This is a genomic window from Neorhizobium galegae, from assembly GCF_021391675.1.
GTDB classification, from domain to species: Bacteria; Pseudomonadota; Alphaproteobacteria; order Rhizobiales; family Rhizobiaceae; genus Neorhizobium; species Neorhizobium galegae_B.
This window is the reverse complement of the sequence record NZ_CP090096.1, coordinates 288,231-345,901: the sequence shown is the minus strand read 5'-3', so window position 1 is coordinate 345,901 and position 57,671 is coordinate 288,231. Positions and strand designations below refer to the sequence as shown.

At 62.6% G+C, this 57,671-nt stretch carries 51 protein-coding genes and 1 riboswitch (2 of these 52 cut by a window edge); of the genes, 18 read left to right on the top strand and 33 right to left on the bottom strand.

The window, feature by feature from the left end; translation table 11 throughout:
- The 4 genes in view from LZK81_RS24395 to LZK81_RS24380 are tightly spaced (at most 6 nt apart) and all read left to right on the top strand, a layout consistent with a single transcriptional unit that may run on beyond the window.
- A protein-coding gene (locus LZK81_RS24395) for a hydantoinase/oxoprolinase family protein (RefSeq protein ID WP_233957619.1) crosses the window boundary here: on the top strand, positions 1-1,394 show its 3' portion. Its footprint begins 691 nt before the window's first position; only the last 1,394 of its 2,085 coding nucleotides appear in the window; its start codon lies off the left edge, out of view; it ends in the stop codon at positions 1,392-1,394.
- A 6-nt stretch (positions 1,395-1,400) separates the two neighbouring features.
- The gene (locus tag LZK81_RS24390; protein ID WP_233957618.1) at positions 1,401-3,389 is read left to right on the top strand and encodes a hydantoinase B/oxoprolinase family protein; all 1,989 of its coding nucleotides are present in this window, start codon (positions 1,401-1,403) and stop codon (positions 3,387-3,389) included.
- Positions 3,386-3,709 (top strand): (2Fe-2S)-binding protein, encoded by a 324-nt coding sequence (locus LZK81_RS24385; RefSeq protein ID WP_233957617.1) that lies wholly within the window; start codon positions 3,386-3,388, stop codon positions 3,707-3,709. The genes LZK81_RS24390 and LZK81_RS24385 overlap by 4 nt, the downstream gene beginning before the upstream one ends.
- Complete coding sequence (locus LZK81_RS24380; protein ID WP_233957616.1) at positions 3,706-5,073, top strand: NAD(P)/FAD-dependent oxidoreductase; 1,368 nt, start codon at positions 3,706-3,708, stop codon at positions 5,071-5,073. Before LZK81_RS24385 ends, LZK81_RS24380 begins: the two co-directional genes overlap by 4 nt.
- Positions 5,074-5,092: 19 nt before the next feature.
- Here the strand turns inward: LZK81_RS24380 and LZK81_RS24375 are convergent, their stop codons facing one another.
- Together LZK81_RS24375 and LZK81_RS24370 are read right to left on the bottom strand one after the other, a co-directional pair.
- Positions 5,093-5,998, bottom strand: a complete 906-nt coding sequence (locus LZK81_RS24375; protein WP_037086110.1) for a LysR family transcriptional regulator — start codon at positions 5,996-5,998, stop codon at positions 5,093-5,095.
- 55 nt (positions 5,999-6,053) lie between these two features.
- Complete coding sequence (locus LZK81_RS24370) at positions 6,054-7,379, bottom strand: NAD(P)/FAD-dependent oxidoreductase (protein ID WP_233957615.1); 1,326 nt, start codon at positions 7,377-7,379, stop codon at positions 6,054-6,056.
- A gap of 233 nt (positions 7,380-7,612) precedes the next feature.
- Here LZK81_RS24370 and LZK81_RS24365 point away from each other — a divergent pair, with 233 nt between their 5' ends.
- Entirely contained in the window at positions 7,613-8,089 is a 477-nt protein-coding gene (locus LZK81_RS24365) for an Lrp/AsnC family transcriptional regulator (RefSeq protein WP_037086105.1), read from the top strand.
- Positions 8,090-8,141: 52 nt separating this feature from the next.
- On the opposite strand, the gene LZK81_RS24360 is transcribed toward LZK81_RS24365, so the two are convergent.
- The 7 genes from LZK81_RS24360 to LZK81_RS24330 form a co-directional block, all read right to left on the bottom strand.
- Entirely contained in the window at positions 8,142-9,800 is a 1,659-nt protein-coding gene (locus tag LZK81_RS24360; RefSeq protein WP_233957614.1) for an ABC transporter ATP-binding protein, read from the bottom strand.
- Entirely contained in the window at positions 9,801-10,649 is an 849-nt protein-coding gene (locus tag LZK81_RS24355) for an ABC transporter permease (protein ID WP_233957813.1), read from the bottom strand.
- On the bottom strand, positions 10,646-11,638 hold the full coding sequence (locus LZK81_RS24350; RefSeq protein WP_418936527.1) for an ABC transporter permease: 993 nt from the start codon (positions 11,636-11,638) through the stop codon (positions 10,646-10,648). Before LZK81_RS24350 ends, LZK81_RS24355 begins: the two co-directional genes overlap by 4 nt.
- Positions 11,639-11,717: 79 nt before the next feature.
- Complete coding sequence (locus LZK81_RS24345; RefSeq protein WP_233957612.1) at positions 11,718-13,328, bottom strand: ABC transporter substrate-binding protein; 1,611 nt, start codon at positions 13,326-13,328, stop codon at positions 11,718-11,720.
- A 78-nt stretch (positions 13,329-13,406) separates the two neighbouring features.
- Positions 13,407-14,123 carry an HAD-IA family hydrolase gene (locus LZK81_RS24340; protein ID WP_046610579.1) on the bottom strand — a complete coding sequence of 239 codons (717 nt, stop codon included), beginning with the start codon at positions 14,121-14,123 and terminating at the stop codon, positions 13,407-13,409.
- Positions 14,124-14,357: 234 nt separating this feature from the next.
- Positions 14,358-15,734, bottom strand: a complete 1,377-nt coding sequence (locus LZK81_RS24335; protein ID WP_233957611.1) for an aspartate aminotransferase family protein — start codon at positions 15,732-15,734, stop codon at positions 14,358-14,360.
- Positions 15,735-15,747: 13 nt separating this feature from the next.
- Positions 15,748-16,584 carry a GNAT family N-acetyltransferase gene (locus LZK81_RS24330; RefSeq protein ID WP_233957610.1) on the bottom strand — a complete coding sequence of 279 codons (837 nt, stop codon included), beginning with the start codon at positions 16,582-16,584 and terminating at the stop codon, positions 15,748-15,750.
- A 326-nt stretch (positions 16,585-16,910) separates the two neighbouring features.
- On the opposite strand from LZK81_RS24330, the gene LZK81_RS24325 reads away from it, so the two are divergent.
- A complete protein-coding gene (locus LZK81_RS24325) occupies positions 16,911-17,579 on the top strand; it encodes a haloacid dehalogenase type II (RefSeq protein ID WP_233957609.1) in 669 nt (222 codons plus the stop codon).
- Between the two features lie 15 nt (positions 17,580-17,594).
- Positions 17,595-18,869, top strand: coding sequence for an NAD(P)/FAD-dependent oxidoreductase (locus LZK81_RS24320; protein ID WP_233957608.1), 1,275 nt, complete (start codon positions 17,595-17,597; stop codon positions 18,867-18,869).
- Between the two features lie 91 nt (positions 18,870-18,960).
- On the opposite strand, the gene LZK81_RS24315 is transcribed toward LZK81_RS24320, so the two are convergent.
- From LZK81_RS24315 to argE, 6 genes are all read right to left on the bottom strand, one after another.
- Positions 18,961-20,418, bottom strand: a complete 1,458-nt coding sequence (locus LZK81_RS24315) for an NAD-dependent succinate-semialdehyde dehydrogenase (RefSeq protein WP_233957607.1) — start codon at positions 20,416-20,418, stop codon at positions 18,961-18,963.
- 23 nt (positions 20,419-20,441) lie between these two features.
- Positions 20,442-21,482 carry a tartrate dehydrogenase gene (locus LZK81_RS24310; protein WP_233957606.1) on the bottom strand — a complete coding sequence of 347 codons (1,041 nt, stop codon included), beginning with the start codon at positions 21,480-21,482 and terminating at the stop codon, positions 20,442-20,444.
- Positions 21,483-21,493: 11 nt separating this feature from the next.
- On the bottom strand, positions 21,494-22,957 hold the full coding sequence (locus tag LZK81_RS24305) for an aldehyde dehydrogenase family protein (protein WP_233957605.1): 1,464 nt from the start codon (positions 22,955-22,957) through the stop codon (positions 21,494-21,496).
- Positions 22,958-23,116: 159 nt separating this feature from the next.
- Positions 23,117-23,473: a cupin domain-containing protein gene (locus LZK81_RS24300; RefSeq protein WP_233957604.1), complete on the bottom strand. Its 357-nt coding sequence runs from the start codon at positions 23,471-23,473 to the stop codon at positions 23,117-23,119.
- 24 nt (positions 23,474-23,497) lie between these two features.
- The gene (locus LZK81_RS24295) at positions 23,498-24,421 is read right to left on the bottom strand and encodes a 2-hydroxyacid dehydrogenase (protein ID WP_233957603.1); all 924 of its coding nucleotides are present in this window, start codon (positions 24,419-24,421) and stop codon (positions 23,498-23,500) included.
- Between the two features lie 19 nt (positions 24,422-24,440).
- On the bottom strand, positions 24,441-25,574 hold the full coding sequence (gene argE / locus LZK81_RS24290; protein ID WP_233957602.1) for an acetylornithine deacetylase: 1,134 nt from the start codon (positions 25,572-25,574) through the stop codon (positions 24,441-24,443).
- 255 nt (positions 25,575-25,829) lie between these two features.
- Between argE and LZK81_RS24285 the strand changes: the two genes are divergently transcribed.
- Positions 25,830-26,729, top strand: a complete 900-nt coding sequence (locus LZK81_RS24285) for a GNAT family N-acetyltransferase (RefSeq protein ID WP_418936523.1) — start codon at positions 25,830-25,832, stop codon at positions 26,727-26,729.
- A gap of 243 nt (positions 26,730-26,972) precedes the next feature.
- Entirely contained in the window at positions 26,973-27,488 is a 516-nt protein-coding gene (locus LZK81_RS24280) for a DUF3299 domain-containing protein (RefSeq protein ID WP_418936522.1), read from the top strand.
- A gap of 78 nt (positions 27,489-27,566) precedes the next feature.
- On the opposite strand, the gene LZK81_RS24275 is transcribed toward LZK81_RS24280, so the two are convergent.
- The 5 genes from LZK81_RS24275 to aztD all read right to left on the bottom strand — a co-directional run bounded on the left by LZK81_RS24275 (position 27,567) and on the right by aztD (position 33,183).
- On the bottom strand, positions 27,567-28,331 hold the full coding sequence (locus tag LZK81_RS24275; protein ID WP_233957599.1) for an ABC transporter permease: 765 nt from the start codon (positions 28,329-28,331) through the stop codon (positions 27,567-27,569).
- The gene (locus tag LZK81_RS24270; RefSeq protein ID WP_233957812.1) at positions 28,331-29,245 is read right to left on the bottom strand and encodes an ABC transporter permease; all 915 of its coding nucleotides are present in this window, start codon (positions 29,243-29,245) and stop codon (positions 28,331-28,333) included. Before LZK81_RS24270 ends, LZK81_RS24275 begins: the two co-directional genes overlap by 1 nt.
- Positions 29,246-29,254: 9 nt before the next feature.
- Complete coding sequence (locus LZK81_RS24265) at positions 29,255-30,751, bottom strand: ABC transporter substrate-binding protein (protein WP_233957598.1); 1,497 nt, start codon at positions 30,749-30,751, stop codon at positions 29,255-29,257.
- Positions 30,748-31,464, bottom strand: coding sequence for a (2Fe-2S) ferredoxin domain-containing protein (locus LZK81_RS24260; RefSeq protein ID WP_233957597.1), 717 nt, complete (start codon positions 31,462-31,464; stop codon positions 30,748-30,750). Before LZK81_RS24260 ends, LZK81_RS24265 begins: the two co-directional genes overlap by 4 nt.
- Before the next feature lie 190 nt (positions 31,465-31,654).
- Positions 31,655-31,849, bottom strand: a riboswitch (cobalamin riboswitch).
- Positions 31,850-31,944: 95 nt separating this feature from the next.
- Positions 31,945-33,183, bottom strand: coding sequence for a zinc metallochaperone AztD (gene aztD / locus LZK81_RS24255; RefSeq protein WP_233957596.1), 1,239 nt, complete (start codon positions 33,181-33,183; stop codon positions 31,945-31,947).
- A gap of 386 nt (positions 33,184-33,569) precedes the next feature.
- Between aztD and LZK81_RS24250 the strand changes: the two genes are divergently transcribed.
- Positions 33,570-34,550, top strand: coding sequence for a substrate-binding domain-containing protein (locus LZK81_RS24250; protein WP_233957595.1), 981 nt, complete (start codon positions 33,570-33,572; stop codon positions 34,548-34,550).
- Between the two features lie 81 nt (positions 34,551-34,631).
- On the opposite strand, the gene LZK81_RS24245 is transcribed toward LZK81_RS24250, so the two are convergent.
- The 7 genes from LZK81_RS24245 to LZK81_RS24215 all read right to left on the bottom strand — a co-directional run bounded on the left by LZK81_RS24245 (position 34,632) and on the right by LZK81_RS24215 (position 41,277).
- Positions 34,632-35,897, bottom strand: coding sequence for an ABC transporter substrate-binding protein (locus LZK81_RS24245; RefSeq protein ID WP_233957594.1), 1,266 nt, complete (start codon positions 35,895-35,897; stop codon positions 34,632-34,634).
- Between the two features lie 25 nt (positions 35,898-35,922).
- Complete coding sequence (locus LZK81_RS24240) at positions 35,923-36,759, bottom strand: carbohydrate ABC transporter permease (RefSeq protein WP_233957593.1); 837 nt, start codon at positions 36,757-36,759, stop codon at positions 35,923-35,925.
- Positions 36,756-37,688, bottom strand: a complete 933-nt coding sequence (locus LZK81_RS24235) for a carbohydrate ABC transporter permease (RefSeq protein WP_233957592.1) — start codon at positions 37,686-37,688, stop codon at positions 36,756-36,758. Before LZK81_RS24235 ends, LZK81_RS24240 begins: the two co-directional genes overlap by 4 nt.
- The gene (locus tag LZK81_RS24230) at positions 37,681-38,850 is read right to left on the bottom strand and encodes an ABC transporter ATP-binding protein (protein ID WP_233957591.1); all 1,170 of its coding nucleotides are present in this window, start codon (positions 38,848-38,850) and stop codon (positions 37,681-37,683) included. The genes LZK81_RS24235 and LZK81_RS24230 overlap by 8 nt, the downstream gene beginning before the upstream one ends.
- Positions 38,847-39,674: a metallophosphoesterase family protein gene (locus LZK81_RS24225; RefSeq protein ID WP_233957590.1), complete on the bottom strand. Its 828-nt coding sequence runs from the start codon at positions 39,672-39,674 to the stop codon at positions 38,847-38,849. Before LZK81_RS24225 ends, LZK81_RS24230 begins: the two co-directional genes overlap by 4 nt.
- 169 nt (positions 39,675-39,843) lie before the next feature.
- On the bottom strand, positions 39,844-40,167 hold the full coding sequence (locus LZK81_RS24220) for a hypothetical protein (RefSeq protein ID WP_046606533.1): 324 nt from the start codon (positions 40,165-40,167) through the stop codon (positions 39,844-39,846).
- 192 nt (positions 40,168-40,359) lie between these two features.
- Entirely contained in the window at positions 40,360-41,277 is a 918-nt protein-coding gene (locus LZK81_RS24215; RefSeq protein WP_233957589.1) for a LysR family transcriptional regulator, read from the bottom strand.
- A gap of 189 nt (positions 41,278-41,466) precedes the next feature.
- On the opposite strand from LZK81_RS24215, the gene LZK81_RS24210 reads away from it, so the two are divergent.
- Entirely contained in the window at positions 41,467-42,282 is an 816-nt protein-coding gene (locus LZK81_RS24210) for an SDR family oxidoreductase (RefSeq protein WP_233957588.1), read from the top strand.
- Between the two features lie 158 nt (positions 42,283-42,440).
- On the opposite strand, the gene LZK81_RS24205 is transcribed toward LZK81_RS24210, so the two are convergent.
- Entirely contained in the window at positions 42,441-43,514 is a 1,074-nt protein-coding gene (locus LZK81_RS24205) for an ABC transporter ATP-binding protein (RefSeq protein ID WP_046606530.1), read from the bottom strand.
- Between the two features lie 97 nt (positions 43,515-43,611).
- Here LZK81_RS24205 and LZK81_RS24200 point away from each other — a divergent pair, with 97 nt between their 5' ends.
- The 7 genes from LZK81_RS24200 (at position 43,612) to LZK81_RS24170 (ending at position 50,240) form a co-directional block, all read left to right on the top strand.
- Positions 43,612-44,289, top strand: a complete 678-nt coding sequence (locus LZK81_RS24200) for a GntR family transcriptional regulator (RefSeq protein WP_046610520.1) — start codon at positions 43,612-43,614, stop codon at positions 44,287-44,289.
- Between the two features lie 38 nt (positions 44,290-44,327).
- Positions 44,328-45,269, top strand: a complete 942-nt coding sequence (locus LZK81_RS24195; RefSeq protein WP_046627044.1) for an alpha/beta hydrolase — start codon at positions 44,328-44,330, stop codon at positions 45,267-45,269.
- 25 nt (positions 45,270-45,294) lie between these two features.
- Positions 45,295-46,494, top strand: a complete 1,200-nt coding sequence (locus LZK81_RS24190) for an ABC transporter substrate-binding protein (RefSeq protein WP_046626970.1) — start codon at positions 45,295-45,297, stop codon at positions 46,492-46,494.
- 66 nt (positions 46,495-46,560) lie between these two features.
- Entirely contained in the window at positions 46,561-47,484 is a 924-nt protein-coding gene (locus tag LZK81_RS24185; RefSeq protein WP_046627046.1) for a carbohydrate ABC transporter permease, read from the top strand.
- Positions 47,481-48,311: a carbohydrate ABC transporter permease gene (locus LZK81_RS24180; RefSeq protein ID WP_233957586.1), complete on the top strand. Its 831-nt coding sequence runs from the start codon at positions 47,481-47,483 to the stop codon at positions 48,309-48,311. Before LZK81_RS24185 ends, LZK81_RS24180 begins: the two co-directional genes overlap by 4 nt.
- 55 nt (positions 48,312-48,366) lie before the next feature.
- Positions 48,367-49,248: a sugar phosphate isomerase/epimerase family protein gene (locus LZK81_RS24175; RefSeq protein WP_233957585.1), complete on the top strand. Its 882-nt coding sequence runs from the start codon at positions 48,367-48,369 to the stop codon at positions 49,246-49,248.
- Positions 49,245-50,240, top strand: a complete 996-nt coding sequence (locus LZK81_RS24170; RefSeq protein WP_233957584.1) for a Gfo/Idh/MocA family protein — start codon at positions 49,245-49,247, stop codon at positions 50,238-50,240. Before LZK81_RS24175 ends, LZK81_RS24170 begins: the two co-directional genes overlap by 4 nt.
- A 128-nt stretch (positions 50,241-50,368) precedes the next feature.
- Here the strand turns inward: LZK81_RS24170 and acnA are convergent, their stop codons facing one another.
- The 5 genes in view from acnA to LZK81_RS24145 are tightly spaced (at most 51 nt apart) and all read right to left on the bottom strand, a layout consistent with a single transcriptional unit that may run on beyond the window.
- Entirely contained in the window at positions 50,369-53,008 is a 2,640-nt protein-coding gene (acnA, locus tag LZK81_RS24165) for an aconitate hydratase AcnA (RefSeq protein WP_233957865.1), read from the bottom strand.
- A gap of 30 nt (positions 53,009-53,038) precedes the next feature.
- The gene (locus LZK81_RS24160) at positions 53,039-54,373 is read right to left on the bottom strand and encodes an aminotransferase class III-fold pyridoxal phosphate-dependent enzyme (protein WP_233957583.1); all 1,335 of its coding nucleotides are present in this window, start codon (positions 54,371-54,373) and stop codon (positions 53,039-53,041) included.
- A gap of 42 nt (positions 54,374-54,415) precedes the next feature.
- Complete coding sequence (locus LZK81_RS24155) at positions 54,416-55,855, bottom strand: M20 family metallopeptidase (RefSeq protein ID WP_233957582.1); 1,440 nt, start codon at positions 55,853-55,855, stop codon at positions 54,416-54,418.
- An 18-nt stretch (positions 55,856-55,873) separates the two neighbouring features.
- The gene (rocD, locus tag LZK81_RS24150; protein ID WP_233957581.1) at positions 55,874-57,079 is read right to left on the bottom strand and encodes an ornithine--oxo-acid transaminase; all 1,206 of its coding nucleotides are present in this window, start codon (positions 57,077-57,079) and stop codon (positions 55,874-55,876) included.
- 51 nt (positions 57,080-57,130) lie between these two features.
- Positions 57,131-57,671, bottom strand: partial view of an ABC transporter ATP-binding protein gene (locus tag LZK81_RS24145; protein ID WP_233957580.1) — the 3' portion only. The gene runs 1,067 nt beyond the window's last position; the window shows 541 of its 1,608 coding nt (coding positions 1,068-1,608); the start codon falls outside the window, past its right edge; its stop codon occupies positions 57,131-57,133.

The following is a 57,671-nucleotide window of genomic DNA, read 5'->3' as shown; positions in this document are numbered from 1 at the left end:
TCTCCGGTTATCTGACCGCACTCGAGGAAAAATTGTTGTCGCGTGGCGTCACGGCGCCGGCGCTGCTGACCAAGTCGAACGGCGGCGTGATGAATGCCGACGAAGGCAAACGGTCCTGCGTTCAGATGCTGTTGTCCGGCACCGCCTCCGGTGTCATAGGCGCCGCCTGGCTCGCCCGTCGTGCCGGCGAGAAGCATATCCTCACCCTCGATATCGGCGGCACCTCGGCCGACTTTGCGCTGATCATCGACGGCGAACCGCAATTCGGCACCGGTGAACTGGTCGGCGAGTTCCCATTGCATATCCCGTCCGTTTCGGTCAGCTCGATCGGCATAGGTGGCGGCTCGATCGCCAGCGTCGATGCGCAGGGCGTGTTGCGGGTCGGGCCGGAATCGGCCGGCTCGACACCTGGACCAGCCTGTTACGGAGGTGGCGGAGAGCAGGCGACCGTGACCGACGCCATGGCCGTCTGCGGCTGGCTCGGTCACAGCCAGATGGCCTACGGGCAGCTACAGATCGACGTCGGCCTTGCCCGCGCGGCCGTCACGCGGCTCGCTGAAAAGATTGGCCGGACCGCGGAGGAGGCCGCCCAGGCCATCCTCGACGTCGCCATCTCGGAAATGTTCGTGGAGGTCGAGAAACTCGCATCGCGCGCCGGCGTCGATCTCAGGGAATTCACGCTGATGCCGTTCGGCGGCGGCGGCCCGATGCTCGGCGCGTTCCTCGCCCGCGAATTTCATATGGCGAAGGTGATCGGCGCACCGCGCCCGGGTGTCGTCTCGGCGCTCGGGGGGCTGGTTGCAGATCTGCGCGGCGACTTCATCCGCACGGTGTTTACCCATCTCTCCGACCAGGCCGCACCGCAAATGCGCGAGGCGCTGGACGCGCTTGCCCTCGAGGGGCGCAACTGGCTCGCCAAGCAGGGGCATGCCGGCGCCGCGACGCTCAACGTCTCCGCCGACATGCGTTATGTCGGCCAAAGCTTCGAGATCGAGGTAGCAATCCAGCCGGCCTGGATCGCCGAGGGCAAGCTCGGTTCGATCGAGGAAGCCTTCCATGCCATGCATGCCCGGCTCTACGACTTCCATGATCCGGACGGAGCGATCGAGATCGTCAACCTGCGTCTCTCGGCAATCGGGGCCGGCCCGGCACTGGAAATCCCGGTCAATGCCCGACAGGAGGGTGAGGCGGCTAACCCCGAGCGCGAAATCCCGGTCTTTACCGGCAAGAGCTTCGAATGGATCGGCCTCTATCGGCGTGATCGCCTGCGCCCAGGCAGCCGCTTCGCCGGCCCGGCGGTCGTTGCCCAGGAAGATACGACCTTTGCAATCCCGAGCGGCGCACTTGTCGAGGTCGATCGTCAACTGAACCTGCATCTCACCTTTTCGGAGTAACGGCCCATGTTCGATCCCTTGAACCTTCAGGTGTTTGCCAATCACACCCGCGCTGCAGCCGAAAACATGGCCTATACGCTGCAGCGGACCGCGCATTCCGCTTTCGTCAAGGAGACGGAAGACTTCACTGTCATGCTGATCAACCGCAAATACGAGACGTTCGGCGTGCCGATGGGATTGGGAGCGACCTGGTATCCAGGTCTTACCTATACCCGTGCGATCGCGATGATCGACGACTACAAGCCCGGCGACGTGGCATTCACCAACGATCCCTATTCCTGCTTCGTGGCGACGCACACGCCGGACACCCATCTGTGGAAACCGGTCTTCTACGATGGCGAGATCATTGCCTGGACCGGCGGTCATATCCACAACACTGACATGGGCGGCGCGGTGCCGGCCTCCCTGTCGCGAGCGCTGACGGAAATCCATCAGGAAGGCATCCGCTTCCCGCCGATGAAGCTGGTCAATGAAGGTGTTTTCGACGAAAACATTCTCAAGATCATGACGACCAATGTCCGCAAGCCCGATCTCAACATCGGCGACATGAAGGCTCTGGTCGGGGCGCTCAACACCGGCGAACGCAAGATCCTCGCCATGGTCGAGAAATTCGGCAGGCAAGCCTTTCTCGACGGCACCGAGGTCCTGCTCGACCATGCCGAAGCGCAGGCGCGCGATCTTCTGCGCGGGATGCCGGACGGGACCTGGGAATTCGTCGATTATGCCGACGAGGATTCGGTCGAAGCCAACCCGTGCCGTCTGAAGCTGACGCTGACGATCCGGGGCGACGAGGCGATCCTCGATTTCACCGGTTCCGATCCGCAGCTCGGCTCGTCGCTCAATGTCCCCTCGGGCGGTGATCCGCGCCATACGATCCTTCTGGTCGGCGTCTATTATGTACTTTACACTCTGAACCCCAAGATCCTCCTCAATACCGGCCTGACGAGACCGTTCACCTGCATCACGCCGAAGGGCAGCGTCCTCAATCCGATTGAGCCGGCTGCCGTTGGCATGCGCTCGCTGACCTGCGCGCGGCTGCGTTCCGTCGTATTCGGCGCCTTCTGCCAGGCCGTGCCTGAAAAGTTGCCGGCAGCACCGGCAGGCAACAACTGCATTGTCAACGTCATGACGACCGACGAACGGAACGGCCGCACCGTGATCGCCGCCGTCAATCCGGTGGTCGGCGGCGGCGGTGGCATGCCCCACCGCGACGGTACCAACGGCTCCGGCGCCGATGCCGCCTATCTCAAGAATACGCCGATCGAGATCACCGAGACGGAAGTGCCAATCGAGTTCATCAAATATGGCCTGGCAAGGGACAGCGGTGGCGCCGGACGCTGGCGCGGCGGGCTGGCGACCGAAATGGCCTTTCGGGTCTTTTCGCCCGGCAGCCGCATCACCGCCCGCAACCGCGACCGCAGCTTCTTCCGCCCCTGGGGCACGCTGGGCGGCAGGGCTGCCGGCCTGTCCGACATGGTGCTGAACCCCGGCCGTGACGACTTCCAGCGGCTCGGCAATATCGATACCGCGATCCTGCAGCCCGGCGATGTCCTGGAGATCCGCTCAGCCGGCGGCGGCGGGCGCGGCGACCCTGTCGAGCGCGAGACCTGGCGCGTGGCGCAGGACGTCGCACGCGGTTACGTTTCCTCCGAGGCTGCCGAACGTGACTACGGCGTCGTGATCCGCGACGGCATGGTGGACGAGGCTGAAACCGAAAAGGTGAGAGCCGCACGGACCGCACCGGCCGGACACTTCCACTATGGTCCCGAGCGCGAGGGTTACGAGGCGCAATGGACGCCGGAGGCCTACGATCTGCTGACTGACCTGTTGCAGGGCCTTCCCATCCATTGGCGTTTCTTCACCAAGACGGAGATCTTCCGCCGGATGAAGGGGCGTGCAGGTGCCGAAGGCGTGGCTGCCGCGTTCGCGGATGTGCGCGCACGCTTCACGAACATGCCAAGCCCCGCCGAGGCACGAAAAGAGGCTGCCGAATGACGTCAGAGCTGCAGCCTGACGCTCTCGGCGGACGGATTGTGCGCCTTGCCGAAAAGGGTAGGCCGCAGGTTCGGTTCCGGCTGGATGGCGCCGATTGCAAAGCACTGGCCGGCGATACGGTGCTCACCGCCGTCCTGGTCTCCGCATCTGCCGTGCGGCAGTCGGAATTCGGCCGGGAGAAACGAGCGGGCTTCTGTTTGATGGGAGCCTGCCAGGATTGCTGGTTATGGCTGGAAGACGGCGGGCGGCTGCGGGCCTGTTCGACATTGGTCGCGGACGGCATGCAGTTGCGGACCGTGCCGCCGGGGACATGGCCATGACGGCACCGGGCGTTGAAAAGGTGGTGATCGTCGGTGCCGGACCGGCCGGTATCCGCGCCGCCGAGCGTCTGGTCCAGGCCGGGATCAGACCCATAGTCATCGACGAGGGCACCAAAGCGGGTGGCCAGATCTATCGACGCCCGCCAAACGGTTTCGTGCGCCCGCCGGAACAGCTCTACGGATCGGAAGCCCGCAAGGCCGTGGCACTCCATACGGCGTTCGACCGCATGGTTGCCGCCGGACAGATCGACTATCATCCACAAAGCTCGGTCCTGACGATCGCCGGCGATTTTCTGCAGGCGCTGACGCCGACCGGTCGCAAGGATTTCACCTACGACCGCCTGATCCTCGCCACCGGCGCCATGGATCGCCTGGCGCCGGTCCCCGGCTGGCAGGCGCCGGGTGTCTACAGCCTCGGAGCGGCACAGATCGCCCTGAAGGCGCAAGGCGTCGCCCTCGGCAGCCGGATCGTTCTTGCCGGTTCGGGGCCGTTGCTGACACTCGTCGCGACCCAGTTGCTGAAAGCCGGCACCAAAATCGCCGCGATCCTCGAAACATCCACGATCCGCAACCAGGCGGCGGGTCTTCCGGGCATGCTGGCAAGGCCGGGCCTGGTCCTGCGTGGCCTGCTGATGCGGGCAAAGCTCGGCCGGCTTTATCATGCCGGCGTGACCTTGGATCGGATCGAAACCGACGAACGCGGCCCCGTCGGCCTGTGCTGGCGGGATGCTCGCGGCCGGGCGCATGTGACGGCATGCGACATGGTCGGCCTTGGCTGGCACTTGCGCGCCGAAACGCAGCTCGCGGGCCTGGCAGGCTGCACGTTCGACTACGACGAAAGCTGGTCGCAATGGCTGCCCCGGACCGACCGGATGGGCAGGGCGGCCGAGGGCCTGTATCTGGCCGGTGATGGCCTGAGAATTCTCGGTGCGGACGGGGCGGAGGTAGCCGGTCGGCTTGCCGCGACCGCCTGCCTTGCCGATATGGGTCTTCCTTCGCCCGACGCGAGATCGGATCTGCGCCGGTTGGGTCGCTACGAACGTTTTGCCCGCGCCATCGCGCGCGCCTTTCCCTGGCCGGGCGAAATGATTCGCGCCGTTCCGGACGATACGATCGTCTGCCGCTGCGAAGGGGTGACGGCGGGCCAGTTGCGCGAGAGCGTCGTTTACGGGGGTGGCGAAGCCAACCGGGTCAAATCGCTGGCGCGCGTCGGAATGGGCCGCTGCCAGGGGCGTTACTGCCAGCTCGCCGGTGCCGAACTGATTGCCGGCACGGCCTGCATCAAGGTTTGCGATGCGGGGCGGCTCCGCGAACAGGCGCCCGCCAGGCCCCTCCCGATCGGCCTCTGGGTTCGCGATGCCTGACCGGTTTGGCGAAAGAGGCTTACGATTCCAGGCCGCTTGCCTTCAGGATGCTGGCACAGGCTTCGCGCAGATCGTCGCGCATGGCGAGATGGCTTCCGGTCAAAGGCCGGTCCCGGCTGGTGAGCAGGGCAATCGGCACCGAAATCTTCTGCCGCAGTGGCCTGAGGACAAGGCCCGGGAACTGCTGCCATGGCAGGAGCCCGTCAACGATTGCGACACCAAAGCCGTCGCGGACGAAGGGGAGAGCGGTAATCGAGATATCGATCTCGATCGCCGGGTTGAATATCTGCATTTCCGCGGCTGCGGCGCTGACCAGAAGGCGGCCCGGCAGTGTGCCGGCCCGGTAGGAGATCAAAGTCTCATCCTGCAGGTCGGCAAAGCCGATCCGATCCAATTCGGCCAGCCGATGGTGTTCAGGGACGATGCAGACAAGTTGCGTGTGCCCGAGTGTCTCCACCTCGATGCCCGGACGGGCCGTGTTGTTCATCACGATTCCGAGCGGCGCGTCACCGTCGCGGATCATGTCGACGACGTTGACCAGCGGGGCGATCAGCGAGCGCACGACGATATCGGGATGGGCCGCACGGAACGACAGAAGTGCTTTGGGTACGATCGACATCGCCGGCGGTGCTGATGCGGCGACCCGTATCAGCCCGGTGCGGCCGAAACGCATGTCCGTGGTGCGCCGTCGGAGGGCGCCGAGCTCCGAAAAAATCCGTTCGCACTCCGGATAAAGCTCTTCGGCCTCCCGGGTCGGAACCAGCTTTCCGCGGACCCGGTTGAAAAGCTTGAAGCCCAGCTGGTCCTCGGCATGCAGCAGGATCTGGCTGAGCGCCGGCTGCGATATGTTGAGCATCGCCGCGGCGCCGGTCACCGTCCCGGTCCGCATGAGCATGCAAAAGACCTCGAGCTGGCGTGCCTGCATCCGGTTCACCGTGTCCTTGGTTCGCGGGTTTCACTCTAGTGTATAGGCCCCGGGATCAGAAGTCCGCCACCTTGCCCCAGGCAGACGCTTCGAAACGTTTGGGATGATAGGGTAGCGGGTCGACGATCGGCTTGGTGGCGGTGACGATGTCGGCGATCAGGTGGCCGGCGCCCGGTCCGATACCAAAACCGTGGCCGCTGAACCCCGCGGCCAGAATGAAGCCCGGAACACTCGCGACTTCGCCGATCGCCGGAACCCCGTCCGGGGTCGAATCGATATAGCCGGCCCAATTCGCAGTGATGCGGCGCCCGCCGATGGCCGGCAGCAATTCGACGGCGCGCTCATAGGTCAGCTTGATCGTGCGCGCGTCGACGGCCGGATCGAGGATGCGCATATGCTCCATCGGCGTCGGCCGGTCCAGCCGCCAGCGGGTCAGGCTTTCGTGACCGCTGCGCAGACCTTCGAGGCCGCCCGGCGACAGGCTGCGCCATCGGCGCATGAACATCGGCAGGAACTGCGCCGCGAAACGCATGTTCTGGGCCGTCAGGTCGATCCGTCCGCGCCCGCTGATGGCGAGCGTGTGGCCACCGTCACCCCGGCGGGTCACCGAGACGCGGGCGGTGTGGAGCGCATCCGGCAGGTTCCCGTCACCGGGGCCGACGGAGAGGATGGAGGAGCGGATCGAGGCCTGTGGGAACCGAATGCCGAGCTGGCGGCAAAAGGACGAAGCCCAGGCACCACCGGCCAGGATTGCGACCTTGGTCCGTATCGTGCCGTGTTCGGTTACGACGGCCGAGAGCCTGCCGCCTTCCATCTCGATGCCGCGCGCCGCGCAGTTCTGGAGCACCGCCCCACCCAGTTTTACGATCGCGCGGGCGACTGCCGGGGCAGCATTGGCGGGGTCGGCGGTCCCGTCCGTCGGCGAGTACACGCCGCCTTTCCAGGTGCGGCGCGTCGCCTTACCGCGCTCGGTTGCCTCGGCACTGTCGAGCATGTGGGTGGTGACGCCCACCGTGCGGGCGAAATCCCGCCAGCGGGCCCAGCCTGCCAGTTCTTCCTCGTCGTCACTGAGATAGAGGAGACCGCAGCGTCGGAAGCCGGTATCCTCGCCGGTCTCGGCGGCAAAGCCTTCCCACAGGTCGAGGCTTTTGGTCGCCATCGGAAGTTCGCGCGCATCGCGGTTCTGCTGCCGGCACCAGCCCCAATTGCGACTCGATTGTTCGGCTCCGACGCGCCCCTTTTCGATGAGCGCCACCTTCAGGCCGCGTCCGGCGAGATAATAAGCCGTGAACACGCCGACGATACCGGCACCGATGACGACCGCGTCGGCAGAAGGCGGCAGTCGGGCGTCGGTTTCGACGAGCGTGAGCGGTGCTGGCATGGTATTCGTTCTCCTGGCGCAAACGGGTCGGTGCGCCAGCATAATGGTGCAGCCCGCGTCGAGGTTACCGCACACGCCTCTCGAACCGCACAAGATTCCGCTCATGGCCGATGATGCAACTTATTGTGCTGGCCGTTCGTGCGCAGAATGGAATAGACAAGACAAGCCAATGCGTTAAAGTCGATCTCGAAAATCTGCGGCATAAAATGCCGCTCCCGTTGGGAGGTGCCTTCGTGAAGCTCGATCGTATCGACATCAAGATCCTCTACGAGTTGCAGAAGAACGGCCGCATCACCAATGTCGAGCTTGCCGAGCTGGTCAATCTTTCACCCAGCCCCTGCCTGATGCGCGTCAAGAAGCTTCAGCAGGAAGGGTATATCGAGGGGTATTCGGCCCAGATCAACATCGGCAAGCTTGGCCAGACCTTGACGGTCTTCACCGAGGTCACGCTCAAGAACCATCGGCAGATCGACTTCGCGCGTTTTCTCGCAGCCGTGGAAAAAGTCGATCAGGTGATCGAATGCCACCTGGTGTCGGGCGGGTACGACTATATGCTCAAATTCGTCACCGCCGGTATCGGCGAATATCAGACGATCATGGAACGGCTGACCGACATGGATATCGGCATCGACAAATATTTCAGCTTCGTTGTCCTGAAGTCGCCGATCGTCAAAGCGCATATGCCGCTCATCAGCCTGTTCCGGGTATAGTCCGCACGGTCCAAGCCGCATTGTCCATGGACGTGAGACGGCAATTGCCGTCTCAGGCGTGCACGTAGGTTTTGACGAGTTCGGGATCACGCTCCAGACGATCGAGCCAGCCCGGATCGAGCTTCGGTACGGACGAGAACAGCAGTTTCGAATAGGGGTGCTGCGGGACCTTCGAGATCGAAGGCGTGATTTCCTCGACCTTGCGGCCGTTATACATCACGACGATCTCGTCGCAGATCGCTTCGACAACAGAGAGATCGTGGCTGATGAAGATGTAAGAGAGGGAAAGTTCCCGCTGCATTTCCTTCAGGAGATCGATGACCGCCGCCGCAACGACGGTGTCGAGGGCGGAGGTGATCTCGTCGCAGACGATCAGTTTCGGCTCGGCGGCGAGCGCCCGGGCAAAATTGACGCGCTGTTTCTGACCGCCCGAAAGCTCGGCGGGGGTTCGGCTGCGAAGCGTCTTCGGCAGGCGAACCATGTCGAGAAGCTCGTCGATCCGGGCATCCCGGACCTTGCCTTTCATGCCATGGTAGAATTTCAGCGGCCGTCCGAGAATTTCCTCGATCGTTTTGGCCGGATTGAGCGAGGTGTCCGCATGCTGGAAGACGATCTGCAGCTCGCGCAACTGCTCCCGGCTTCTCTGCCGGGCGGAGCGGGCAAGTTCGCGCCCGTCGAGGGTCAGTTGACCGGCTGATGCGGGGAGGATACCGGCAATCGAGCGAGCAAGCGTGGACTTGCCGCAGCCGGATTCACCGATGATGCCGAGATTGCGGCCTCGTTCCAGGGAAAGGCTTGCCTCCTGCACGGCCCTGACGAGCGGCAGACCGTCGGCCTGGACCGGGCCGTACCCGGCGATCAGGCCGTCGACCTTCAGGAGCGGCGCGTGTTCCGGCGCTGCAACAACCACACTTTCGCCGCGAGACTTCGGTTCAAAGGCCGAAAGCAGCTCGCGCGTATAGGGATGCTTGGCATCGGACAGGATATCGGCGGTGTTGCCGACTTCCTGCACATCGCCGCCGCGCAGCACGACGATGCGATCGGCGATCTGGGCGACGACCGCGAGATCGTGGGATACATAGACGCCGGCGATGCCGCTTTTCTTCATCACCGCCTTGAAGGCGCGCAACACCTCGATCTGGGTGGTTACGTCGAGCGCGGTGGTCGGCTCGTCGAATATGACGAGCTTCGGATCGGCGATAAGGGCCATCGCGGCGGCAAGGCGTTGCAACTGACCACCGGAAACCTGGTGCGGATAACGGTTGCCGATCTCTTCGGGATTGGGCAGCGAAAGCGACCTGAACAGGGAAATTGCCTTCTCCCTGGCCTGCGCTAGCGGCATCAGCCGATGGATGCGCGTAACTTCGACAACCTGGTCGATGATGCGCTTCGACGGGTTGAACGCGGCCGCGGCGGACTGCGGCACATAGGAGACCTCGAGGCCACGCACATGTGCGCGCTGACGCTCGCTCAGCGTCACCATGTCCTTGCCGGCCACTGTGACGCTGCCGCTCGAGATCCGACAGCCGGGACGGGCATAGCCCATGATCGTCAGCGCGATCGTCGTCTTTCCCGATCCGCTTTCTCCGATCAGAGCGACGATTTCGCCCGGCGCGACATCGAGGTCGATGCCTTTGATAATCTCGATGCGGCGGCCCGCATCGGTCGTTGCCTCTACCCTCAGATCGCGAATTTCAACGAGATTTTCCATTCACGTGCTCCGATCGCGTATCTTCTTGGGCAAATTGTCGATCAGCAGATTGACGCTGATGGTGAGGCTCGCAATTGCCAGCGAGGGAACGATGACGGCGGGCGCCCCGAATGGCAGGCCGCCGATATTCTCGTGAACCAGTGCTCCCCAATCCGCATAGGGCGGCTGGACGCCGAGACCGAGGAAGGAAAGCCCGGAGAGAAGGAGGACGACGAACACGAAGCGGATGCCGAAATCGGCAAGCAGCGGCCCCGTGATGTTCGGCAGGATCTCCGAAAAGACGACATAAGGAATGCCCTCGCCACGGGTTCGGGCAACCGTGATGTAATCCATCGTATTCACGTTTACGGCAAGCGACCGGGCAAACCGATAGGCGCCAGGCGTGTAGATCACGGCCAGCATGACGATCAGAACGGGAAGCGATGACCCGACTGCAGCAGCGACGACCAGACCCGAAAGCTTGCTCGGAATTGAGTTGAGGGCATCGAGCAACCGGCTCAATAGCGTATCGAACCAGCCACCGATAACGGCAGCCGCCATGCCGAGCGCCGCACCGCTGAAACACGCGAGGCAGACGGCGGCAAGCGAGATGCCGACCGTATAGCGGGCGCCCATGATGATGCGCGAGAACATGTCCCGGCCCAGATAGTCGGAGCCGAGAAGCAGTTTGCTGCTCATCGGGCCGAAATAGTCTTCGTCGATGATCTCGCCAACAGGATGGGGGATGATATGGGGCGCGAGAAGGGCGATCACCGCCCAGAAGAGAATGACAGTAAAGCCGATCATTCCAACCCAGCTGAAACGATAACTCACTCTACGGGGCAGCGTCGTGGACGTCGTCATGGTCAGCGCACCCTCGGATTGGCCAGGATTGCAACAATGTCGGCGAACGTGATGAGCGCGAGGTAGCCGACGCAGAAAATGATGGCGCAGGATTGAATGAGCGGGAGATCCCGGGTGGAAACACCGTCGACCATCAGCTTTGCGACGCCGGGGTAGTTGAAGATCGTCTCGACGATGATGACGCCGCCGACCAGATAGGAGAGTGAGAGAGCAATCGCATTGGCGATCGGGCCGACCGCGTTCGGCAGTGCGTGCAGCAGGACTGCGCGCCAGCGTGACGCACCTTTGAGGATTGCGGCCTCCACATAGGGCGTGTTGATCGTATCGATGACGGCGGCGCGGGTCATGCGGATCATCTGGGCCGAGACGACAAAGGTGAGCGTGATGACCGGCATGGCGTAGATCCTCAGCACCTGCCAGAAGGACGTGACATCGCTGGCGAAAGAAAGCGCCGGCAACCATTTGAGATAGACGGAGAACAGGAGCACGGCCGAGGTCGCGATCATGAACTCGGGCACCGAGATGACGCCGATCGTCAGGATTGTCACGATACGGTCGTAGACGGAGCCACGAAACATGGCGGCAGTGATGCCAAGCGTCAGCGACAGGGGAACCGCAAAAAGGGTGACGATGCCGGCAAGACGCATCGTGTTGACGAACCGTGCCCCGATCAGCTGTGCGACCGGTAGATTGTTGACATAGGATATCCCCAGATCGCCCTGCAGCAATCCTATGAGCCATCGCCCGAAACGGAGGAAGGCGGGTTCGTCGAGATGCATCGCAGCCCTTAGGCCGGCAACGGCTTCCGGCGTCGCGGCCTGACCGAGCAGGATCGTGGCGGTATCGCCCGGCAGCATTGCCGTTGCGAAAAAGACCGCGAAGGACACGATCAGCAGCGTCAGGGCGGAACTGCCGAGCCGGTTCGTGATGAGTCCAAGGACATAGGTGCGCAATAGGGTTTCCTTGCCTGAAAAGTTCGAGATAGCCGGCACCATCCATGGACGAACCAGGACAGCGCTATCAGGCGCAACCACGGCGGCAGAAGAAGCTTCCCCTGCCGCCAAGGATCAAGCCTCAGGCGTCGAGCCAGACGTATTCGGCAAAGGCGTAACCCATCATGCCGCCGAGCGGATTGGCTTCAAGGCCCTTCAATTTCCCCGAGATCGCATCCACGTTCGAAATGTAGACCGGGATGACCGTACCGGCTTCCTCGGAAATCATCACCTGCATCTGGCCGTAGATTTCCTTGCGCTTGGCCTCGTCGAGAAGACCGCGCGCCTCGACAAGCATATTATCGAATTTCTCCGACTTGTACTGGCTTTCATTCCACGGTGCGTTGGAGGCGTAGAGAAGCGAAAACAGGATGTCCGGCGTCGGCCGCGGGTTGATATTGCCGAAGTGAACCGGTGCCTTCAGCCAGTAATTCGACCAATAGCCATCGGAAGGAACGCGCTGAACGTCGAACTTCATGCCGATCTCGGAACCCGACTGCTGGAGGAGCGTCGCCATTTCAACCGCCGCGTTCGGCGCTTCCGACGTGATCATCGGGATGGACTGGCCGAGCAGGCCGGCCTTCTGGAAATGGAACTTTGCCTTGTCCGGATCGTAGGCTTTCGGTTTCAGTTCGGCATTATGATAGACGCTGGCCGGGGAGACCGGCTGGTCGTTTGCGATTTCGGCAAGGCCGCGCAAAACGGATTTCTGAATCTGCTGCCGGTTGATCAGATATTTCATGCCGGCAGCGAAATCGGCCTTGTTGCCGGGGGCGAGATCGAGACGGATGTTGAGGTCGGTATAGTTGCCCGACGTGGTCTGCGACAGCACGAAGCCCGGCTGGCTTTCCACCAGCTTCATCGAGCGCGGCTTGATCGAGGCCGCGAGATGGATATCACCCGAAAGCAGCGCGTTGACGCGCGCGTTGTCGTCGCTGATGGCGAAGAACTCGAACGAATCCACGTTGGGACCGCCAGCCTTGAAGTAGTTGGGGTTCTTGGTGAAGATCGATTTGACGCCCGGCTGGAAGGTTTCCATCTTGAACGCGCCGGTACCGACGCCCTTCGAAAAGTCGGTCGTCCCGTCCTGCACGATCATGAAATGGTGCTGCGACAGGATGGTCGGCAAGTCGGCATTCGGGTTGGCCAGGGTAATTTCGACCGTCAGCGAATCGACGTCCTTGACGTCGGTGATCTGCTTGGCGATCGCGTTGACCTTGGAGCCGACGGCAGGATCGAGATGCCGCTTCAGCGAGAAGACGACGTCTTTCGACGACAGCGACTTTCCGTCGTGGAAGGTGACGCCGGAGCGGAGCTTGACGGTCCAGACCTTGGCGTCTCCGCTCTTGATGCTTTCGGCGAGTTCCATCTGAACGGTGCCGCCCTTATCAAGGAAGGTCAGGCGGTTGTAGATTGCGCAGCAACGGACGTAGTCGGTCGACAGCGACGCCTTGGCCGGGTCGAGCGTATCGGCGGTCGACGACGACCAGCCGGCCGCCTTCAAATGCCCGCCCGACTTCGGGGTGGCAGCCACCGCACTGGAAGCGCGGCCGAGGATCAGGCCACCTGCGGAAAGCGCAACGCCACCTGCCAACATCATCGTCAGCAGTTCGCGGCGGCTTGCGCCCCGGCGGATGGCGTTCTCGATCATGGCGTCGTCAGACGTGGTCCAGTTCGTGATCTTGTCGTTCATGTCATTCCCCTTTTCGCTGGTTGGCGGGCAACCCATCTTCCGTGGTTTTGGCCCGATGCTAGAAAATCGTGAATTCTGTCAGTTGCCGTGCGCGGTCCTCACGGCTTCGGCCAATCCGGCCATGGACGTGAAATGATAGTCGGGCTCGGTGAACTGCGACGGTTCGATCGTGCCGCCGTAGCCAGGCTGCGCATGTCGACGCTGAATCCAGCAATTCGTCATGCCGAGATCGCGGGAAACGCCAATGTCGTGATACTGGCTCTGGGCGACATGCAGGATGTCGCTCTTGTCGCCCCCATCCTTGGCAACGAAGTCGAACACCTTGTGGAAGAAGGCCGGATCAGGCTTTTCCGTACCGGTGTCGTCGGCGGTGAAAGCGGCATAAAACGGATTGCCGAGCGCCGCTGCGAAATAGTCGAAAGCCCAGCGGCGCGCATTGGTCATGGCGATCAGGCGATAACGCCTGCCAAGCTCTGCCATCGCCGCGGCACTATCGGGAAAAGCCTTCCAGATTTTGGCGGAATCCCGCAGGCGAATGCCATAGGCCTCCTCGGCCGGCAGTCCGAGCTTCGGCGCAATCGCAAGATAGACGCGCACCAAGTCGTCGGGGAAAAGATCGGCATCTCCGGAATACCGGGCGGCGCGATACAGGGAAAGCGCCTCTTCGCTGTCGATCGCGACATTGGCTTCGGCTGCGATGCCCTGCAGGCAGGATGTCAGACCGCTCTCGAAATCGATGAGCGTGCCGACCACGTCGAAGGTCATGTACTTGAATTCCGGAAGAGCTTTCGTCAATTCCATATCCCCAGTTGATGCTGCTGGCAGAACGCCGTCTGCGAAAGAATATGCTGTTCCCGACCTGGACTTTTTTCTATCAAAAATCCTGGATTTTAGGGGCTTCAGGGCCCTCGTTAACGACAATAGTGACAGTTCGACGGAACGGTTTTCGCCGAATCGGTAGGGCCGCTCGGCACAAAATTTCGAAAACGGGCTGCCGACGATATTTCGGCCGACAGCCCCAAGGCCGGGTCAACCCTTCACCGCGCGGCGGACATCGGGATCTTCCAGGGTCTGATCCAGTGTCTTTGCGGTGCGTTCGATAATCGCGTCGATATCCGCCTCCGTGCAGCAGAGCGGCGGGGCATATCCGATGACGCCGTTGGCGAAGGCCCGGATCACCAGGCCATTGTCCCAGGCGCGGTCGAATACCCGGCGGGCCGGCGCGGCTTCGATCGGAAGCGGCGTTTTGGCGGCCTTATCGGTCACCAGCTCGATGGCCGCCAGCATGCCGCGACCCCGGACATCGCCGACCAGCGGGTGGGACTTGAGGCTTTCGAGACCTGCCATAAGCCGCGCGCCGGCCTTGATACCGTTTTCGAGCAGCCCGCCTTCGTAGAGCTTTAGCACTTCCAGACCCACGGCCGCGCTGACAGGGTGGGCCGAATAGGTGTAGCCGTGCCCGACCGCCGAGGCACCGGCGCCATCGGCGATCACCTGGTAGACATGATCCGCCATGAGTACGGCGCCCATCGGAACATAACCCGAGGTCAGGCCCTTGGCCGTCGTCATGAAATCGGGAACGATGTCATCCTCGCTGCAGGCGAACAGCGGTCCGGTGCGGCCGAAGCCGGTGATCACCTCGTCGGCGACGAACAGGATGCCGTATTCCTTGCAGAGGTTGCGGATCGCCTTCATCCAGCCCTTGGGCGGAACGATGACGCCGCCGGAACCCTGGATCGGCTCTGCATAGAACGCCGCCACGCGATCGGCGCCGACCGCCTCGATCTTCGCCTTCAGCGCGGCAAGCGAGGCTTCGATGATCGATTTCGGATCCTCGCCGACCGGGTTACGATAGGGGTAAGGCGACGGGATCTTGTGCTGCCAGTCGAAGGGAATGCCGAAGCCCGCATGGAAGTTCGGCAGTGCCGTCAGGCCGGCGCCGACCGTGGAGGAACCGTGGTAACCCTGCTCGATCGAAATGAACTGATCGCGCTGCGGCTGCCCCTTGGCAATCCAGTAATAGCGGATGAAGCGGATCGTGCTGTCGACGGCGTCCGAGCCGCCGAGCGTGAAGTAGACATGATCGAGATCGCCCGGCGCACGTTCGGCAAGCTCGGCGGCAAGCCGGATGGCCGGCTCGGAACCAAGGCCGAAATAGGCGGTTGCGTAGGGAAGCTCCCGCATCTGACGGGCCGCGGCCTCGACGATCGTCTCATGCCCGTAACCGGCATTGACGCACCAGAGACCGGCAAAACCGTCTATCAACTGGTGCCCTTGCGCGTCGGTGACGGTCGCGCCCTTGCCCGAGGCGAGCACCCGCACGCCCTGTTTTTCATGGCCGCGGTAGGACGCGACAGGATGGACGAGATGGGCGCGATCGAGTTCGATGAGGGAATTGCTGAGCATGGTCGTCTCCGGATCAGCCGAGGGCTTGGTTGGCCAGGGCAAAGGTGGTGAATGTCGAGGTGGCGGGACGGGCCACTACGGGGCGCGCCATTGCGATGCCGCCGCCCGCGTGAGCGAGCGAATGCTCCGTCAGCCAGGAGGCGAGGCCGGCATCGCCCGTGTCGATCCTGAGGAAGGCGCCGGCCCGGCGGCTCATGAAATGGCTGACGAGCGCCTTGGCGTCCTCTAAATCCGTCGCGACGACAGGCCCGACGACTTCGCCGCGACCGAACGCCCTGATGCAGGCAAACCCTGCGATCTTGCCGTTGCGGCGGATTACGGCGAACTCGCCGATTTCGGCAAATTTTTCGATCAGCACCGAACGGTTGGCGCCAAAGGCGTCGCGATCGATGGCGGTAATCTCGGAGAGATCGGCAGCCGTGGCGGTCTCGGTGTCGGTGGGCGCCGGCACCTCGGCGACGGTGCCCTGATGCTGGAAAACGGCGCCGGTCTTCCGGAAACCCAGCTTTTCATAAAGCGGCAGGCCATCGGAGGTGGCGATCAGCCGAAGCGGCCGCTCGCCACCAAGTCCGAGGACTGCGTCCATCAGGCGGCGTCCGACGCCACGGCCACGCAGGTTGGCTCCGACGATCACCATGTTGATGGTGGCGCAGTCATCGCCGTAAGGGGTCATCAATGCCGTGCCGACTACTTCGCCGGTCTCGTCCAACGCGACCACGCCCTGGCTCAGATGCAGGGCGACTTGCCAGTCCTGCAGGCGGTGCGGCCAGCCGGCTTCGCGCGAAAGGTGGGTGGCGCGATCCAGATGCTCGATGCCGAAAGTTATGGTTTCGATGTCTCCGACTTGCATCGACAATGCTCTCCCTTTTGAGCTTCGAGTTTCGAGGGGAAGGGGCCGGACGATTATCCGAAGGCGGGGCCGGCGGCGGTATCTTTCGCCAAACCGGCGGCATGGGACCGCATCTTATGCCGTGCGTTGGCAATCACGGCCGACAAAACCCGGGTCGTCGGCCGCCACGCCGGCCACCATCTGCAACCAAATGCCAAACCGGCGCCACGATACGAAACTTTCTGCTTCGGATGGGGGGAAATCAGTCGGCTCGGATGCCCGAAGCGGCCTTATGATCATGTCGTCAACCGAAAGGCTCGATGGGCCATCACGCAAGGACCAAGCGCATGACGACGTTCCGCCCGAAATATATCACCTTCGACTGCTACGGCACGCTGACCAACTTCCAGATGGCCGAGGCTGCGCTTGACCTTTATGGTGAACGTCTCGACGAGCCGCGCATGGCGAAGTTCATCAAGAATTTCGCAGCCTACCGGCTGGACGAGATCATGGGCGACTGGAAACCTTATGCGGACGTCGTCCACAACTCGCTGGAGCGCAGCTGCAAGGCGAACGGCATCGCTTTCAAGGATGAAGATGCCAGGATGGTCTATGAGCGCGTGCCGACATGGGGTCCTCATGCGGATGTTCCTGCCGGTCTTGCCAAGGTCGCCAGAGAAATCCCGCTCGTCATTCTCTCGAACGCGATGAACGACCAGATCCCCTCAAACGTCGCAAAGCTCGGCGCGCCGTTCCACGCCGTTTATACGGCGGAACAGGCTAATGTCTACAAACCGCGCTTTCAGGCCTTCGAATACATGTTCGATATGCTCGGCTGCGGCCCGGAGGACATTCTTCATTGCTCCTCGTCCTTCCGGTACGACCTGATGTCGGCGCATGACCTCGGCATCAAGAACAAGGTCTGGGTCAACCGTGGTCACGAGCCGGCCAACCCCTTCTATGGCTATGTGGAAATCTCCGACATTTCCGGCCTGCCGGGCGTGGTCGGTCTCTAAGGAAGGCCGAAGCCGATGAAATATGTCTCCTACTGGCATGATACGGCGCCCCGTTTTACGGGCGCCGCGGAAGGGCCGATCGAAGGTCACTACGACGTTGCTGTGGTCGGCGGCGGCTTTACCGGGCTCGGCGCGGCGCGTCAGCTCGCCATGGCCGGCGCGAAGGTTATCGTGCTGGAGGCGGTGACGGTCGGCTTCGGAGCGTCCGGCCGTAACGGCGGCCACCTGAACAACGGCCTTGCCCACAGCTATCTTTCGGCCAAGCAGGAGCTCGGCAAGGAGCGGGCGATCGCGCTTTACAAGGCGCTCGACAGCTCGATCGACACGCTGGAAGCAATCATCGCCGAGGAAGGCATCGACTGCAACTTCCGCCGCGCCGGCAAACTGAAGCTTGCTTCCAAGCCGCAGCATTTCGAAGGGCTCGCCAGGAATTTCGAGGCGGTTCACGCAGAGGTCGATCCGGATACGGCGCTGCTGTCGCCCGAAGACCTCGCCCAGGAGATCGGTTCACCTTTCCACGGCGCCATGCTGTCGAAGAAGAGCGCCATGATGCATATGGGACGCTACGTCGTCGGCCTCGCCGAGGCGGCAAAAAGGCGCGGTGCAATCATCGTCGAGAAGGCGACGGTCACCGATGTTTCGAAATCGGGTGGCCGACATGTGCTGAAGACCGCCAGAGGCTCGGTCACGGCCGACAATGTCCTGATGGCAAGCGGCGCCTACACGACGCCGAATTTCGGTTATTTCCGCCGTCGGATCATGGCCGTCGGCAGTTTCATCATCGCAACACGGCCGCTGACGGAGCAGGAAGTCGCCTCGACGATGCCGGGCAACCGCACCTGCGTCAACAGCATGAATATCGGCAACTACTGGCGCCTGTCGCCGGACAACCGGCTGATCTTCGGCGGCCGCGCTCGATTTTCGGCGACCTCCGACCAGCGTTCGGACGCCAGGAGCGGCGCAATCCTTCGCGATAGCCTGACCCGCATCTTTCCGCAGCTATCCCATGTGGAGATCGACTATTGCTGGGGCGGTCTGGTGGACATCACCAAGGATCGTTACCCGCGGGCGGGCTTCCATGACGGGTTATGGTACGCGATGGGTTATTCCGGCCATGGTGCGCAGCTTGCAACCCATCTCGGCATGACGGTCGCCGACGCAATCCTCGGTCGGCCTGACAGAAACCCCGTCAAGGGGCTAGACTGGCCGGCAGTTCCGGGTCATTTCGGCAAGCCGTGGTTCCTGCCGCTGGTCGGGCTTTATTACAAGATGCTCGACAAGGTCCAGTAACGGAACTCTTGCCATCGCCGAGAACAAAAGAGGTGGGGTTGCGATGGCAACCTCACCTTTTCTGGCAAGCGTTCCGGGTGCGGAAACGTGCTCAGTTGAGCCCGCCGATGTGGAAAGTCTTCACTTCCAGATATTCCTCGATCCCGAGCTGCGAACCCTCGCGTCCCAGGCCCGACTGCTTGACGCCGCCGAAGGGGGCGACCTCGGTCGAGATCAGGCCGGTATTCAGCCCGACCATCCCGAATTCCAGCGCCTCGCCGACACGCCAAGCCCGCTTCAGGCTTTCTGTATAGAAATAGGCGGCCAGCCCGAAGGGCGTGCCATTGGCAATGGCAATCGCTTCCTCCTCGGTCTCGAAACGGAAGAGCGGCGCGACCGGGCCAAACGTCTCTTCGCTGGCAAGCTGCATGTCGGTGGTGGCTCCGGTCAGCACGATCGGAGCCGTGTATTGGCCACCGGTCGGCAGATCGGCCCTGGCCGTGACGATCGTCGCGCCTTTGGCGAGCGCATCTTCGACATGGCGGTTGATCTTGGCGGTTGCGGCATCGTTGATCATCGGGCCGATCGAAACGCCCGGCTCGGTTCCGGGGCCGACCTTCATGGCATTCACCCGGGCGGTGAGCCTCTCGGCGAAGCGATCGTAGATGCCCGCCTGCACGAGAATGCGGTTGGCGCAGACGCAGGTCTGGCCGCCATTGCGGAATTTCGATATGATCGCCCCTTCGATGGCAAGGTCGATATCCGCATCGTCGAAGACGATGAAGGGGGCGTTGCCGCCGAGTTCGAGCGACAGCCGCTTGATGCTGTCCGCCGCGCCACGCATCAGCAGCGAACCGACCGGCGTGGAGCCGGTAAACGAGATCTTCCGCACGGCCGTGTTGGCCATGATCTCGTTGCCGATTTCCTTCGGCATGCCGGTGACGATGTTGACGACGCCTGCCGGGATGCCGGCCATTTCAGCGAGCACGCCGAGCGCAAGTGCCGAATAGGGGGTGAATTCCGAAGGTTTCACCACGACGGTACAGCCGGCGGCGAGCGCCGGCGCGATCTTGCGGGTGATCATCGCGTTCGGAAAATTCCAGGGCGTGATGATGCCGCAGACGCCGACCGGCTCCTTCAGCACGATGATGCGGCGATCGGGTGTCGGCGATGGAATGGTCTGGCCGCCGATGCGGCGCGCCTCCTCCGCAAACCACTTGACGAAGGAGGCGCCGTAACGGATTTCGCCGCGCGCCTCGTCGAGCGGTTTGCCCTGTTCGGTGGTCAGCATCAGCGCCAGATCTTCGAGATGTTCGATCATCAGGCCGTACCAGGTCTCAAGCAAGGCGGCGCGCTCCGCATGGGTACGCCTCTTCCAAGCCGGATAGGCCTTCTCGGCAGCCTCGATCGCCGCGCGGGTCTCATCGCCGCCCATGTCGGGAACGGTGCCGATCACTTCCTGGTTTGCGGGATCGAAGACGTCGACGGTCTTGCCGGATCGGGCGCCGACCCAAGTGCCGCCGATCAAACCTTCTTGCCGAAACAGGGAGGGGAGCTTCAAATTCCGCATATGTCCAATCCTCGATACGATGTTCAAAGTGCGGCGAGCAGCGCCGCGGTGATGGCGTCTGTCCGGTCCTTGCCGGGAACCGTGCCGATGCCGCTGGCCGTGACCGCTTCGATCGCCGTCAAGACGGCGGTCGAAGCATCCTTTTCGCCCAGATGATCGAGCATCATTGCGCCGGACCAGACCGTGGCGATCGGGTTGGCGATCCCAAGATGGGCGATGTCGGGCGCCGAGCCATGCACCGGTTCGAACATCGAAGGCGCATTGCGCTCCGGGTTGATATTGGCCGAGGCGGCAAAACCGAGGCCGCCCTGGATGGCCGCACCGAGATCGGTCAGGATATCGCCGAACAGGTTGGAAGCGACCACGACGTCGAGCGTTTCAGGGGCCATCACCATGCGCGCCGCCATGGCGTCGATGTGATAGCTGGTGACATCCACGTCAGGATATTGCGCCGAAAGCTGCCGGGTGACGTCGTCCCAGAAGACCATCGAATATTTCTGGGCGTTCGACTTGGTCACCGAGGCCAGCTTGCCGCGCCGCGACCGGGCCTGTTCGAAGGCAAAACGCAGGATGCGCTCGACGCCCTTGCGGGTAAAGATCGACGTCTCGACGGCAACTTCATCGGCCGTGCCCTGATGGATACGGCCGCCTGCGCCCGAATATTCGCCCTCGGTGTTCTCGCGGATGCAGAGAATGTCGAAGGCGGTTGCCTTCAGCGGTCCTTCGACACCGGCCAGCAGGCGGTGAGGGCGGATGTTGGCATATTGAACGAAGCTCTTGCGGATCGGCAGCAGCAGGCCGTGCAGCGACACGGAATCCGGCACTTCTGCCGGCCAGCCGACGGCACCAAGCAGGATCGCGTCGAAGCTGCGCAACGTTTCGATCCCGTCCGCCGGCATCATTGCGCCGGTCTCCTTGTAGAAGGCGCAGGACCACGGAAATTCCGTGGCTTCAAACACGAAGCCGTGCGCTTTGGCGGCCTTCCGCAGCACCGACCATGCGGCCGCTGTCATGTCGCGGCCGATGCCGTCGCCGGGGATCAAGGCAATCCTGTATGATTTCATGTTCTTCGTCCTCAAAGACTGATCAAGACGCTCTTGCTCTTGCGGTTGGCGTGGAAAGCTTCCCGGCCGAGATCCTTGCCGATGCCGGACTGCTTGTAGCCGCCGGTCGGCAGGATATGGTCGCGCGAGCGGCCGTAGCGGTTGACCCAGATGGTGCCGGCCTGCAACCGGCGGGTAAGGCGGATCGCCCGCGAAAGGTCGCTGGTAAACAGGCCGGCGGCAAGCCCGTAGCTCGGATGATCGGCAAGCGTCATGGCTTCTTCCTCATCCTCGAACGTCTGCAGCGTCAGAACAGGGCCGAAGATTTCCTCGATCACCGCCGGCGACGCCTGGTCGACGCCGGTGACCAGGGTCGGAGAGTAGAAATATCCGGGAGCGTCCATGGGGCGCCCGCCCGTCAGGCATTCCGCCCCGGCTGCGACGGAGGCCGCGATGATGTCGTCGATGCGCCGGCGTTGCCTGTCGGAGATGATCGGCGAATACTGGCTCGCCGCATCCCAGGTCGGGCCGGGCACGATCCCCTGCATTTTCTTCAAGATCGCCTCGATCAGCGGTGTGGCGACGCTTTTTTCGACGATCAGGCGCGATCCGGCGACACATGCCTGGCCGGCATTGCTGGTGATGCTGGCGGTCACCGCGGCCGCGGCCCGGTCGATATCGGCGTCCGCGAAAACCAGCTGCGGGCTCTTGCCGCCAAGTTCCAGCGTCATCGGCTTGATGCCGGTGCGGGCGATGTTTTCCATGATCGCCGAGCCGGCGCGGGTGGAGCCTGTAAAGCTTACCTTGGCGATATCGGGATGGCCGGTGATGGCGTTGCCGGTGGTCATGCCGTCGCCGAGCACGATGTTGATCAATCCGGGCGGGATGCCGGCCAGCACGGCAAGCTCCGCCAGCCGGATGGTCGAAAACGGCGTCATCTCGGACGGCTTCAGCACGACGGCATTGCCGGCGGCAAGCGCCGGACCGAGTTTCCATGCAGCCATGTTGATCGGGAAGTTCCAGGGCGTGATGGCGCCGATGACGCCATAGGGTTCCGTCATGATCATGCCGAGATTGCCGTCGTGGGTCGGCACCAGGTCGCTGCCTTCCTTGTCGGCAAATTCGGCGAAGAAGCGAATCTGCTCGGCAGATACGGCGATGTCCCCCTCGACCAGATGGCCGACAGGACGGGTGGAAGAGACGGCTTCCAGCCTTGCAAGCGCCACGGCGTCCTGTTCGATGAGATCGGCCCAGCGATGCAGCACCTTCACACGCTCGCGCGGGCGGATGCCGCCCCAATTGCTTTGCTTCAGCGCCGCCTTCGCCGTCTGCACCGCCTGGTCGACGAGATCCGCATCGGCGACGGGGCAATCGGCATAAGCCTTGCCGTCGGATGGCCGGTGCATTGCAATGACGCCTTCAGCCGCCACGAGGCGATCGCCGATGAAATGTCCCATCGGCAGGGCCAGGCTGTCGGGATCGAAACTCAGGCTCATCGGCTTATCTCCGGTCACTGGACGGCATATTACCGGATCGGTGGAACGGCTTGATCCGGTATAGCGAAGGGCCGCAGCGGAAAAATCCGTTTTGGCGGTGTATCACGGCGTATTCTGCGGAGCGGCCCGGAAGCGGTTGCCGCGCCGCGGCCGCACCTATCAAGGGGTGACGGTGACGTAGATCTTGCGGACGGTCTCGATGGTCTTCCAGGTGCCGACGAAACCCGGCTTCATGACGAAACTGTCGCCCGTCTTGTAGACAACGGGCTGGCCGCCTTCAGGGGTGAGTTCGACGACGCCCGACAGGATGTGGCAGAATTCGAAGGTCTGGCCCTTGATCGAATGGGTGACGCCAGGCGTCGCTTCCCAGACGCCGGTATGCACCAGTTCGCCATGGGCCTCGTCCTGCGCCCAGGTCTTGAACTGCGGATCGCCGGAGATCAGCCGGTCCGGTGCGGGAACGTTTTCGCGCGGTGCAAAGGACGGGTGAGGTTCGATGGTCTTGAGAAGCGACATGGTGTTCCTTTCGAGGTTGAAGATTCAGTAGCCGCGCTGCCGATCGACCAAGCCGATCGGGTCGAGCCCGGCGCGAAGCCGCTTGATATTGTCGATGACGGCGCGCGCGGCGGTATGTGGCTGGGTGATGCTGGCAATATGCGGGGTCAGCAGGATGCGCGGGTGACGCCAGATGGGATGGCCGGGCGGCAGGGGTTCCGGATCGGTGACGTCGATCACGGCACCGGATAGGTGCCCGTTGTCGAGTGCAGCGAGAAGCGCGTCCTGGTCGAGTTGGGGGCCACGTCCGACATGAACCAGTCCAGCGCCCGCCGGCAACCTGGCGAAAAGTTCTGCGTCGAGAAAACCGCGGGTCTCGTCGGTCAGCGGCAGGAGGCAGATCAGCACATCGGTCTCGGCAACCATGGTCTTCAGTCCATCCTCGCCGGAGAAACACCTGACACCTTCAATCTCGCGCGCGGACCTACTCCAGCCGGACAAGGGAAAGCCGAAGGGTTTCAGCCGCTCAAGCACGGCCTGGCCGAGATTGCCAAGCCCCAGGACGCCGATACGGCGCTCTCCGGCCTGAGCCTGCGGCAGGACCTTCCAGACCTCCGCCTGCTGCTGTGCCAGATAGGCCGGCAGGTTGCGGTGGAGCGACAGGACGCCGAGGACCACATATTCCTGCATCATCCGCACGATGCCTTCTTCGACCATGCGCACGATCTTCACGTCGTCTGGCACGCTGGCGGCGCGGAACTGGTCGATACCAGCGCCGGTCGAAAACAGCACTTCGAGATTGCGGTAACGCGCCAGATTTTCCGGCACCGTCCAGGTCATGAGATAGCGCACCTGTTCGGGGTCCACCGCCGCCGGATCCATGGAGAATGGCAGGTCCGGGATTTCCCGAGCAAAGGCATCCTGGAAAATCCGGCCGCGGGCCGCATCGGAATTGAAGAGGAATGTCATGGTCCGGATACGTTCCTGCTCATTGGAGTTCTGCACGGCAATGCCGACCAAGCGCTTCAATCATGGCCTGGCAGTCGTCGAGTTCGCTCGCCAGAATGAATTCATTGGGTTTATGGGCGCGGGCAATGTCGCCAGGCCCGCAGATGATCGCATCGACGCCGGCGCGCTGGTAGAGACCTGCCTCCGTCCCGTAGCTGACAGCCGCCAACGGCTCGATCCCCGTCAGATCTTGCAAAAGACCGGCGAGGGGAGAGGTTGGCGCCAGCAGCAGCGCCGGATAGGCGCTGAGAACCTGCCAGTCGACATCGAAGCCCTTCATCGCCAAGGCTTCGGCGACCGCCTGTACCGGAGTGAGCAGCGCTTCGGGATCTACCGAGGAGATGGCGCGGGCTTCCAGTTCAAGGCTGCAGATTTCGGGAATGATGTTGATCGCCTGACCGCCGCTGATCGTGCCGATCGACAGCGAGGAATAGGGTGGCTCGAATTCGACCTCGAACGGTCCGCGGGAAAGAACGACGGCCGCGGCAACCGCCGCCTGCTGCACGTCCGTCATGGCGTGGATCGCGTTGAGGCCGAGATCCGGCCGGGACGAGTGGCCCGAACGGCCCCTGAGCGTCACCCTGGCCGCCGCCTTTCCCTTGTGGGCCAGAATGGCCCGCATTCCGCTCGGCTCCCCGATGATCGCACCCAGCGGCGGGGCACACAGGTCCGGCAACCGGGCGAGAAGATGCGGCACGCCCCGGCAGCCGGCTTCCTCGTCGTAAGAAAATGCAAGGTGGATCGGGCGGGAAAGCGGACTTGCGAGAAGCGCGGGCACGGCTGCCAGAGCGGCCGACAAAAACCCCTTCATATCGCTTGTTCCGCGTCCGTAGAGCCGGCCTTTCTCGTTCCTCAGCGAAAAGGGATCGCTGTCCCAGCCGGCCTCGGCGGCCGGGACCACGTCCATATGGCCGGACAGGATGTAGCCCGGGTGGTCGGCAGGGCCGATCGTGGCAAAAAGATTGGCCCGGTCGCCTTCCGGCCCCGGCAGGATATGCGCGGCGATCCCGAAGGATTTGAGATAGTCCGCAATCCATTCGACGATATTGCCGTTGGGCGTGCCGACGACCGAGGGAAAGCAGACCAGCTTCTCCAGGATGTCCAAAGCGCGCATCGACTGTTCCCGCCTCTAAAAGCCATGACCTCGTGGCCGCCACACCTTGCTTTTGCAGAGCATGCGAACCAATCCTGGCAGGCAAGGTTAGAGGCAGGAGAAACCAATGGCTGCCGAAAGTGGACGCGATACGGTCAAATCTTGTGTTCGGTTTCGCTTCAGCAGTGAAATGTTTCGTGGGATCTCGACTAACGTGACTGCCGGGATATCCGAGCGGTTTGCCCCAGGAGGATATACGATCTCGGCTGGATAATGATGGATAGTGAATTACCAGGAACCTTGAACGTCGATAATTTCGAGATGCGCTTTGCGGATATCTCGAGTGTCGAAATCTCCAAGCTGCAGGCTTTGTCGATCTCGGTGGGCTGGCCCCACCGGGCAGCCGACTGGCAGCATCTGCTCGACATCGGGAAAGGATATGTCGCGCTTGACGAGATCGGCCGCGTGGGAGCCTCGGGCATGTGGTTTCCTCATGGAGACGGCTTCGCCACCTTCGGGATGCTGATTACCTCCCCGAGGCTGCAGACCAACGGCACGGCCAGGTGGCTGATGAAACGGATCATGACGGACTGCGGCCGAAACCGCGTTCGTCTCAACTCGACGCGGGAAGCCCAGCGGCTTTATGCTTCGCTGGGGTTCAAGCCGAAGCAAATGGTTTATCAGTGTCAGGGCACGGTGATCGCGCCGATGCCGCTTCCGCCCCTGGAGGGCGGACTTGTTTTGAGGCGGCTGGACCGCGGCGATCTGGAGGCGGTCATCGCCTTCGATGCTCCGGCCTTCGGGGCAGAACGTCGCCTGCATCTCCTGCGATTGTTCGAGAGTTCGATCTGCTGCGGTCTTTATCAAGGCGAGCGATTGCGCGCCTTTTCGATGCGTCGACGCTTCGGACGAGGACACGTTGTCGGGCCGGTGGTCGCCCGCAACGACGAGGACGCCATCACGGTGACCCACCCGCATATTGCGGCCCATGTCGACGGGTTCCTGCGCCTTGACACGCAGGTCGATACTGGCCCGTTTGCAGCACTCGTGCAGCAATGCGGGCTCGGCATCTACGCTACCCTCACGACGATGGTGATCGAGGAGGCAGCCAGCTACGGCGCTGGACAAAATGGCAATGCGAGGGTCTATGCCCTGGCTTCGCATTCCCTCGGATGAGCCTTCTTCTCTGGCGGCTCCCCCTGAAGTAGCGGTATGGAAATTCGAAGCTGTCCACTCCAATGACTTTGGCCAGAATCTGAGCGAGGGCCGGGAAGCAACCTCTTTCATCCTGGCTTTGACCTCAGTCGAGAAATAGAGCTAACATCCGGAACAGCGGTGGCGGGGGCCTGTCGCCGGGGGACGCCCTGCGAACGGAGATGCAGATGAGGCGCGCTTTTTCTCCTGAAATTCACGACGATGATGATCGGGACGATTTGTCCGGCATCCGGCGTCCTTGCAGGTGCTGAGCCGGTTCTTTGGAGCGCCCTGCGGCCTGCGGATCAATCGAGGTCGGATGCCGCCCTGCCGGGCATGGCGTCCAGCCGGCCTCAAGGGGAAACGCTTGCATGGCGTGACGAAGCCCGGACGGTGGAGCTGACCGGGTTCATCCTGCCGGTCGACCAGGACGGCGGGATCGTCTACGAGTTCATGCTTGTCCCCTGGGCGGGAGCCTGCAGCCACAGCGCTGCGCCGCCGCCGAACCAACTGGTGCATGTGGTCGCTGCCGAGCCGTTCCATCTCTCGCGAGTTTATGAAGTCGTCACCGTGACAGGAAGTCTGCGGCCCGGTTTGGACAAGGCCCAACTCTTCATCATGGACGGGGTCCGCGTCCTCGACTACGGCTACAGCATGAGCCACGCCCAGGTGGCAAAGGCGACCGGCTTCGTGGACCCGGACCTGAAGACCATCTCGCCACTCGGAGTTCTGGCGCGATAAGCGAACCGCTACCGCCAACGGCGGCAGGGCCGCCTGCGTTCTCCCGAGTGGATGTGAAAGCCGGCCCTTCGACCAGCGTCACGCTCGATCGTTATCAAAAAAGCCGTTGAGCAAGAGGGTGGCCAGGGCGATCGCAACGCCTGGCCAGATCATCAGCATTGGGTGGTCGAAGATGAACACGCGGTATTCAAAGAGCATCGATCCCCAATCCGGTTTCGACGGATCGGCCCCGAGACCGATGAAGGCGAGCGAGGCATAGGCGACTGCCGCAAGTCCCGCCTGGTTGCCGACATAGGCGAACATCAGAGGCAGGGTGTTGGGCAGCAGATGCCGGGCGATCATCCGCAAGGGAGCAACGCCCAGGCTCCTCGCCGCCAGGATGAACGGCTGGCCAAGCACCCGCCGGCTCAGCGAATGCGCAAGCAGCGCATGCGGCCCGATGCCGGCCAGACCCAGCGCCAGTCCGGCGCTGAGCGGCGACAGGCCAAAAATCGCCGCTGCCGTCAGTGCGACGATGAGCGTCGGCACCATGACGAAGAACTCGCAGAAGCGCAGGATCACCGTTTCGCGCCAGCCTCCGAGGACGGCGGCGGCGGTGCCCAGCAGGGTTCCAAACAAAAAGCCGATGGCGCCGACCGATAGGATGACGCAGGCCGTCCGCCAGCCGCCGGCCATGATGCGCGACAGAAGATCGCGACCGAGATGATCGGTACCGAGCAGATGGCTGGCGGTCATGCCGGAATGACGGGCAAGCATGTCCACCGCATCGGGATCATGTGGCTGCCAAAAACCGCCGACACAGAGAAGGACGGCGAGCGCCGCGAGCATGATCAGCCGGGGCATCAGGCGAGACGCGGATCGAGAAGGCGCATGGCGAGATTGGCGCCGGCATTCATCACAAGCATCCAGACGGCAATGACCATGACATAGGCCTGCAGCACCATCTGGTCGCGTGCCGCGATGCTCTGCACCAGGAACTGGCTGATGCCGGCAAGGCCGAAAAGGATTTCCATGGTCGCGGTGCTGCCGATCACCCAGCCCGCTTCGGAACGGACTGCCGACAAGAGGGCATAGAGCGCGCTGCGGTGGCCGTGCCGCCAGAGCGCCTGCTTTTCCGACAGGCCCTTGGCAAGTGCCGTGCGGAAATGCGGCTGCCCGGCGGTCTCCTTTAGGTCGCGCCGATAGACGCGGGAGAGAACAGCGACGGAATGCAGCGCGATCAGCAGGACGGGCAGGACGATCGCGGTCCAATCATTGGCGAAGGGTCTGATCCAGCGCAGCTGCACACCGAGGACCCAGAGAAGGACGAGGCCCAGCCAGAAGGCAGGCACCGCCTGAACGAAGACCGACAGAGCCCGGCTCATCCGATCCGCAATACCCCCGGGATAGGCCGCTGAGAAGAACCCGAGCGGAATTGCCAGCCCGATCGCCAGTGCCAGGCCGGCGAGGCCGAGCGTCAACGAGACCGGCAACCGCTCGGCGAATTCGGCAAGCACGGGCTCTCCGGTCCGGAAGGAGCGCCCCCAATCTCCGCCGAGGAAGTCTGCCAGCCAATGGAGATAGCGAAGCAGCAGCGGCTGATCGAGCCCCCACTCCGCCCTCAACGCTGCGACGGTTTCCTCCGTCGCCGGCAGGCTCCAGACGCGAATGGCGATCGCGACCGGATCGGCCGGCATCAAGGTGATGACCGAGAAAGAGGCGAGCGAAACCGCCAGCAGCCCCGTTATCGATTGCATGCCGAACCGGGCCAGTCGCATCACGTGGCCCTACTCCGTCTCGCCGATATCGGCGCGCAGCACGTGGTAGTCGGATCCCCACGGTTCGTAGTTCTTCAGCCGCTTCGACAGGCCGACATACCACACGGGCGATACCAGGAAGGAGGCGGGCGCATCGGCGAAGATCTTCTGCTGAGCATCCAGCGCGATCGCCACCCGCTTTGCCGGATCGCCCTCGGTCGCAAATCGGTCGAGGATCGCGTCGAAGTCCTGCGAGGCATATTTCGCATAGTTCAGCGAAGCGCCGCTTCTCAGCATCGAGTTCAGGAAAAAGGCGGCGTCGCCGCTCGGGGCCGTGTGCTGCGCCCAGAGCGCGATGTCGAAGTCGCCGGCCGAAGCTACCTGCTGGATGTTCTCCACCACCTGCGTATCGACCGCGATGCCGATCTTGGCGAGTTCCGCCTTGACCACCGGCAGCATGGTGACGAGATCCGGGCGCTGCGGATAGGTGATGACCAGCAGGCGCAGCGGCGTGCCGCCCTTTTCGCGCATGCCGCCGCTGCCTTTTGCCCAGCCGGCTTCGTCGAGCAGCGCGCCAGCCCTGGCAAGATCGGTCGGGCGTGCCTCCTGGCTGGCAAAGGGGAAATAGGCGGCGTAGGCACCGGTGGCCGGTTCGCCGCCGTTGATGGCGGCTGCAAGCTCCTTGCGGTCGAAGGCCAGATCGATCGCCCGACGCACCTTCACGTCGGCCAGCAGCGGCCGGGCGGTATTGAAGAAAGCAAGATACTGGTACCCGACCGGGAACGACTTGATCGTCAGGTCCGGATTGGTCTTGAGCCGGGTAACGACTTCCGACGGCAAGCCGAACGCCATGTCGAGTTCGCCGGCTTCCAGCGCCAACGTCAGGGTCTGGGCATCACCGAACTTGCGGAATTTGACCGGCGAACGCTGGTCGGCGCCGGCGAAATGCACGTTGGGCTCCAGCGTGATCGCGGCATCCGTCTTGAAACCGGAGATCCGGTAAGGACCGCTGAAGACGGCATTGCCGGCCTCGGTGGGTTTATAGGCAATCAGCGGCCATTCGGCGAAGAGTGCCTGAATGAACGGCACCGGCTTTTCGGTCGTCACCTTCAGCGTCAGGTCGTCGCCCGCCTCGAAGGTCAGCTTGCCGCCGGTCGCGAGCGCCGCCTTGTTGTTGGCGAATGTGGTATCGAAACCGGCTGCCACTGCCCTGGCGGTGACGGGCGTGCCATCGGAGAACAGGCGGCCGGGTTTCAGGGTCACGGTCCAGGTCAGGTCTGCGATACGCTCCGCCTTCTCGGCCAGTTCCGGCACGAGCTTGCCGTTCCGATCGACGGTGAAGAGGTTCTCGCCGACGCCATGGCTGACCAGCGCCCAGCCGTTCGAGCCCTTGGCCGGGTCCGTACCGCTGGTGATGTAGGTGGCACCGACGCGAAGCGGCTCGCCTGCGAACACAGTGCCTGCGGTGGCAAAGGTGGCGGCGGTGAGCCAGGCGGCTGCCAGGCGCGATAGAGTCTGCGACGTCAATTCTCTCTCCTGTTGTTCTGTTCGGATGAAGTGCGAAGCCGTTGCTTGCGGCCCGTTGGGTGATAGGCGAAGTCCTCGACGATCCGGCCGTCAAGCAGGTGCTCGCCGATAATCCGGTCGATCGCATCTTCGGTGACGCCGCCGTAATAGGTGCCTTCCGGAAACACCTGCAGCACAGGCCCCAGACTGCAGGGACCGAGACAGGTGGATTTTGCGGTCATCGTGCCGTCGCCGGCAGCGCGCAATTTCTGCCGCTCCTGCTGGTTGCGCAGATGTCCCCAGATCACATCGGCTCCGGCCGCGTTGCAGGGACCGCCCTGACAGACGAGCACGCGGCGTTTCTGGGCCGGCACGAGTGAACCTTCGATGACAGGTGGGGTTTCGGTCTTTGGGGCATCCAGCTCTTCGGCCGTCTCCAGCAGTTCGCCAAGAAGCTGCGCCATCAGCCTGCTGGAGGCGATATCCTTGGCGACGGACAAGGCCGGCCAGGGGCGGCTGTCGGCGGCCTTCCAGCGCGCCAGAGATTTCGTCAGCCAGATATGGAAGCTCGGCTCCATGGGCAGGACGAGCGGTACGATAACGATGGTTTCGACATCCTCATCGAGCAGATTGGACAGCGCTTCGCGCAGGGAGGGGGTTCCCTGCTCGGTAAAGGCGAACCGCACCGTTCCGGCCCCGGTCATGCCGGCCGCAAGCTTCGCGAGTCGCTGCATTTCCAGATGCGGCGATACCGCAAAGGCGGATTTTGCGATCAGGAGGACGGCGCGCCCGGATGCATTCTGGGAAGATAATCCCTGTGTTTTCACTGCCTACGTCTCACTCAAAGGAGGAGGCAGCAAAAATGAAGGTTGCGGCAGGCACGATGGCCCGACGGAACCGTCATTCCTGTGGCACACCCCGACCACGGAACTTCTATCGTCAGGCAGGTCTCCTGGCTCGCGGGTCAAAGCCTTCATCGCCCGTCTTCCCGGCATTGGCTGCCAGTGACATGTTGGACGAACGGCTCACCGCTCACAGTTGCGGGACAGCTCCGGTTTTTACCGGATTCCCTCTTAGCTTCCATCGCGGGATGGAAGAACCTTGACGCCACCAACCTACACTCCCTCAGCCGACTGTCAACGCAGCCGCTTCATGCAGCATCACGCGGCGGGTCCGGAACTGCCACGGCAGTTCCGGACCCAAAGGTTATCGCATCAATGCGATGCGCCGGAGCCGCCGACGGCAACGATCGTAAAGGGTTTTCCTTCGACGGGGATTGTGCGGACCTCCTTCAGGCTTTCCGCATCGACGACGCGAACCAGCGAGTGCCGCGGATCGGTGATGACGATATGTCCGTCCGCAACGGCAAGACGCGGCCGCGGATCACGCCAATGGCCGTCCTTGCTGTAGGGCTCGGTGACCTTGGCCTTGCGAGCGATCTCGCCCTTGATCACGTCCAGCACATGAAGATCACCGTCCTCCGTTAGGATGTAGGCATTGCGCGGCGTTGCCGGATCCAGCAGGAAGTCGACGCGGCGGGTGGGCAGGCCGATCAGCCGGAAGTGCTCCTCGGCGTCCGGATCGATCAGGACGATTTTGTCCTCGCCGTAGTTGCCGAGGAAGAACTGCATCGCCTTGCCACCAAGCAAGGTCCCGGTGCTGCCCTTTGGCAGGTCCGCCGGGTAAGCGAGCATGTCCAGCTTCGGTCCGTCAATGCCGCCGGGCCGGGCAACGAGAACGCCTTCCTTGCAACCGAAGGCAACCAGCCGGGCCGAGGTGGCCTCGCCGTGAAGATCGGTGCACTTCGCGACGTCGCCGCGCTGCTTGCCCACCTCATCGACGATGCGAAGACCGACCCTCGGCGGCAGTTCGTCGGGCTTGGTTTCGACGTCAGTGTTTGGGACCGACACGAGCACGAAACGGCCCATCGTCACCGCTACGCCGTGATGCGGCTTCGTCGTGTCGACTGTCTTCACGTCAGCCCTGCCCTCAAGAAGAGCTGTTTCGTCGATGATATCCGCTTTGCCGCCTCGATCGTAAAAGAGGATCGCATGGTCGTCATGCGGAACGATGTGGAAGGGACGCTTGCCCTCGAAAGTCACGGGTAACAGCCCGACGTCGGAAACCTCCAGATCCCGATGCTCGCCGTGATCGGAGAAATCGATGCCAGTCTTGATGACGTGCACGATGTCATGATCTGACTGGGTAGCGAATACGGTCTGGCCGGACGCACTGGCGGTCAGGGCCGCGGGACCCTTGACGTTGTAGCGGCCGAGTTCTTTGCCGTTCTCGAAGTTTATGGCACGCACGACGGGGTTCGTGTGGTCGCCGACAAACAGACGCCATGCTTCCTTCGTCTCATGATCGTCATCGGCAAACGCTCCGGAAGCCGCGAAGATCAGACCTGACGCTACAGCGGCTACCAGACGGTTTGAAGTGAGGGACAAATTCATGAGGTTCCTTCCTTATTGTTTGAACTTTTGTCGCGCCGAGCGGCTATCCAGCACATGACCTGCCTCCAGATTTATGCCGTTTCGATCGCGGGTTTATATATGTTATATCGTTACATCGGATTGATTGGTGTAATAACATTACATAGGCAGCCGTTGTCAATCCCTGCGATGACGACGTTTGCCTGTTTCACGCCGGCCATCAGGGCCGTGCAGATTGCGGGTTTGAGGCGGCAGGACAAATTTGGACCTCAAAGATTGCTCGGCGGCAGTCGCCTTGCCGGGTTTGAGGAAAATCCGTCGTTGCTGACATAAAACTCTTACATATCGGGAGGAAATCTGCCGTTGGCGGGCCCTGGGACCTTGCAAACGGAAGAGGACCTTCTCCGATGACGACTTTGCAGCAGGTGGCGACAAGAGCCGGATGTTCGCTGGCGACCGCGAGCCGGGCGCTCAATCGCAACGGCAATGTCAGCGACCGCATGGCCCGCAGGGTCCGCCGCGCGGCAGCAGAACTCGGGTATCGGCCGATCAATTCAGCGTCCGGCAGACCTGGGCAACGGCCGGTGGTCGGCGTGCTGATCCCCAGCATCACCAATCCCGTCTTCGCCTCGTCGCTTTCCAGCATCCAGAACCGCATGCTGGTTGCCGGCCATGGCGTGCTGATCGCCCAGTCGAACTACGACCCTGCACGCGAGGTGGACGCAGTCGCCTCGCTCCTCAACGACCGGCCGACCGGCCTGATCCTGACCGTCTGCGATCCGGCCACGAGCGTTGCCCTCATGGCCTCGTTGCCGCCGACCGTGCTCCTCCACAACATGCCGACCGCGCTGTTTCCCGCCGCCGTCACCGTCGACAACCGGAGCGCTGGCCACGAGCTGACCGCGCTGCTGATCGGACTTGGGCATCGCCGCATTCTGTTCGTCTCCGGCGTTTTCGCGACCTCCGACCGCGCCCGGTTCCGCCACGAAGGCTATCGCGACGCCATGGCGGAAAGCGGTATTCCGCCGCTGGAGGCGGTGCAGATCCCCTTCGTCAGCGGATACGACCAGCTCGACCTCAGCGCTGCGCTCTCCATGTTTTCGCCGACGGCGATCATCGCCTCGAACGATCTCCTGGCATTCGGGGTCATCGGCGCCCTGAGGCGCGAGGGGCTTTCCGTGCCGAAGGACATTTCGGTCGCCGGGTTCGACGGCATTTCGATCGGCCGGCTGATGGACCCGCCATTGACGACCATCGAAATGCCCGATGCCAGCATGGGGGCTGCGGCAGCCTCCTTGTTGCTCGACATGGCCGAGAACGCCGCTCCGGCCCGTCATCTCGATGTGGCCTATATGCTGCGGCGAGGCGGCACGGTGCGGGCGGTCTGAGACACCCTGCGTCGTAAAGGGAAAACCGCCGCTTCCGGTCGGAAACGGCGGTTCCATGATGCGATCAAGCTGGGACGGATCTTAGCTGCGCGGCAGCAGGCCCTTCACTTCGGAAGCAGCGTCTTCGAGAGCTTCCTTCGGGGTCGCCTGCTGCTCGACGATGCGTGACAGGTTCTCGACGATCGCCTGGGTGACCTTGACGCCGTTGGTACCTGGGAAGGCGTACCACGGAACCATGCGGTCCATCTGGCTGAGGCCGGCAACGAACAGCGGGTTCTGCTTGTAGAAGTTGCCGAGATAATCCGGCGACTTGGCGGCGAGCTCGTTGTTCGGAACATAGCCGGTGCCGGGGACGACGACGGAGGCGCCGTAGGGACCGGCGGCGAACTTGGCGAACTTCCAGGCGGCCTGCTGCTTGTCGGCATTGCGGGCGAGGATGACGACGGCATTGCCGCCGGTCGGCAGCTTGCCCTTGACCGGATCGATCAGCGGGATCTGCGCGGTGCGCAGGTCGAACTTGTCGCCGACGCTCTTGATCGTGTTGCGCAGCGCGCCGGTCGTCTTGAACTCGATGCCGACCTTGCCGGCAAAGAATGCCTGTTCACCGGCCTGGGCGGTGAACACCGGCAGGCCGCCCTGCTTGACCATGCGGTCGAGCGTTTCGACAGCCTTCAGGCCTTCCGGGCCGGCGAAAGCGACGGACTTTTCATCGGTGCTCAGCATCTGGCCACCGGCGCCGAACAGAAGCGCCGAGAACATCCAGTCGTCACCCTGCCAGCGGAAATCGATGCCTTCTACGCCGTTGCCGAGCGCCTTGATCTTGGCGCCGAGCGCGATGACTTCGTCCCAGGTCTTCGGCGGAACGTCCGGATTGCCGCCGGCAGCTTTCACCAGATCGGCATTGTAGTACATGATCGGGTTCGACGTCGCGAAGGCGAGGCCGACCTGCTTGCCCTTGACCTGGGCGAGCTTCAGGATGTTGTCGGAAAAGCCGAGCTTGCCCATATCGCCTTCCTTGGCGATGAACGGGGCGAGATCGACGGGCAGGTCGCGCTCCTGAACCATGCGCAGGCGGTTGAGGCCGATGAAGGTCAGGTCCGGCATTTCCGCCGTGCCGGCCTGGCGCATGATCAGCTGGATGCCCTCTTCATAGGTCGCCGACGGATTGGCGAACTGGATCTTGATGTCCGGATTTTCCTCCATGAACTTCTTCGAGATCGTGTCCATCACGTCCTTGAAGAAGCCCGGCATCGGATAATGCACGGTCAATGTCGTTTCGGCATGGGCCGGAAGCGACACCGTCATGGCAATCGCCGCGGCGGCGAGGATGTTGGTGAGATGCTTCATCGCATAGTCTCCTGGTTGATGCCGGTCAGCCTTTGAGACCGGTCATGGTGATGCCCTCGACGAAGCGCTTCTGTGCCAGAAGGAAAGCCGCAACGAGGGGAGTGGTGATGATCAGCGTGGCGGCCATCAGCGCGCCGTAGTCGTCGCCGGCCTCGGCAGCACGGAAATAGAGGAGACCGAGCGGCGGCGTTGCATAGGCCTGGTTGGAAACGACGATCAGCGGCCAGTAGAGGTCGTTCCAGTGCGCGACGACCGAGAAGATCGCGAACGCGGTGATCGCTGGCCAGGCATTCGGCACGATCACGCGGCCGATAATGCCGAGCTCCGACATGCCGTCGAGCCGGGCGGCATGTATCAGATCGTCCGGTATCGCGCGGAAGAACTGCAGGAACAGGAAGATGCCGAAGACCGAGATGGTGAAGGGGGCGACCAGCGCGAAATAGCTGTTGAGCACCGCCATGCGGTCGAAGGCGACATAGAGCGGCAGGGCGGTGGCATGGATCGGCACCAGCAGGCCGAGCATGACCAGCACCATCATCAGCCTTGCGGCGCGGAATTTCAGCTTCGCCATGGCGTAGGCGCAGGGGATGGCGATCATCACCTGGAAAACGAAGATCAGCGCGCAGACGGCGACGCCGTTGAAAAGCAGCCGCGTCATCGAGACGCGCGTCAGCGCCTTGGCGAAGTTCTGGACGTAGGACCAGTGCTGCGGGATGAGCGACAGCGACGAGGAGAAGATGTCGCTCTGCGCCTTGCCGGCGGTCGAGATCATGAAGATATAGGGGGCAAGGAAGATCACCGCCCCGAAGATCAGGATCGACAGGCGGACGACGCGGCCGAGGGTGAAGGCTTGCGTGTTCATGAGTAATGCACCTGCTTGTCCTGGACGCGGTATTGCAGGAACATCAGCACCACCAGGATGATCAGGAAGACGACGGTCATCGCCGAGGCGTAGCCGACCTTCAGGTAGACAAACCCTTCCTGGTAGATGGTGAAGAGCAGCACTTCGGAAGCCTTGTTCGGCCCGCCCTCGGTCAGCGTCTTGACCGTCTCGAAGACCTTGACCGCATTGATGATGCTGATCGTCGTGACGAACAGCGTCGTCGGCCCGAGCATCGGCCAGGTGACCAGCCGGAACCGGTCGAAGGCGGAGCGGGCGCCATCGACATGGGCTGCGTGATAGAGCTCGCGGGGGATTGCAGTGAGCCCGGCCAGGAACAGGACGAGATTGAAGCCGACCGATTGCCAGATACCGATGATCGACAGGCTGTAGAGGACGGATGTCGAGGCGCCGAGCCAGTTGGGACGCGGCAGGCCGCCGAGCGCCAGAAGCGCGTTGATCGGGCCGATCGTCGGGTGGAAGAGATATTGCCAGACGGTCGCCATGGCGACGAGCAGCGAGGCGACCGGCAGGAAATAGGCGGTTCGAAAGAAGGAACGGCCGATATTCTCGCTTTCGATCAGCATCGCCAGGCCGAGCGCCATGAAGATCGAGATCGGTGCGACGATCGCGGTATAGACCGTCGTGTTCCACAGCGAGCGGCGGAAGGTCCGGTTCGTGAAGAGCTCGGTGTAGTTGTCGAAGCCGACGAACCGGAAACCCGCATAACCGAGCTCGTAGTCGGTAAATCCGAACAGGATCACTACCGCCACCGGCAGCAGGATGAAGACGAACAGGAGAACCATAGCCGGCAGCGACAGCACGAGTGCAGCGCGCGCCTCCTGCCGCTCCGCAGCCGAACGGGCAGGTTTTCTGACCAGTGGGAGTGCAGCAGCGACCGCGTCAGCCATGAGCCGTCTCCAACCTGACAGCAGCATCGACCGGTGTCGAGGACAGGCGATGGCCCTCCTCGGCAAAGACGAAGAGACGGTCGGCGGAGAAGTCGAGACGTACCGGCATGCCGGCGGCAAGACCGACGCCTTCGGCGGGCGAAAGCTTGGCGACCACGGGTTCGCCGATCGCATCCAGGCGGCAATAGAGGATGATCTCGGAGCCCAGGAACTCGATGCGGTCAATGCGTGCCGGCAGGCCCTGCTGGCCGCTGCGGGAGACGCGGATGAATTCCGGCCGAATGCCGATCGTCACGGATGCGCCCGCAGCAACCGTCTCACGGTGTAATGCGACCCGGATATCGCCGAACGCTATCGCGCCATCAGCCCCGACCTGCGACGGAAAAAGGTTGATGCGCGGCTGGCCGATGAAACGGGCCACCTCGATATGCGCCGGATCGTCGTAGATCACCTGCGGCGGGGCGAGCTGCAGCAGCGAACCTCCGATCATCACCGCAACGCGGTCGGCCATGGACAGGGCTTCCGCCTGGTCATGGGTGACATAGAGCGTCGGCACGCCGGCGCGGCGGTGCAATTCGACGATTTCGCCGCGGGCATGGACGCGCAGGTTGGCGTCGAGGTTGGAAAGCGGTTCGTCCATCAGGAAGACGGAGGGGCGGCGCACCATGGCGCGGCCGAGCGCGACGCGCTGGCGCTGGCCGCCGGACATCTGGCCGGGCTTGCGATCGAGCAGGTGGTCGATCTTCAGCGACACGGCCATCTCGCGCACGTCGCGCTTGATCGTCGCCACCGCCTTGCGCTGGCCGGGCATCAGCGGGCCGATCAACGGCAGGCGCTGCGCCCGCGTCAGCTTGCGCATGACGAGTGGCACGGCGATGTTCTGGGCCGCCGTGAGGTGCGGGTAGAGCGCGTAGGACTGGAACACCATGGCGATGTTACGGTCGGCCGCCGGCACCGGCGACAGGTCGCGGTCGCCGAGCATGATCTCGCCGGCGTCAGCGCTTTCGAGGCCGGCAAGGATGCGCAGGAGCGTGCTCTTGCCGCAGCCGGAAGGGCCGACAAGGGCAATGAACTCGCCCGGACCGGCATCGAGGCTGACGCCCTTGAGGATCGGGTTGCCGGAGAAGGATTTTTCGATGCCGCGAAGCGAAAGAGCGGTCATTCGGCCGCCTCCGTCTTCACCGGACGTGGATAAATCTCGTCGATAACATCGTCGATGACATACGCGGTCATACCCGGCACGGCGACGATCTCGGTCTGTACGTCGTCGCCGAAGGTGTGAACGGCGGCGCCGATCAGACGCTCTCCCGGCATTTCACGCTCCAGCTTGTCGATGATGAAGGCAGCCGAGGGACCCCAGGTAAGTGCCATATTCTCATGGCGGCCCTGCCATGCCCAATGCAGGTGGCCGCTGGCAAAAAGTGCCACGTCATGCGCGGCGAACAGGTCGAACAGCTGGGCGCGTTCCTTCGGCCGCGCCCCCCAGTAACCGGTATCGCCCTCATGCGGTCCGTCGACGAAAAGCGGCTTGTGGGCGAAGAGGGCGATGCGGCGGCTGTTCCGCTCTTCCAGTGTTTTGGTCAGCCATTCGAACTGGGCCTCCTCTTCTTCGTTCTCCTGGCCGAGGAGTAGCGAATTGAGCCCTACGAGACGCCATTCGCCGGCGTCGTGAAACCAACGGTCCTCGCCTGCGAGTTCCCGCCAGCGCTCGAGGCGCCCGGCATTGACCGGCTGGGCGGAACCCGGCAAATGGCCGACATCGTGGTTGCCGGGCACGATCAGCATCGGGACCGAAACCTGACGCATCAGGTCCATGCAGAAAGTGATGTCGCCCGGCTTATCGGCGCCATCGACGGTCAGATCCCCGGTATGGATGATGAGATCGGCCCGGGTATCCTCGATCCAGGTCAGCAGCGGCGCCCAGTTGCCGTTGAAATGTGGCTTCTCCGGGCTGAAATGGGTGTCGGTAATCTGGATGATCTTCACGGCAGCTCTCCGGTCTCGCAAGTGCCTTCCGCAGGTGCGAAGGCGTTTACGGTTCCTTAGAGCGCTATCGTGTCAGGCCGGTTACAGAGTTTTCCAGCTTTCTTTCATTTCTGTCACAGGACTGTAAAACAGGTCGTTTTCTAGCGCTGGTGCTGGATACCAGAACCACCTATGCGTCCGGACCATTCAACGGCACGTAGCCACGGCTTTTTCGGTCCAGCCAATCGAGCTTGGATTTACCGGACGCACGGAGATAAGCGGCGGCTTTGAGGACAAGCGGATGACGCAAATCCTGTTTTTTCAGCCAATACCTCGTTTTGCCCCTGTACCACCCCATCAGGGCTGCCTCTTCCGGTTCGTCACTGTATGCGCGCACCAGGAGGGTCAAAACTCCGTCTGAAAACTCATAGACATCGTACTCGTAGTGGTAGTCGTGGAACCCGTCGCTGTCAGGTTCGGATGCATCGATGTGATGCGAGACCTCCACCGTCATGGGCCACGCTGGGGCGCTCTGCCCGCGGAGGGCGGAAATCCGCCACATGGCCACTCGAACCGGGTAATACAGTCGTTCAATCTGGGACAAATTCACCCGCCAACAAGTTTGCCTGCAAGGCACTGCATTTACCCACGACGTTCGAAACCGCTGCCACGACTTCAGTCCCGCCGCTTTATGGGGCCTGTACCTCTACGATGGTCGTCTTCGCTTCACGCTGGAGTTCTCCCGGATCGTGTCGATGAATGCGCGCAGTTTTGGCTGGCTCTGCATGGCTGCCGGAAAATAAAGGAAAATGCCGTCATCCGGGGGAATGTCGTCTCCGAACATCAATTCAAGATCGCCGCGGGCGAGTTCTTGAGCCACTTCGACCTCCAGCACGAAGGCGGCACCAAAACCCTGCACGGCCAATCTGACCAGCGCAGCCCGATCGTCGATGACGAGGCCAGTGTCCATCTGCACCTGCACCGGCTTGCCCTCGCGCTGGAATTCCCAGACCTGCAGAGAGCGGGAGCCGGGAAACCGGTACATTATGGCCCGACGGCCAACGAGGTCCTCAAATCTCTTCGGGCGGCCTTCCCGCTGCCAGTAACCGGGGCTCGCCGCGATCCCCCACCGCGCCTCTCCGGTCAATCTGACCGCGATCATGTCCTTGTCGATGGCATCACCCAGACGGATTCCCGCGTCGAACCCTTCGCCGACGAGATCGACGAACCTGTCGTTGAGTGAAATTTCGAGTTTGACCCGCGGGTAAAGGCGCTGAAACTCGGCGAGATGGGGCTCGACGAGTGCCGGCATAATGGAACGGGGCACGGTCAAACGCAGCGTGCCCGTCGGCGTGAGCTGAAAGCTGCCGAGCGACTTCAGAGCATCATCGATCTCGTTCGTGGCCCGATCGAGCCGCTGGAAGAGCTCAGCGCCGGCCTCCGTCAAGGCAGTTCGGCGCGTCGTCCGCTGAAACAGCTTTGTACCATAACGCTCCTCGACCAACCGGATGGCCTTGCTCATCGCGGTTGGGCTTATGTCCATCGCCTGCGCGCCGGCTGTGAAGCTGCCATGGCGGGCGACGGCGAGGAAGTGGGCCAGCCCATCGAAGAACGTACGATCCATAAATATCCATTATGAACTTCAGGTTCAAAGGATATCGCACGCAATGGCGTTTATCGCCAGAGTAATTCCGCCTATCTTCCATCTCGTTCCAGCCGGGCAGGCCACACGTCCAAGGCACATAGCTGGATCTAACCGATATCCTGAGACACGAGAGAAACTGTGCGACGCGCGCAGCAGAAGGAGATTTTCATGGCAAAGACCGTCCTCATCACCGGCGCATCGAGCGGCATCGGCCGTGCGACAGCGGCTCTGTTTCAGGCCAAGGGATGGAACGTTGTCGCATCGATGCGCTCCCCCGAAAAAGAGACCGAGCTGAAAGACCTTCCACGGGTGCGCATCGCCCGTCTCGACGTTACCGACGACGTGACGATCAACGAAGCCGTCTCCGATGCGATCGACACGTTCGGCACTATCGATCTTCTCGTCAACAATGCCGGCTATGGGGCCTATGGTTCCTTGGAGGCAACCTCGCTTGACAGCATCCGGCAGCAATTCGAGACCAATGTTATCGGGCCGCTCGCTGTGATCAAGGCCGTCCTGCCGCACCTTCGCAGGCAAAAGAGCGGCACGATCGTCAATGTCAGCTCCATGGGTGGCAGGTTCGCCATGCCGCTCGGCAGCCTCTACCACGGCAGCAAGTTTGCCGTGGAAGGCTTTTCCGAAGCCCTGTTCTACGAACTTTCGGCCATCGGAGTTCAGGTCAAGATTGTCGAACCCGGCATGACGCAGACGGATTTTGGCGGTCGGTCTTTCAAGTTCAGCCACGACGAACAACTGACTGAATATGGCCCTATCGTCGAGAAGACCCTGAATGCCTTTGCCGCACTTGGAACGACCCCCGGCACTGCATCCGATGTAGCGGCAACGATTTTCCGCGCCGCCACCGACGGCTCCGCCCAGCTTCGCTACCCGTCGGGCAAGGACGCGGTGATGATGCTCGACGCCCGGCAAAACGACGGCGACGACAAATTCCTGAAGCGCGTCGGCGCCCTTTTCGCCCTTTGACCTGGATTGGCGAAGTGAAATGGATGCGGGCTAGGGTGACGCATCCTCGTGACCGGATGCGTTCGGCGCTCGGCCGTGCGCTGGTGGAGGCAACCGCCAGCGCACGCGCGACCATCATTCTTGCTGCGAGATCACCAACGGCTTGAACGGCTCCAGGCCTAGTTCAGCCTTTTGCCGGTCTCGGCGTCGAACAGGTGCACTCTCTCGGGATTGCCCTTCACATGTATCGTTTCGCCGACCGTGATGTCGCGGTCTCGGGGGAACTCGACGGTCAGCATTTTCGAATGGCCGACTTCGACATAGCCGTAGGTCTGGCTGCCGAGCCGTTCGGCCACCATCAGTTCGCCGCTGAACCAGGCCTGTTCGGGGGAACAGGGGGTCAGTTCTTCGGGCCGAATTCCGAACGTGACGTCCTGGCTGGCAAGCGCCCTTGCGCCTGGAATGCTGCCGGCCGCAGTCTTTCCCAGAAGTTTCAGGCTTTCGCCATTGGAGGCGATCTTCGCCGGCAGGGTGTTCATGGTCGGGCTGCCGATGAAGCGGGCGACGAACAGGCTCGACGGGTTGTGATAGAGATCGAGCGGCTTGCCGATCTGCTCCACCACGCCGCCGTTCATCACCACGATGCGGTCGGCCAGCGTCATGGCCTCCACCTGATCGTGCGTGACATAGACCGTAGTCGCCTTCATGCGGTTGTGCAGTTTTGCGATTTCCAGGCGCATCTCGACGCGCAGCGCAGCGTCGAGATTGGAAAGCGGTTCGTCGAACAGAAAGGCCGCCGGCTCGCGGACAATGGCACGGCCCATGGCGACACGTTGGCGCTGGCCACCCGACAATTGTGCCGGCCGGCGATCGAGATAGTCCCTGATCTTGAGGACATCGGCAGCCTGACCGACGCGGCTTTCGATTTCCCGTTCGTCGCCTCCGCGCATTTTTAGGCCGAACGACATGTTTTCCCGCACGCTCATATGCGGGTAGAGAGCGTAGTCCTGAAAGACCATAGCGATGTTGCGCTCGGCCGGCGGAAGCAGGTTGACCGTGCGGCCTTCGATATCCAGTTCGCCGCCGGAGATCTCCTCCAGCCCGGCGATCATCCGCAGCAGCGTCGATTTCCCGCATCCGGAAGGGCCGACGAGAACCAGAAACTCGCCGCTTCGGATCTCGATATTGATGTCGTGGATGACCTGCAGGGCGCCATACGACTTCCGGATCTTCTTCAACGCAATGCCAGCCACGAGGTCCTCCCGATTATTTTTCAAGCTTGACGCCAGTTATCGATATCAATATCGATAATGATAGTTCCTGAAATGCGCAACCGGCTGGATGAGTGAGATGGCCTATTTTTCCGCTAGATCGACATCGATCAGATCGCCCAAGGCAGGCGCCGCCTTCAATGCGTTGAAGCGCGATATCATGCTCGGGACGCTGGCGCCGGGAACCGGCCTTACGGAACTCGAGCTTGCGGCTCACTTCCAGTGCAGTCAGGGCACCGTCCGCGAGGCGCTCCTGCAGCTTCAGGAAGAAGGGTTGGTCCGTCGCCGGGGGCATCGTGGGACGCAGGTTTCCGAGTGCACGGAAGACGAGGCAATCGAGATGTTCCGGCTGCGTCAGCAGATAGAGGGCAACGGCATGGCGCGGGTCATGCGCGCTCGCAGCCGTACGCTGGTCAAGGAGCTCGATAGCCTGCTCGACAAGATGCTGCTTGCGGCAGCGGCGGGTGACGAGTTGGAGCTTGCGGCCTTCGACCGTGATTTCCATCGGCGCATTTTCGAAGATGCCAACCTGCCGGCGCTCGATCCGATCCTTCATCGCTGTCTCGTGCACAATCACCGGTTCAAGATTTCCCGCAGCCCGATGGCGCGGGATCTCGAGGCGACGGCATTGCGGCATCGCAGCATCATCGACGCGATCGAAAGCGGCGACACAGCGCGGGCGACCGCCGCCATGCGTCATCATATCGCGACCATCGTCGATCTCGGGCCTGAAGTTTTCCCGGAGGCGACACAGTGAACGACCTCTCTCGACTGTCGGACACGCTTTCGGACGAAATGCTGGCGCTGACGCAGCGGGTTGCGGCGGAACTCGGACCTCTGCCGGATCCGACGACCCTTCCGCCGGCGGAAGGTCGTGCACAGACGCTTGCCGCCAATGTGCGATGGAATGTCAATCTGCCAGCCATGGCAAACGTCGGGGAGGTTTGGGTAGCGGAAGATGCGCGCCTTGGTTCGGCCCGCTGTCGCCTCAAGGTGTTCGTGCCGCCGGATGCCGCGGATGGCGCCATACTGTTCGTGCATGGCGGCGGCTTCGCCTTCTGCTCGCCGGAAACCCATGAGCGTTGCGCGCGGGTTCTTGCGCTGGAAAGCGGCATGCCGGTCGTGATGCCCGATTACCGGCTGGCCCCGGAAGCGCCCTATCCGGCCGGGCTCATGGATGTCGTTGCAACGCTCCGAGGTCTTTTCGAGGCGACTGCCGGCGAAGGCGTCCGCCCTGGCCCCCTGGTCATCTCCGGCGACTCGGCGGGAGCCAACATTGCTCTTGCAGCGATACTGCATGAACAGGCCGAGGGCCGACGGCTGCCGGATGCCGCGCTGCTCTTTTACGGCACTTACGCGCGCTCTTTCGAAACGGCATCTTACGTCCGTTTCGCCGAAGGCCCGGCACTTACGCGCGGAAAGATGCAGCGCTACTGGTCGTTCTATGCCGGTGAGCGCGCAGTCGGGGATGATCCGCTTGCCTGCCCCTTCATGGCGTCCGATGCGGCCTTGGTGGCACTGCCGCCGCTTTATCTGATGGCGGCGGCGGTGGACCCGCTGCTTTCGGACACCTTGAGCCTGAGCCAGCGTCTCAGGGCTCTCGGCCGGGACGACGAGCTGCACGTCGTGCCGGGCGTCATCCACGGTTTCCTGCAGAACACCAATGAACTTTCGGCCGCGCGGGAGGCGTTGGCGGCCGCAGGCAGTGCAGCAAGGCGACTGACACAACGTCGATGACGTGAACGATCAAGAGGAGGAGACTATGAAATTTCTGAAGACACTCGCGCTCGGCGCCGCTCTTGCGGCTTCGGCGGCGTTCGGTCAGGCGAAGGCGGAAACCGTCCGCTTCTGGTACCATTTCGACAACCCGGCGAACCCGATGTCGGACCTGGTCAAGAAGTTCGAGACAGCCAATCCCGGCATCAAGATCGAAGCCGAGAACGTGCCGTGGAACAGCTACTACGACAATCTTTATACCGCGCTGGTCGGCGGCAATGCGCCTGATGCGGCGATGGTGAAGCTCTTCGCCCAGCCCCGGCTTGCGGAAATGGGCGCGCTGGAGCCGATCGGCAAGCAGCTCGACGCGTGGAAGGGCAAGGCCGACCTGCTGGACAACCTGCTCGACCTGAACAAGGGTCCGGACGGAAAGCAGTATTACCTGCCTATCCAGTACGTGGTCCTTTATCTCTATTACCGGACCGATCTCTTCCAGGCGGCCGGTCTGCAGCCGCCCAGGACCTGCGAAGATTTCCGCAACGCGGCGATCAAGCTCACCAATGCGCCGCAGACCTACGGCTTCGGCTTGCGCGGCGGCAAGGGCGGCTGGGACCAGTGGGGCGCCTTCGTCCTGTCCCAGGGTGCCGAGCTGAAGCCGGGTGGCCTGACCAAGCCCGAGGCGATTGCCGCCAACCAATGGCTGGTCGACCTCTTCCAGAAGGACAAGGTCATTCCGCCGTCCGCGCCGAATGACGGTTTCCAGGAAATCGTCGCCGCGTTCAAATCCGGCAAGACGGCCATGACCATCCACCATATCGGTTCGTCCAAGGATCTCGTTGCGGCTCTCGGCGACAAGGTTTCCGCCGTGCCGGTTCCGAAATGCGGCAATGGTCAATGGACGTCGTATGGCGATGAGTCGCTTGCGATCTTCTCCTCGTCCTCGGTCAAGGACGCTGCCTGGAAGTGGATCTCCTTTCTGGCCGAAGGGCAGAACAACGTCGCCTTCAACGGCGCGACAGGCCAGCTGACCGTCACGAAGAGCGGCTCTGCCGACTGGAAGCTCCACGAGCGCCGTTTCGTCGAAGCGACCGTACAATCCTTGCCGTTCGCCAGGGTGCTGCCGCAGACCTCGGCGGTCTCGGAGTTTGTCAACACGGCCTGGCAGACCAACATGCAGCGGGCATTGACCGGCCAGATCACGCCCAAGCAGATGATGGAACAGTTGCAGACGCTGTTTGCCCAGTAAAAGTCGCCTCCGGTCCCGGCACGTCCTGTGTCGGGACCTCTTTCCCCGCCTCGAGGCTGGATGCGCATGTCCCGATCGAACCATTCTCCCGTGGAGCGCCGCACGCTGTTCCGCTGGCATTCCGAGCGGCTTCTGCCGTACTGGCTGCTTGCACCGGCTGTCGTGGTGACCGTCGTCATCGTCTTCATGCCGATGGTGCAGGCCGTCTTCACGAGCTTCTATGACCTGATCCTGTTTCGCCCCAATGCCAGCAAGTTCGTGGGCTTCGGCAACTACATCAAGCTGTTCAACGATCCGGTCTTCTGGACGGCGTTATGGAACACCATCATCTGGATCGGATTGACCGTGCCATTGCAGATGGGGCTCGGGCTTGTCGCGGCCCTGCTTCTCAATCGCGAGTTTCCCTGGCGTGGACTGGCACGGGCGCTCATCATCATTCCCTGGGCGCTACCGAGCGTTGTGATCGCGCTGATGTGGCGCTGGATCTATGATCCGAATACAGGCGTGCTCAACGACATCCTCATCTACCTGTCGATCGTCCAGTCCGCAGTTCCGTGGCTCGCCGATCCCAAAGTGGCGATCTATGCGATCATCGCCACCCTGACGTGGCAGGGTTTTCCCTTCTTCGCGGTGATGATTCTTGCCGGTCTTCAGGGTATTCCGCGCAGCCAATATGAAGCGGCGTCGATCGACGGTGCTTCCACCTGGCGGCAGTTCGTCCATATCACGCTGCCGGGCATCGCGCCGGTGCTCGCCACCGCCGGTTTGCTGCGGGTAATCTGGGTCGCGAATTCCATGGACGTCATCTTCGTCATGACCGGCGGCGGCCCTGGTTATGCCACGCACACCCTGCCGCTTTATGCCTTCATCAAGGCGCGCCAGAACCTCGATTTCGGATACGGCACCGCGATCGCCGTCACCTTCACGATCCTGCTCGGCGCCTTCGTGGTTCTCTATCTCTCCCGCACGATGCGCGAGGTGGAACGATGAAACAAAATGCACTTCGCCGGATCATCACCACCGACCTTCCGGTCCTGCTGATCGTCCTCTTCGCCATGGCGCCCTTCGCCTGGATGATCCTGACATCGCTGACGCCGACCGCGGTGTTGAGCGCGACGGGCGTGTCGCTTTCGCCGCTTGGCTGGAGCCTCGACAACTACGTGCGGCTCATCGAGCAGACATCCTTCCTCAAGAACATGCTGGACAGCCTGATCATCGCCGCCGGCACGGTTGTCGTCGGGCTGATCGTCTCCGTCACGGCGGCCTATGCCTTCTCGCGCTTCCGGTTTCCGGGCCGCAAGCTGTTGATGCTGCAGTTCCTCCTGATCAACATGTTCCCGATCGTGCTGCTCATCCTGCCCCTCTTCGTTTTGATGCGCCGCTTCAACATCCTCGATACCCATTTCGGCCTGATCCTCGCCAATGCGACGGTGGCGATCCCGTTCGCGGTGTGGATGCTGACAAGCTATATCGGCGCCATCCCGAAAAGCCTCGACGAAGCGGCCATGACCGAGGGATGCTCGCGCCTGACGGCGCTGCGCAAGATAGTCCTGCCGCTGACCATGCCGGGCATCATCTCGACCGGCATCTACATCTTCATCACCGCCTGGAACGAATATCTCTATGCGCTGACGCTCGGCGGGCGGAACGTGCGCCCGGTCACGGTCGCGATCCAGACGCTGATCGGCGAATACCAGATCGAATGGGGACTGCTGGCGGCCGGCGCAGTTGTCGGCGCAATGCCTGCGACCATCCTTTTCCTTCTCGTGCAGCGGCGCTTGATCGGCGGACTGACCCAGGGCGCGGTCAAGGGATGAGGGCAGGGAATGGTCGGCGCAGCCGACGAAACGGAATGTAAAAGAGGACGTAACAATGAACCCCATCGGGTTGATTTCCATGCAGTATGCCAGGCCCTTCACGGCCGAGCATTTTCCGCTGTTTGCAAAGATGCGTCAGCACGGTTTTGACTTCGTGGAGCTTCTGGTCCCGGAAGCCGGCGAACTCGACATCAGGGAAACGAAGAAAGCGCTCGACGATGCCGGTCTCGACGTCGTGCTCGCCGCCCGCGTCAACCTGCAGCGCAACCTTGCGTCGGCCGATGCCGAAGCCCATCGCGCCGGTGTCGAATACCTGAAATATACGGCCGATTGCGCGGCAGGCCTCGGTTCGAAGATCGTCGGCGGGCCGCTGACGGGCAATCCTCTTGTGTTCGCCGGTCGTGCCCCGCAGCCGGTCGACGAGGCCGAACGGCTGGCCCGCAAGGAGCGCTGCGTCAAAGGCCTGAAGGAAGCCGGAGACCACGCTGCCAAAACGGGTGTTTTGCTGGCCGTCGAGCCGCTCAACCGCTTCGAAAGCGACGTTCTTTGCACCACGCAGCAGGCGATGGAACTGCTGGATGCCGTCGATCACCCAGCCGTCAAGCTGATGCTCGACACCTTCCACATGCACATGGAGGAAAGCTCGATCGCCGAGGCCATCCGGCTTGCCGGTGACCGGCTGGTGCATTTCCAGGCCAATGAAAACCACCGCGGCTTCCCAGGCACCGGTTCTACCGATTGGGTCGATGTCTGCCGGGCGCTCCACGAGATCGGCTACGATGGGCCGGTTTCGCTGGAACCGTTCCGGCGCAATGACGACCGCTTCGGCGTGCCGTTCGCCCAATGGCGCCCGCCGCACGAGGACGAGAGCGATCGCCTCGCGGCCTCGAGCGCATTCATGAAATCCCATCTCCTGCTTACGGAATATCGTCGATGACTTTGAAAATCGGTTGGATCGGTTGCGGCGTTCACGCAACCCAGATGCTGCTTCCCCAACTCGTGCGCCATGACGTCGAGATCGTCGCGCTGTGCGATATCGACGTCAAACGCCTGAAGGACGCCGGCCGGCAATTCGGCGTTGCCAACCTGACGACGGACGCGCAGACCCTGCTTTCGACCCGCGGCATCGATGCGGTCGGGATGGCCGTCGGCCCGGATCAGCATCTCGCCTTCGGCAAGGCGGCGCTCGAAAGGGGCTTGTCTGTCTTCATGGAAAAGCCGCCATCGGGCTCCGCCGCCGGGGCGCGGGAGCTTCTGGCCGCTTCGGAAAAGGCGAAGAAGCCGCTGCTGCTCGGCTTCATGAAGCGGTATTCGATCGGCAACCGCATGGCGGCTAACATCGTCAAGTCCGGCCGCTTCGGGGATGTGCTCGGTCTGACCGGTTATTACATGACGGCACCGGGCTATTTCGCCGGCAATGTCGATTACACCGGCTTTTTCCTGCATCACTGTGTTCACTACATGGATCTGGCGTCCTTTCTCGTGTCGCCGATTCGTTCGATCTCGACCCGCAAGGTGGAAAAAACTCCGGGCCGGCTGCTCTTCCATGTCGCTTTTGAGTTCGAATGCGGAGCGATCGGCAACATCGCCATGGGTACGATCCAGTCGCGCGGCACGCCGGTCGAGCGGATCGAACTGATGGGCGACCACCAGCGTATCGAGGTGGAGGACGTGATCGAAATCCGCTGGCATCGCAATCCGCCCTTCAAGATCGACGACCTGGGCGCAACGCTGAAGGAGGACTGCGACACGCTGACGTGGAAGCCGAACTTCACCGCCGCAGCCAACGAGGATCCGAAGGGTTACCATTCGTTGCTGGCCGATGTGGTTCCCGCGCTCGGGGGCGCGACGACACCCGCGCCGACGATTGCCGATGGCGTTGTTGCCATGGAGCGTCTGGAAACGCTCCGGCGCGAACTCGCCCTATGAGAAAATCCGGCCCCGGCCAACGCCTATAAGGGAAGCTGGATCGGGTTTCGGATGTATATGCCATCGCATTTCCTCTTTGGTTGTGTGGGACCCACTAACTGAGAGAAGGGGCGATAGGTCCAGGGCGTTCAGGCCCGTAGAATATCCGGAGATCCTCCAGCACCGGGAACCGACTTGGCAAGGTAGCGCCTGAGGATGAGCGGAAGGATGCCACCGGCGCGCAGCAGTTCGACCTCGGCATTTGTTTCGATTGCTGCCGACGCATTGAATGTCTTGGAAGAGCCGTCGGTTCGCCTGACGGATACCGACACATCGCAGCGCGGAGAAATCATGTCCGGTTCAGCCTGGACGGTCAGGACATCGCCGGGGCGGAGTTCGAGCGTCTCCGGCGCCTGATCATGCGGAAGGCGCAGAGGAAGGATGCCCATGCCGATCAGGTTCCAGCGGTGAATGCGCTCGAAGCTGGAGGCCAGAACCGCCCGCACGCCGAGGAGCGCCGCACCTTTGGCCGCCCAATCGCGGGACGAGCCCATTCCGTATCGCGCGCCGGCGACAATGACGACGGACCTGCCTTCGGCCTTGTAGCGCTGCGCCGCATCCCACAACGGCAGGGGTTCCTCCGACCCGGCATGGACCGTGAAACCCGGCGCGATATGCGGCGCCAGGAGGTTGCGCACCGCCTTGTTGGTGAACAGGCCGCGGATCATGACCTCCCAGTTTCCGCGCCGCGAGGAAAAGACGTTGAGATCGCCGGGGTTTTCGCCGCGCTTAGTGAGATGTCGCCCGGCCTCTCCTTGTGCCGGGATCGCACCGGCCGGCGAAATATGGTCGGTCGTCATGTCGTCGCCGAGAACAAGGATCGGATTGGCCTCGTAGGTGCCGAGCTGGGTTCCTTCGCCGAAGCTCGCGAAGGGCGGGCGCCTTATATAGGTGGAGTTTTCATCCCACGGGAACAGGATGCTCGACGGGGCGGCAAGGTCTTTCCAGGCCGGGCTCGCCTCCGCCGCCTCGTAGGCCGGCGCGAAGTCGCCGACACTCGAAGCCTTTGCGAAAAGCCGGTCGATTTCCGCGGCGCTGGGCCAGAGCATCGCGAGCGTCACGGGCGTGCCGTCGGCGGAAACGCCGATCGGGTCGTGGAGGATGTCGATCTCGACAGTACCGGCGAGCGCGAAAGCAACGACCATCGGCGGCGAGGCGAGGAACCCGGCTTCCAGCTGCGCATGAACCCGGCCGGGGAAGTTCCGGTTACCGGACAGGACAGCGACGGCCAGTATCTTGCGTTCAGCCATCGCGTCTGCGACGGGCCGGGTCAGAGGACCGGAATTGCCGATACAGGTCGTGCAGCCGTAACCGACGATGCCGAAGCCGACCGCTTCCAGGTCATCCAGCAGGCCGGCGCGCACGAGGTAGCGCTCGGCGGTTGGCGATCCCGGAGCAAGCGAAGTCTTCACCCAAGACGGCGGCCGCAGGCCGTAGGCGCGAGCCTTGCGCGCGAGAAGACCGGCGGCCACGAGAAGCCGCGGATCGGAGGTGTTCGTACAGCTGGTGATCGAAGCGATCGCCACTGCTCCGTCGTTTGGCTTGCCTTCAAGGGCAGGATTTTCCCCGGTCCCCTTTATTTTACGGATGGCTGCGCGCGTTTCGCCGACGGCGATCCTGTCCTGCGGGCGGCGCGGGCCTGCGAGGCTGGCTTCAACGCTGCCGAGATCCAGCTTGAGCGTCGAACTGTAGCGGGGATTGGCCTCGGGATCGAACCAGATGCCGGCACGTTTCGCATAACATTCGACAAGCCGCGCATGCTCGTTGCTGCGGCCGGTTTGCAACAGATAGTCGATCGACCGGCGATCGACCGGGAAATAGCCGCTATTGGCACCGAACTCAGGCGCCATATTGGCAACGACCGCGCGGTCGCCGGCGGCCAGATTGGTGACGCCAGGCCCGTAGAATTCGACGAACTTGTCCTGGAGGTCGATCTGACGCAGCAGATGCGTCACCACGAGCGCGAGGTCGGTGGCGAGGACCCCTTCCTTTAGCTTTCCTGTCAGGCGAACGCCGACGACGTCGGGCACACGCAGCGTGACCGGCATGCCGAACAGGACGCTCTCCGCTTCAAGACCACCCACACCCCATGCCAGAACGCCGATCCCGTTGATCATCGGCGTGTGGCTGTCGGTTCCGATCAAGGTATCCGGGATGGCCCAAAGCCGGCCGTCCCGTTGATGCGCCGACACGACGGTCGCCAGACGTTCGAGATTGAGCGTGTGCATGATACCGGTGCCCGGCGGGTGAACGCGGAAACCGGCGAGCGTATTCGTCGCCCATTTCATGAAGCTGTAGCGCTCGGCATTGCGCTCATATTCCCGCTTCATATTGTGTTCTGTGGCGCCGGCCGTCCCAAAAGCATCGACCGCGAGCGAGTGATCGGTGGAAACGTCGACCGGGACGACGGGATTGAGCAGCGCCGGATTGCCTCCGGCTTCCGCCAGTGCGGAACGCATGCCGGCGATATCGACCAGCGCCGGGCCGCAAGTGGTGTCATGCATCAGGACGCGGTTCGGCAGGAACGGGATTTCGACGTCGCTCTGGCCCGTCTTCAGCCATGCGGTGATGGCGGCCTTGGCCCGTGATGCATCGTCGCCGGCCGTCCTTAGAACGTTCTCCAGCAATATCCTATGGATATACGGCATGCGTGCCAGATCGCCGCCTGCCTCGGCCGGCAGGTCGATCAGATCATAGCTCAGGCCGTCGATCTCGAATTTCGCTCGCATACCGGTCAGCAATGCCACCCGTCGTCACCGCTACAACGTCTTCAAACCGGCCACGATGGCTGAAAACAGCATATCGATTTCCATCTCCGAAATGACAAGGGGAGGAGAAAGAACGATGGTGTTCGCCACCGGCCGTATCATCACGCCGCGCTCGAAGCAGAATTCGTAGACCTTTTTCGCCATGACCTTGCCGCTGGCGACATCTTCGCCGAGTTCGATGCCGGCAAGCAGACCGAGATTGCGGATATCCACCACGCCAGGCAGGCCCTTGAGCGAATGGGCCTGCTCCTGCCAGACCGGCTCGATCGCTGCTGCCTGCTCGAACACGCCTTCGTTGAGATAGACGTTCAGCGTCGCCAGGGCCGCCGCGCAAGCCAGCGGATGACCTGAATAGGTATATCCATGCGAGAACTCCACGGCACCTTGCGGGGCGATTTCCATCAGCGTCTCGTGGATATTGCTGGAACTGATGACGCCGCCCATCGGGACCGCACCGTTCGTCATGCCCTTGGCGATGGCGATGAGGTCGGGAGTGACGCCGAAACGGTCGGCGGCGAACGGACGGCCGAGGCGGCCGAAGCCGGTGACCACTTCATCGAAGATCAGCAGAATGCCGTGGCGCGTGCAGATTTCCCTCAGCCGTTCCAGGTAGCCAACCGGCGGGATCAGAACCCCCGTCGAGGCGGCGATAGGCTCGACGATCACCGCTGCGACCGTCGATGGATCGAAGGTCTGCAGCATCTGTTCGAGCGCGTCGGCGATCTCCGCGCCGTGGCCCGGCTGGCCGCGGCTGAAGGCATTGCGGGCGGGATCATGCGTATGGGGCATGTGGGCCGCACCCGGCAAAAGCATGCCGAACTGCTTCTTGTGCGGCCCCATGCCTGCCGCCGAAAGCCCTCCGAAACCGACGCCGTGATAACCGCGCTGGCGACCGATGATGCGCTGCCGCTGTCCTTCACCGCGCGCATGGTGATAGGCGAGGGCAAGCTTGAGCGCCGTATCGGTGGCCTCCGACCCGGAATTGGTGAAGAAGACGTGATCCAGTCCTTCAGGCGCGACGGCTGTCAGCCGGCTGGCATATTCGAAGGCGAGGGGATGGCCGAGTCCGAACGAGGAGGCGAAATCAAGCTGTGCGGCCTGTTTCTGGATCGCCTCGACGATCTTCGGATGCCCATGCCCCGCGTTCACGCACCAGAGACCGGCGATCCCGTCCAGAAGCCGGTGGCCGTCGCTCATGTGGTAATACATGCCCGACGCGCCGGTGATGATCTGCGGCTTCCTCTTGAAGTCCCGGTTGACCGTGAAGGGCATCCAGTAGGATTCGAGCGAATTGGCGTTGAGCTGCTGCATGTGCATTGCTTTCATTCTTCGATCAGATGAAGTCGGTCTTCTTGAGGATCTGCGCCGTCACTTCGCCGCATCCAGCCGGTCGGCGGAGGGTGGTATCGGCGGCATGACGTCGTCCGGGATGGGATTGACGAAGGGATTGCCATCCAGCCGGTCCCGAAGATCCGCCTTGGCCGCCTCGATCAGCGCCGGATTGCGGATGAGTTCGATGGCGGTGCCCGCCATGACCTTTGCGGCATGCGCCATGCCCTTGTGGGCGGCGGCCAATTTGCCCTGGGCAACGAGCTGCCAGGAATGGCCGGGCGTGCCGATCGCATATGTCGCCCCGCGCATCTGGACGGTCGGAACCACCCAGCTCACGCTGCCGACATCGGTCGATCCGACCATCGATCCATCGCCCGCATGGAGCGGGACGATGAGATCGCAGAGCGGTTCGTCCTTCTTCGGTCTGAGATGGAAGCGGGCGTATGACGAGGCGATCTCCTCCGGCGTGAAGGTCGCCTGGAACTTCCGGGCGGTCGCCTTGTCGGCTTCGTCGAATAGGGCAGGACCCAGGCGCTCGAGCTGCGCATGCATGCATTCCTCCAGCGGCTCGTTGCCCATCAGGTTGGCATCGCCGGATATGATTTCCTGCTTCATGGTCGTTTCGGTCATCCAGGCGGCGCCTTCGGCTACGCGCTTTACCCGGGCGACGAGCGAAAGAAGCTCGGGAAGCGTTCTCGCCCGCACGAGATAACGAACGGTGGCATTGGCCTGGACGACGTTCGGGGCCGAACCGCCCGCATCGGTAATCGCGTAATGAATACGGGCGGTCGTCGGCATGTGTTCGCGCAGGAAGTTCACGCCGACATTCATCAACTCCACCGCATCGAGTGCGCTGCGCCCGAGATGGGGCGTCGCCGCGGCATGCGAGGCGCGGCCGGAGAAATGAAAGTTCATCTCGCTGCAGGCAAGCGAGATCGGGTTGTTGACGCCGCTGAAGGCAGCGGGGTGCCACGAAATGGCGATGTCGACATCGTCGAAGACGCCGGCACGCACCATGAAGCCTTTGGAAGACCCGCCTTCCTCCGCCGGGCAGCCGTAATAGCGGACGCGCCCCTTCAATCCGTGGGCAGCGAGATAGTCCTTCACCGCGGTGGCGGCCAGCATCGAGCCGGCGCCGAGAAGGTTGTGACCGCAGCCATGGCCGTGGCCGCCGGCAACGACCGGCCGCTGTTCGGCGACGCCCGCTTCCTGGCTGAGGCCCGGGAGCGCGTCATACTCCCCGAGAATGGCGATGACAGGACCAGCCTCGCCGGCCTCTCCCATGACGGCGGTCGGAATGCCGGCAATGTTGCGCTCGATCCTGAAGCCCTCGGCCTCGAGAAGCCGCAAATGTTCGGCTGAGGAACGGAACTCCTCGTAATTGATCTCCGGCGTCCCCCAGACGCGGTCGCTGAGATCAAAAAAGGCGGCGCTTTTTTCGTCGACGATTGTCCAGATGGATTGGGAATTCTGCATCGCGTCCTCGTTTCCTGATCAGTGCAGGCCGCTTAGAATCGGCGTCAGCCGTTCCAGCGCCCAGTCTATCTGCTCGCGCTCGATCACCAGCGGAGGCGCGAGACGAATGGTGTGATCATGCGTCTCCTTGGCGAGGATGCCCGACTGGCGGAGTAGCTCGCAGTAACGGCGTGCACCGCCGGCCTGCGGATGCAGTTCCACGGCGAGCATCAGCCCGCGCCCGCGCACGTCTCGAATGAAGTCGCTGCGAATGTCCTTCAGCCCCCGAAGGAAATAATCGCCCTGCTCGGCGGCATTCTCGATCATGCCTTCTTCGGTAAGCGCCTTCAGCGCCGCCCGTGCGACGGCACAGGCGAGCGGGTTGCCGCCGAAGGTCGAGCCGTGCTGCCCGGGTTTCAGCGTGCCTAGCACCTCGTTGTTGGAAAGCACGGCGGAGACGGGATAGAAGCCGCCCGACAATGCCTTGCCAACCAGCGTCACGTCCGCCTCGATCGCCTCATGTTCTTCCGCAAGCAGCTTGCCGGTGCGTCCGAGACCGGTCTGGATTTCGTCCAGGATCAGCATGACATTGTTTGCCGTGCAGAGTTCGCGGACCTTTGCAAAATAGCCCGCCGGTGGGATCAGCACGCCCGCCTCGCCCTGGATCGGCTCAACCAGGAAGGCAACGGTGTTTTGGTTGATCGCCCCCTCGAATGCCTCGACATCGCCGAACGGCACAACCCGGAAACCGGGCAGGAAGGGACCGAAATTCTTGCGTGCCGTCTCGTCGGTGCTGAAGCTGATGATGCCGAGCGTCCGGCCGTGGAAATTGTTGGAGCAGACGATGATTTCCGCCTGTTCCTCGGGGATGTTCTTGACCTCGTAACCCCACTTGCGCACGGATTTGACGGCGGTTTCGACGGCTTCCGCGCCACTGTTCATCGGAAGCACCCTGTGCGATTTCGTCAGTGCCGCGAGCTCCTCATAAAACAGCGCGAGCTGGTCGTTGCGGAATGCCCGGGAGGTCAGCGTCAGCTTGCCCGCCTGCTCTACCATCGCGGCCAGGATCTTGGGGTGGCAATGTCCCTGGTTGACGGCGGAATAGGCGGACAGGCAGTCGAGATAGCGGTTTCCGTCCGTATCCCAGACATAGACGCCCGCGCCGCGCTCCAGAACCACGTCGAGCGGCTTGTAGTTGTTTGCGCCGAGCCGGCCTTCGATCGCGATGAACTCTTCCGTCAACATAGTGGATTTCTCCTGCCCCAGAGAGGCGATACTCATCGAATGTTGGCCTTGTTACGCCGCGACGCCGAGGGTCGGCGTCGCCTTGAGCAGGGCCTGCGTATAGGGGTGTTGCGGGTGATCCAGGATCTGGCCGACACTGCCCTCCTCGACGATCAGGCCCTGCTGCATGACGACGATCCGGTCGGCGACGCGGGAGACGGCGCCGAGATCGTGCGAAATGAAAAGGCAGGCGAAGCCGTGGTTTTCCTGCAGTTTGCGGAAGAGATCGAGAACCTGCTTCTGGATCGTCATGTCGAGCGCCGAGACCGGCTCGTCGGCGACGACGAAAGCGGGATTGCGGATGACCGCACGCGCGATCGCGACGCGCTGCCTCTGCCCGCCGGACAAGGCATGCGGATAACGATCGCCAAGTCCGGCAAGGCCGACCTCGTTGAGAATGTCACTCACCCGCTCGGCCTTTTCGATGCCGCTGAGTTTCGGGCCATGTACCAGCGGCTCACCGACGATTTCCGCTATCTTCTGCCGCGGGTCGAGGGACGAATAGGGATCCTGGAAGACGAGTTGGCACTGCAGGCGATAATCCCGGGCAGCG

Coding starts and splice junctions, on each gene's coding strand:
- LZK81_RS24390 (WP_233957618.1), top strand. CDS start 1,401: ATGTTCGATCCCTTGAACCTTCAGGTGTTTGCCAATCACACCCGCGCT.
- LZK81_RS24385 (WP_233957617.1), top strand. CDS start 3,386: ATGACGTCAGAGCTGCAGCCTGACGCTCTCGGCGGACGGATTGTGCGC.
- LZK81_RS24380 (WP_233957616.1), top strand. CDS start 3,706: ATGACGGCACCGGGCGTTGAAAAGGTGGTGATCGTCGGTGCCGGACCG.
- LZK81_RS24375 (WP_037086110.1), bottom strand. CDS start 5,998: ATGCAGGCACGCCAGCTCGAGGTCTTTTGCATGCTCATGCGGACCGGG.
- LZK81_RS24370 (WP_233957615.1), bottom strand. CDS start 7,379: ATGCCAGCACCGCTCACGCTCGTCGAAACCGACGCCCGACTGCCGCCT.
- LZK81_RS24360 (WP_233957614.1), bottom strand. CDS start 9,800: ATGGAAAATCTCGTTGAAATTCGCGATCTGAGGGTAGAGGCAACGACC.
- LZK81_RS24350 (WP_418936527.1), bottom strand. CDS start 11,638: ATGGTGCCGGCTATCTCGAACTTTTCAGGCAAGGAAACCCTATTGCGC.
- LZK81_RS24345 (WP_233957612.1), bottom strand. CDS start 13,328: ATGAACGACAAGATCACGAACTGGACCACGTCTGACGACGCCATGATC.
- LZK81_RS24335 (WP_233957611.1), bottom strand. CDS start 15,734: ATGCTCAGCAATTCCCTCATCGAACTCGATCGCGCCCATCTCGTCCAT.
- LZK81_RS24330 (WP_233957610.1), bottom strand. CDS start 16,584: ATGCAAGTCGGAGACATCGAAACCATAACTTTCGGCATCGAGCATCTG.
- LZK81_RS24325 (WP_233957609.1), top strand. CDS start 16,911: ATGACGACGTTCCGCCCGAAATATATCACCTTCGACTGCTACGGCACG.
- LZK81_RS24320 (WP_233957608.1), top strand. CDS start 17,595: ATGAAATATGTCTCCTACTGGCATGATACGGCGCCCCGTTTTACGGGC.
- LZK81_RS24315 (WP_233957607.1), bottom strand. CDS start 20,418: ATGCGGAATTTGAAGCTCCCCTCCCTGTTTCGGCAAGAAGGTTTGATC.
- LZK81_RS24310 (WP_233957606.1), bottom strand. CDS start 21,482: ATGAAATCATACAGGATTGCCTTGATCCCCGGCGACGGCATCGGCCGC.
- LZK81_RS24305 (WP_233957605.1), bottom strand. CDS start 22,957: ATGAGCCTGAGTTTCGATCCCGACAGCCTGGCCCTGCCGATGGGACAT.
- LZK81_RS24300 (WP_233957604.1), bottom strand. CDS start 23,473: ATGTCGCTTCTCAAGACCATCGAACCTCACCCGTCCTTTGCACCGCGC.
- LZK81_RS24295 (WP_233957603.1), bottom strand. CDS start 24,421: ATGACATTCCTCTTCAATTCCGATGCGGCCCGCGGCCGGATTTTCCAG.
- argE (WP_233957602.1), bottom strand. CDS start 25,574: ATGCGCGCTTTGGACATCCTGGAGAAGCTGGTCTGCTTTCCCTCGGTC.
- LZK81_RS24285 (WP_418936523.1), top strand. CDS start 25,830: ATGGATAGTGAATTACCAGGAACCTTGAACGTCGATAATTTCGAGATG.
- LZK81_RS24280 (WP_418936522.1), top strand. CDS start 26,973: ATGATCGGGACGATTTGTCCGGCATCCGGCGTCCTTGCAGGTGCTGAG.
- LZK81_RS24275 (WP_233957599.1), bottom strand. CDS start 28,331: ATGCCCCGGCTGATCATGCTCGCGGCGCTCGCCGTCCTTCTCTGTGTC.
- LZK81_RS24270 (WP_233957812.1), bottom strand. CDS start 29,245: ATGCGACTGGCCCGGTTCGGCATGCAATCGATAACGGGGCTGCTGGCG.
- LZK81_RS24260 (WP_233957597.1), bottom strand. CDS start 31,464: ATGCAGCGACTCGCGAAGCTTGCGGCCGGCATGACCGGGGCCGGAACG.
- aztD (WP_233957596.1), bottom strand. CDS start 33,183: ATGAATTTGTCCCTCACTTCAAACCGTCTGGTAGCCGCTGTAGCGTCA.
- LZK81_RS24250 (WP_233957595.1), top strand. CDS start 33,570: ATGACGACTTTGCAGCAGGTGGCGACAAGAGCCGGATGTTCGCTGGCG.
- LZK81_RS24245 (WP_233957594.1), bottom strand. CDS start 35,897: ATGAAGCATCTCACCAACATCCTCGCCGCCGCGGCGATTGCCATGACG.
- LZK81_RS24240 (WP_233957593.1), bottom strand. CDS start 36,759: ATGAACACGCAAGCCTTCACCCTCGGCCGCGTCGTCCGCCTGTCGATC.
- LZK81_RS24235 (WP_233957592.1), bottom strand. CDS start 37,688: ATGGCTGACGCGGTCGCTGCTGCACTCCCACTGGTCAGAAAACCTGCC.
- LZK81_RS24230 (WP_233957591.1), bottom strand. CDS start 38,850: ATGACCGCTCTTTCGCTTCGCGGCATCGAAAAATCCTTCTCCGGCAAC.
- LZK81_RS24220 (WP_046606533.1), bottom strand. CDS start 40,167: ATGACGGTGGAGGTCTCGCATCACATCGATGCATCCGAACCTGACAGC.
- LZK81_RS24215 (WP_233957589.1), bottom strand. CDS start 41,277: ATGGATCGTACGTTCTTCGATGGGCTGGCCCACTTCCTCGCCGTCGCC.
- LZK81_RS24210 (WP_233957588.1), top strand. CDS start 41,467: ATGGCAAAGACCGTCCTCATCACCGGCGCATCGAGCGGCATCGGCCGT.
- LZK81_RS24200 (WP_046610520.1), top strand. CDS start 43,612: ATGGCCTATTTTTCCGCTAGATCGACATCGATCAGATCGCCCAAGGCA.
- LZK81_RS24195 (WP_046627044.1), top strand. CDS start 44,328: ATGCTGGCGCTGACGCAGCGGGTTGCGGCGGAACTCGGACCTCTGCCG.
- LZK81_RS24190 (WP_046626970.1), top strand. CDS start 45,295: ATGAAATTTCTGAAGACACTCGCGCTCGGCGCCGCTCTTGCGGCTTCG.
- LZK81_RS24185 (WP_046627046.1), top strand. CDS start 46,561: ATGTCCCGATCGAACCATTCTCCCGTGGAGCGCCGCACGCTGTTCCGC.
- LZK81_RS24180 (WP_233957586.1), top strand. CDS start 47,481: ATGAAACAAAATGCACTTCGCCGGATCATCACCACCGACCTTCCGGTC.
- LZK81_RS24175 (WP_233957585.1), top strand. CDS start 48,367: ATGAACCCCATCGGGTTGATTTCCATGCAGTATGCCAGGCCCTTCACG.
- LZK81_RS24170 (WP_233957584.1), top strand. CDS start 49,245: ATGACTTTGAAAATCGGTTGGATCGGTTGCGGCGTTCACGCAACCCAG.
- acnA (WP_233957865.1), bottom strand. CDS start 53,008: ATGCGAGCGAAATTCGAGATCGACGGCCTGAGCTATGATCTGATCGAC.
- LZK81_RS24160 (WP_233957583.1), bottom strand. CDS start 54,373: ATGAAAGCAATGCACATGCAGCAGCTCAACGCCAATTCGCTCGAATCC.
- LZK81_RS24155 (WP_233957582.1), bottom strand. CDS start 55,855: ATGCAGAATTCCCAATCCATCTGGACAATCGTCGACGAAAAAAGCGCC.
- rocD (WP_233957581.1), bottom strand. CDS start 57,079: ATGTTGACGGAAGAGTTCATCGCGATCGAAGGCCGGCTCGGCGCAAAC.